The sequence below is a fragment of the Shouchella sp. JSM 1781072 genome, from assembly GCF_041949915.1.
Classification (GTDB): domain Bacteria; phylum Bacillota; class Bacilli; order Bacillales; family Bacillaceae_D; genus Shouchella.
The window spans coordinates 171,793-229,463 of record NZ_JBHFQE010000004.1 but is presented as its reverse complement, the minus strand read 5'-3'; the positions used below and the strand labels follow the sequence as shown (position 1 = coordinate 229,463).

Sequence of the window (57,671 nt, the reverse complement as noted above, 5' to 3'; positions counted from 1 at the left end):
CAACTTTGATTGAGTTTTTTGCATCACCTGATGATTATTACGATCAATGGCCAGTGGGGATGTTTATTCGAATGATGCGAATATGTGCCGTCGTGTTTTCCGTCGTTGCGACGTCCTTTTACATAGCTATTACGACGTTCCACCATGAACTTATCCCGGATGATTTATTAATTACGATGGTTTCATCAAGGATGGAGGTTCCGTATCCACCTATCATTGAAGTGCTTATTTTAGAATTGACTATTGAACTTTTGCGAGAGGCTGGAGCAAGGCTACCAGAAAGAATTGGTCAAACCATTGGGATTGTTGGTGGTATCGTAATCGGGACGGCCGTTGTAGAAGCTTCTTTAGCGAGTAGTGTACTTTTAATTATTGTTGCATTAACAGCGCTTGCTTCATTTACAACGCCAATTTACCAAATGGGGAATGCTGTTCGTATGCTTCGGTTTCCATTTATTTTCTTTGCGCAGCTATATGGATTTATTGGAATTTCGATTTGTTTATTGCTTTGTTTACGTCACTTATTAACGTTGAAATCCTATGGCTATCCTTATTTAGCTCCTATTTATCCGTTACGTGTTGGCGATTTTAAAGATTCTTTCTTTCATATGCCAATGAATTTTCAAGAAAAAAGACCAAGTATTTTGCGTCCAAAAAAACAAGAACGGTTTAAAAGCAAACCGAAAAAGAGAGCCTCTTACGATATTGAAGAGTAAGGGAGATTTCAATCGATGTAGGAGTCCAATATGAAAATGGCTACAAAGCAAGTCTCACCTTTCTTTACGCTGTTCTTAGTAATTGTTATGCAAATAGGGGTTGGGATTTTTACATTTCAGCGAAACTTGGCAGAGATTATTGGGAATGATGGATGGATTGCAATTTTATTGTCTGCTGTAAGTATTATGGTGGTAATCGGCCTCATCTACTATATTTTAGAAGAAGGATGGACCATCGTAGATCTTCATAAAAGAATGTTTGGACGGTTTATTGGACGCCTATTGGATCTTTATTTTATTGGCTATTTTTGTTTATTTGCTTGCACAATTTTAGTGATTTACGTTGATATGGTCATTATCTGGATTTTTCCAGATTTATATCATGGTGTTCTCATCTTTATTGTTATCGTGTTGGCTTTTCTCTTCACACAATCTGGGTTTCGGAGCCTTATGGGGTTGAGCGTCATCACCATTTTTATGACGATCCCATTATTGTTCTTCTCCCATTATCCAAGTGGGTTATTACAAATGAACAATTTATATCCTATATGGAATCATTCGTTTAGTGAGTTAGCTTCTGCAACAAAGCAAATGACGTTTCAATATTTAGGGGTTGAAATTTTACTTGTTGCGTTTCCTTTTTTTAAACATGCAAAAAAATCGCTTCTGTGGTCGCAAATCGGTTTAGGAATTAGTACTTGCATGTATGTGTTTACGTATATTCTTGTGTATTTGGTTTTTACAGAGAATCATTTAATCAATATTATTTGGCCGACTTTATCGGTTTGGAGAATGGAGTATTTAGGCATTTCCATTTGGTTATTAATATTGCTACCCAATATCTGTCTTTATTTATGGGCAGCAAGCTACATAGGGAAGCGGTCCTTTAAATGGAAACAGAAATATTGGCTTGTCGTTCTCATAGTCGTTGTGTATGGTTTGGCGCTCCTGTTAAGACGGTATTATAGCTTAAGTGAAGCACAACAGATCATTAACCGGCTCGGGTTTTATACACTCTATGTGTATATCCCTTTTCTTGCATTGTTAAAATTAATTTTCAAGAAGAAGGTGATGCGAAATGGTAAAAAAGAGCGTGCGTAATCTGAGCGTATTTTCCCTACTTTTTATATCAGCATGCACACCGCAACTACAATTAAATGAAGATATTCAATACTTACAAGCGTTAGCTCATGATTTAAACGATAAAGGGGAAGTGGAGACAACTGGTATAACGACGATCATCATGCCGGCGGATGAACAAGTACCTGAGAGCGAATTAATTACAACATTAAATCCGAACTTAGCGAGTTTGTACGAGGGATTACAAGCAGAGTCGCCCCGACTAATCGATTCCAGTCGAACGAGGCTTCATATTTTTAGCGAAACCTTTGCAAAAGAAGAGGGTCTATTTGATACATTAGACGCTATCCAGAGGAATCCGTCTATTGAACAAAACTTAAAATTATTAATAAGCAGAGGCAGCGCCAGTGATCTATTTGATGCAAAATACCCGTTTCATTCAACCGCACAGCGTCATTTACTGGACTTAATTGAAAAAAATGAAATTGAACAACTTCCTAAATCAAGTATGCATGAGTTTTTATATCGGTATTATGCAACGGGAACGGACGCTTTTATTCCAGTGGTAGATCGAATCGGCGATCATGCGAAAATAACGGGGCTTGCTTTATTTCAAGGGGATAAATATCGGACAGAAATTAATTTAGAACAGAGCAGTTATTTCAGAAAGTTATTTGAAAAAACGACCCATGGAAATGCTTATGTTGCACTAGGTGATGATAAAGGCATTGTTTACCGCTATATTAAGTCCGAACCTTCATGGGATGTCTCGAAAAATCAAGATGGATCGATTGCCATAGATGTTACCCTTAAAATGGAAGGTACATTGAGGCAGAAAAAAGATGTCGCAGTTGGTGAAATAACTACGGGGGATCTTGAACAACGATCGAAGGAGCATTTTGAAGCGGAGTTCACGAAAATGATTTCATTTTTACAGGAGGAAAAGTTAGATCCAATCGGTATCACTGAAATTGTCAGGCACCATGTGCGTGGAATTGATATTGGCAAGTGGAAGGAAGAGCAATATTCAACTACGCCTGTTAACGTTCATGTTCGTTTCCAAGTAAATAATCGAGGCGCGGTAAAATAAGAGCTGAGGATATGTTCTCTGGCTAATGAATCTGGTAAAATAAATAGAATTGTTATGTCTGATTTATAATTATCGGAGGAATGTCGGTGCAACATGTTTACTACGGTTTTACGTTATTTCTTGTTTTTATTGGGCTAGCGTTTGATGCCAATGCCATATTGTGGATAGGTGGGCTATTAACGCTACCGATGCTCATCTATTCGTTTACAAAATCAAACCGCTTGTTTAAAAGCATGGGAATCGCTTTTTTAACGGGTGGTGCAATCTTACTACCGTTTAGCGATATGGCGATACAGGGACTACCACCACTCTTCTCAAACAACTTAACGCTTGTCGTTTTTGTAGCGGTTGTGCCGTTGATGCAGGCGGCGATTGAGACGTTACACTATGATAAACAAGTGCAAACGTGGTTGTTCAAAGGTGCGCATTCAACAGGGAAACTTCAGACAAAATCGCTCGTTACTACGTACGGTTTTGTACCGTTTATGAACCTATCCGTCTTGCCACTTTTACAAAATACGCTCCATCAACATGTAACGAACGTAAACAAGAAAGATCTTAATGCTCTTATAAGCAAAACAACGTTGCGTGGTTATGCGCTTGCGCTTGTTTGGATGCCAATGGAAATTATGGTTGTAACCGCAATCGGCTTAACAGGGCAAAGCTATGTATCACTTGTTCCTTATTTATTGCTTTTATCGATTCTGATGACAGTTATTGAAATCGGAAAAAATCGACTCTGGCATAGTGATTCGCTATCCGTTCACTACGAAGAAACGGCAGGTCGGTCAAAATGGTCTCTTGTTTTAGCTATTATCGTTTTTCTCCTTCTTGTCATTGGTATTGGAGAATGGTTGAATTTATCCTTTATTTTAACCGTTGTGCTATTAATTCCATTGTTTTCTTTTATCTGGACAATCTTTTTTGGAAAAGGAAATGAATTCATAAAAAATGGCCTGTCCTCACTAGATAAACAGCTACGTACAGGTATTCACCCTTTTATTGTCTTGTTTGTTTCATTAGGTTGGTTTACAGGTATTTTGAATCACACAGAGCTATTAAGCTATGTGCAGGAGCCGCTCTTTCAATTAGGTGACCAGCCAGCCATTCTGCTTGCGATTATTCCAATAAGTTTTTATCTGTTAGCGATGGTAGGGATTCATCCCATTGCCACGATGGTACTTGTGCATGAAGTCATTGGTCCGATCTTACTACCGACGATGCCAATCGCATTAACGGTTATGTACATCGTGAGCGCACTCGCAACCTTTACCATTTCGCCATACGGCATTGTGGTGACAATGACAGCTCGTCATACAGAGCAAAATCCTTACCGCATCATGCTAACCAATTTACCTTTCGCGATTCTATTTGCAGCGTTAGCCATAGGTGTATTGTTGCTGATGCAATAATGTTTGTAAGTGGTGAAAATTTGCCACTTACAAGTGTTCAATTACGTGCAAGGAAAGAAGGAATGTCAAATGACGAAAAAAGAGCAAATGATTCAAATGTTAGAAACCTTCGTGATGATAGATAGTGGCTCCTATGATAAATCAGGAGTAGATCGATTAGGTTCCCTTTTAATTGATACCTATCGTTCCATTGGTTATGAAGAAACCGTTTATAAGCAAGATGTCTATGGCGATCATATTTTATTACGTCAAAAAACGAACACGCAAGAGTCTAGCATTCTACTGTTAGCGCATATGGATACCGTTTTTCCTGTTGGCACAGCTATTTCTCGTCCGTTCACGATTGATGGCGATTATGCATATGGACCAGGAGTAGCAGATATGAAAGGAAGTCATGTGACAACGTTTTTTGCGCTAAGAGAACTCTATGAAACGCATCCAGATTTATTGCGGCATATTGACGTGCTGTTAACGAGTGATGAGGAAATTGGCGCAGTCTCGGCTCGTCCTTACATCGAACAACATGCACAAAGAAAAAAAGCGGTCTTAGTCATGGAACCAGCTCGAAAAGACGGTTCGGTCGTAACGTTTCGACGCGGAGGTGGTCGTTACACAATGAAAGTAGAGGGGATAGCCGCTCATTCCGGGAACGATCCAGAAAAAGGAGCAAGTGCTATTGAAGAATTGGCGCATAAAATTATTGCACTTCACCAGTTGTCTGATCAAGAAGCTGGAATACATGTAAATGTGGGCGTAATAAAAGGTGGGACCTCTGTCAATACCGTGGCCGATTATGCAGAAGCAGATATTGATATTCGAATTTCTACGATAGAGCAAGCTAGTGAACTTGAACATGTAATACATGACATTGCTAAACGAAACCATGTGGCACAAACAAAAACAACAGTAGAAGGTGGTAGTACGAGACCACCAATGGTTCGTACAGAAGAAACGATCCAGCTCTATCACCTGGTAAAAGCTTGTGGAGCGCAATTAGGGATTGAAGTAAAAGAGACCGCATCAGGAGGCGGTTCCGATGCTTCCTATACATCCGCATTAGGTGTACCAACCATTGATGGGATGGGTCCAATAGGAGGAGGGTTTCACAGTGTTGAAGAGTTTTTATTCGTTCCTTCTTTAGAAGAACGATCAAACCTTCTTGTTAACGTCATGAAACACCTGCTTACAAGAGACGCGGTGTTTGGATAAGTGGTACAACTCCCGTTTTACATAGTTGATGTGTTTGTAAGATTAATGATTGAAAAGTAGTTGATTGCAAATTTGATTTGCGGTGACGCCTGCGGAAAAAGGGCGAGTTGAGACAGAGCAGATCGAAGGCTGCGCAGGCTCAACCGTTCCTCTGCGGCAAGCTTCCGCCAATGAATATAAAAGCAAAAGGAAGTAAAAAAAGGAGACGGAATGATTAAACAAATTAGTTGTACCCATGATTGGAACCATTCATTGAGCCATTTATTAGTGGACTGTGTGAATGATGGCGCTTCAATAAATTTTTTAGCCCCTTTGACGCTCAAAAAAGCACATGACTATTGGGATTCTGTTGTGCTTTCAGACACACATAGTTGCTTAATCGCGATAGATGAGGGAAAGGCTGTTGGCACGGTTCAGCTACTTTGTAGTGAAAAGGAAAATGGTCGGCATCGTGCAGAAATCGCTAAATTAATGGTTCATTCAAATTTTAGGGGGAAAGGAATTGCTTCACAACTAATGAACCAAGCAGAGCAACTAGCAGTGTCCAAAGGCATTCACCTGCTAACCTTAGATACAGAAAAGGGTTCGTCTGCAAATGCACTGTATCAGCATTTAGGTTACACATTTGCAGGATCGATCCCACATTTTGCTCAATCTGCTTTATCCCATAAAATCAAAGCAACAAATTTCTACTACAAACAAGTTGGCTCTTTATGAACGTCTGGCTAAGCTTGCTATTTATCGGACTGGCAAACGGCATTGTAGCAAATTCAACTCCAGAATTAATGGAAAACCCTTTTTTTTGGATCATTCTCGGTTTAATGATAGCGGGTATTTGTTCTGAACCTTTATGGCCAAAACCGATCTATCTCTACATCATATTAATCTTCATCGTGACGATGTTCATAAATTTCTATCGTGTTGATCATGGTTGGCTGATCATATGGAGCTTTGTTTTCCTATCTTTTTATACACGAATCGATAATAGGAGCTATTCTTTCGCAGTACTAGTTTTCCTTCTTTTCGCTATCGCAGGTACAACCTCGAATGGGGCCAGTATGTCGGTCGCATTATTCATTTCCTCGATTAGTCTTTATTGTGCGTGGTCTGCAAATCAGCAACGACAGCTTACCAATGAGAGTGAAATAAAAAGTGAAACACTGGTCTATGAAAATCGCTTACTTAAAAGACAGTTAATCGAGGAAGAAGACTTGGTGAAGCAAGCAGAGCGTACCCGAATTGCTCGAGATGTTCATGATTCAGTTGGGCATCAGTTAACCGCTCTCGGTATGCAGTTGCAAATGGCTGAACTACATGGTAAGGAAGAAAATCACTATCTTTTAGGTGCTAGACAAACCGCTCGTCAAGCATTAGATGAAATGAGAAATGCTGTTCAGGCACTCGAAAAAGAAGAAGTTCGTGGTGTTGCCATGATTGTACGATTAATTCGAAAGTTAGAGATGGAAAGCCAAGTTCGTGTATCGTTAACAACTGAAAATGGCGCACTTTCCAAGCAATTATCCAATGAGCAAAGTATTGCACTCTACCGTTTTGTGCAAGAAGGGTTAACAAACGCGATGCGGCATGCGTATGCCAAAAAAGTGGACGTGACGCTTTCGGTATATGCAGAAACATCTTATGTTGCAATTGTTAAAAATGAAGCCACACCAACAGCGTTGAAAGAGGGGTTTGGTCTTTCGCAACTTCGGAATCGATTTGAGGCTTTAGAGGGACAATTTTTGGCTCGATTTAAAGAGAAGGATTTTTATATGAAAGGGGTGTTTCCACTTGAGCCAAAAACAAATCCTGATCGTTGAAGATCAACCGATTGTTAGACAGGGGTTAAAAATGATGATTGAATTCGGTGGAGAGTACGACGTGCAGGAAGCAAGTGACGGTCTAGAAGCGGTGAAAATCGCACTTTCACACCACCTGGATTTAATTTTAATGGATGTGCGCATGCCAAATATGGACGGTATCCATGCAGTGAAAGAAATTCGGAGACTAAAGAAACAAGTGAAAATCGTGATGTTGACAACGTTTGCGGATGAAGATTATGCACTTCAATCGTTAAAGCTAGGAGCAAACGGATACATGTTAAAGCATGCCGACCGAGACAGTTTAATGCTTTCAATTAAAAAAGCACTAGATGGCGAGATGATTTTAGATGGACAAGTCGCGTCGAAAATCATTCCTACATTACTTGAACAAAACCAGGTGGTGCAACGGGCAACTCCAGACTTAACAGAGCGAGAAAGAGACATTGTTCGTATGGTTGGAGAGGGATTAAGCAACGCAGAGATTGCAGAGGCACTTTTTTTAACAGTTGGGACAGTGAAAAACTATATTAGCCAGCTGTTTTTAAAACTACATGTTCGCGATCGAACACAGTTAGCGATTTATTCTATTAAAAACCAGATATGACTTAAGTCATAAAAAAACAAGAAATGAGTGACTTAAGTAAATCCTCACAGCCTACTAAGTCCATTACACTATAAACGATACAAATGGAGGTGAGTGGTTTGATTGAAACTGAACAAATAAGTAAATCATTTAAGTCTATACAAGCGGTAAAAGATGTAGGACTTTATCTAAAAAGTGGTGAGTCTGTTGGGCTACTTGGACCGAACGGAGCTGGAAAATCCACGCTCATTGACATGTTATCGAGCTTAAGCAAGCCTACTAAAGGAAGAATCTTTTTTAATGGTAAACCAATTTTTTCACAACTGAAAGCGTTTCGAGAAAAAATCGGTGTGGTTCCCCAAGATCTTGCCTTATATGAAGAATTGACTGCAAAAGAGAACTTACTGTTTTTCGGAAAAGCGTATAAATTAAAGGGGGGTCTCTTGCATGATCGGGTCAGCGAGCTATTAAAAATGGTTGAGTTAGAAGAGCGTAAAAATGATCAAGTAAAGACGTACTCTGGTGGAATGAAGCGTCGATTGAATTTGGCGATTGCGTTAATTCACAAACCAGACTTTTTAATACTAGATGAGCCAACTGTAGGTATTGATCCGCACTCAAGAAGATATTTGCTCGATTTAATTCGAACCTTGCAACGTGAAGAAGGCAAAACCATTTTGTATACAAGTCACTATATGGAAGAAGTGGAATACCTCTGTGATCGCATTTATATTCTGGACCGAGGCTCAATCATCGCTTCAGGGACAAATGAAGAAATTAAACAAATTTTGAACCAAGAATGGACCTATGAGCTTTTGGTAAATGAAAAGGATGAGCAATTAGAAGATGCGCTTCATTCATTGGAAGCAGTGAAATCTGTGAACCAATTGGAGCGAGGCTACCGGGTCGTTTCACAAGAAGAAGGTTTATTCCATTCGCTTTTGCAAGTAACAGAATCGGCAGGGGTTGAAGTTCAAGGGATAAAAGTAGAAGAGCCGACTTTAGAAGATGTGTTTTTACATTTGACTGGTCGTTCTTTGCGCGATTAACGAGGTGATGACATGAGTATCTTGAGAAAAGAATTAAAACAGCTCCTCAATGATAAAGCTGCTTTGTTATCGACACTTTTACTGCCATTCATTTCTACAATGATTTTAGGATTCGCGTTAGCAAATACTTTCGGGTCACAAGCTGAACTAGACAATGTGTCGATCGCAATTGTTGAATCGAGTGGATTAGATGAAGACATTTCCGTGGCACTCGATGAACTTGCAGTGGATGAAGAGCTGTTGCGGCAAACCGCTGTACCGGACTCGCTTTTCGCCAATATAGATGAAGAAATCGGTGTTGACTATTTTTCAGATAGTGAAGAGTTTATCGAGGAAGATTATACAGCGGTGATTGCTATTCCTGCTGCGTATAGGTATAACGTATGGCTTGAGCAATTTGGCATTGAGAGCGAGCGAGAGGCTGAGCCGTTTGATGTTTTGCTGAATTCAGAGCAACCGCGAGAGGCGATCATTGTTGAAACCATGCTAAACAGTTATTTAGAACAAGTTTATGTACACGCAGTTCTTGACGAGGAGGAAGAACGATCTCAGAATTTCGGTGAGGTCGTTGTTCAGGGCGAATCGCCAATCACGTCATTTGAATATTACACGTATGGAATGGGTGTAGTGTATGTATTTTTTACAGCAGGCTTAATGGCGAACTTTGCGTTCTCTGAAAAGAAGAAAAAGGTATATGGTCGATTGCTTTTAGCCAATATTCAGCCAGTAAGTTATTTATTCGCAAAATTTGTAACGTCTTTTTTCATTGTCCTTTTACAATTAATGGTGTTATTTGCTCTATCCATGCTTATTTTTCAACTTACGGTTAGTCAGTGGGGAAGTTTTTTAGCGGTCATTGTTGTTTTGTGTTTATCTGTTGCGAGTGTGGCTTCACTTCTGGTCGCCGTTACATTTAGAGCGAATTCTGAAAAGGCAGCAAACGTATTTATGCTTTTGATCGTTTCGGTTCTCGCTTTTTTAGGTGGAAGTTTCTTTCCAACGTCGGATTTATCACCAGTACTTGCTGAGATTGGTCGTTTTACACCTAATGGTCATGCTTTACAAGCCCTTATTCAATCTGGTCAAGGTGCGACAATAGGCGATGTAACAGGATCCCTTTTCTATTTATCAGGTTTTGCCGTCATGTTATTTGTGATTGCTTGGATCGTGTTTCCTAGTAAAGGAGGCACAGTAAAATGAACGCTATTTTTTATCAATATTGGAAAGAAATTATTCGCGCACCGTTGACCCTCTTATTAATGATAGGCATGACGGTCTTATTCTCGGTTATTATGAGTAGTTCAAGCTCCTCGCAACTGGACGTTAGCGTTTACTCTACTGAACTATCTAACGAACAGATAAACGAAAAAGTAACAGAACTTCATGACGAGCATCCGCGTTTTTCGTTTGAAGTTTTAGACAAAACAGAGGCCGAGCGACGTTTAACAGCCCAACAAGAAGAAGCGATTGTTCAATTAGAGACTGATACGTATACAATTCATGCTGCGTATGAAGAAGCGCCAATCGTTTATATGATTGAGCCTGCTATTCGCTCTCACTATATGATGGCTCAAGTAGAGGAAAGAGGAGATCGTGCAACGGTCAATCAAGAGTTATTTGCATTTGAATCATCTGTAATGGAAGAGGAGCAGGGGGTGGATTATAATCTACACAGCTTATTTGGATTTACACTATTCTTTTCCTTTTTTACAATGGGCTTTACGATTTTAACCATCATTGAATTAAAAGAAAATGGGGTATGGAATCGACTTCTGTTAACGCCTACGTCAAAAACCCAATTGTATGTTAGTAATTTGCTCGTGGCATTTGTCCTTTCCTTTACCCAAATTGCCATTGTGCTTTCGATCTTTGCGCTCTTCTTTGACGTTGACTTCTATGGTGGTTTCTGGAATTTGTTTCTTGTCATTGTGCCCTATTTATTTGCGACCATGGCGTTTGGCATTTTTATGAGTGGTATCGTTACGTCATCTCAACAGTTATCTGCTGTTATTCCCCTCTTTGCCACAAGTTTTGCCATGCTTGGAGGAACATTCTGGCCATTAGACGTTGTAGAATCAGATATTATGCTCGCACTGTCGTATATGAGTCCATTACGTTACGGTCTTGAAATGATGGCAGGCGCTACTTATGGAGGATGGAATCTTGCTGACTTCTTCCTACCAAGCGCAATATTAATCTTTATGGGTTTGGCATTTACGGGGATTGGGATTCGCTTAATGGAAAGAAAGGCGATTTAAAGAAAAAACCTTCTTCCAACGTTTCTTTTCTCAAGTGATACGTTGGAGGAGGCTCAAATTAAAGATTCTCTTTACGATATACGACATAATGTTGTCCCCAGAGTTTTTCTAAGGAAGAAAGTGAGACAAGTTTCCAAGGGTGAAATAAAGTTTGCCCATTTTTATTAAAAAAGAGTTGATGGCTCACACAATAAGAAGCGTGAATAATAGCCCCCTCCTCATTGTTCCAAATGAGCACATCAGTTGGCTTTATTTCATTATGAAGGTGCTGTTTATAATGATTTATCGCTAAAGCAGTTTGAAATGGCTCTTCGTGGAGCCATTCATTTTTATGCCACTCTATAGCTGTAATGGCATAAAGCGTCGCAGAAAGACAGTTCGGACCACTTGTAGCAGGAAAATGATTGACGGTTTTTTCAATGTGGCGCGGTAAATAAGTGGAGGAAGGCTCTGTTATCCAAGTATCCCAGTCTTGTGCATATTGACGTAAGATGCTCTTTCTTTGATCAAGTGGAAGGGTATACCACATTCTCGATTGGACGGCGACTTTAGATCCGCTTAGATAAGAAGTTTCAACTCTTTGTTCTGGAAAGTAATGAGCAGGTATAATTAGCCCACGATTATAACAGATCTGCAGTTTTATTATCCATTTCCGCTTTATTTCACACATCTGTTCAAGCCAATTTGGTTCAGCAATAATAACGGTGTCGACTTCATTCGACAGCTGCCATGTTTCTAATGCACTAGTGAGACCTATTTGTGTATAGCTTGGATGGCTAAAAAAGCTTTTTCGATCCATTACAATTGTCTTAGTTAAATGGGAAGAAACGCGGGAAAGATTGTCTTTTTTTAGAAAAAAATATTCTCTATGCGGAACGTAAGTACGTGTCCAATGAGCCAAAATGGACGGACAAGGTTCAATCTTCACTCCTGTATACCTCCTCATCATCATGCACACAAAGCGAGGCGAAGACACGGATAGTTTGTATGCTCATGTATTCGCCTCACGTGTGTGACGATTATTTTTTTGGTAGCGTTTTAAAAATTTCCCCTGACTCTAATAAGGCGACAAATTCATCGAGCCAATCATAATAGCCGTTTGCATGATTCAGTTTTTTTAGATCAACCTTAATGGTATCCGACAAATGTGGCGCGTTTTCCTGCATCGCAAGCAACTCTTCCTTCATTTCATCACTTGCTTTACGGTTACGATCAATCGCTGTGCGCCACTGCTTTGTGAATATCGCAATGAAAGAACTATACCAGTCATCTTCGGAACTATAAAGATCCTTTCTTACCCCTTTTTGCCATACTTTTCGTGCCATATGAGCTTCTGTTAACTGACGAATGCTCGTACTCATACTTGTTTTACTCATTCCTAACTGTTCACTCATCTGATCAAGTGTTAAGGGTTGTTCTTCGAATAATAGGGCACCATAAAGACGTCCAGTTGACTCATTCATTCCGTATAAATGAAGATTAGTGGATAATTCATGTATAAATTTCTCCCGAATTTTCTGGAGTTGTTTCGTATCAGAAGATGACTCATAATTTGTTGTCTCCATAATATTCCTCCACATTCTTGATAAATAAAGTGTAACAAAATCCCAAAAAAGTGAACACTAAGAGAAACAGGAGCAATCATTAGCATTAGGGAGTATTTTTGAGGAAAGACATCGTTAAGTTTGTTTAATAAAAACTGTACAAACAATATAAACGGATAGAATGATTTATTCCGTTTGATTGATTTTTCATTTATACGGTATAGTTACATAGTCACAAAGACGCAGGAATTGTATAAAGAGGTGGAAAACTTGTCGAAAATTAAGGTTGAAGGCTTAACTAAAGTGTTTGGCAAAAAACCTAAACGAGCCTTAGATATGTTGAAAGAGGGTAAGAAAAAACCCGAGATCTTAGAAAAAACGGGATTAACGGTTGGTGTTGATCGCGCAAGTTTTGAAGTTCAAGATGGCGAAATCTTTGTAATAATGGGACTATCTGGTAGTGGGAAATCCACACTTGTCCGCTTACTAAACCGTTTAATTAATCCTACTGTAGGTAGCGTATTGGTTGATGGCAAAGACTTAGCGAAGATGGATCAAAAAGATTTACGAGAAGTACGTCGTAAAAAAATGAGTATGGTGTTTCAGAAATTTGGTTTGTTCCCAAACCGTACAATTATGAGCAACGTCGAATATGGACTTGAAATTCAAGGGATTCCACGCGAAAAAAGAAGAGAAACAGCTCAGACTTCATTAGAACTTGTTGGTTTAAAGGGTTATGAATCAAGTTACCCTGATCAACTATCAGGTGGTATGCAGCAGCGGGTTGGACTAGCACGAGCGCTTGCCAATGATCCAGATATTCTATTAATGGATGAGGCGTTCTCGGCACTTGATCCACTTATTCGTAAAGATATGCAAGATGAGTTGCTTGATTTACAAGAGAAAATGAATCGTACGATTATTTTTATTACGCATGATTTGGATGAGGCGCTGAGAATAGGTGATCGAATAATGATCATGAAAGACGGTTCGGTTGTTCAGATTGGAACACCAGAAGAAATTCTGACGCAGCCTGAAAATGAGTATGTAGAACGATTCGTAGAAGATGTTGACCGTTCAAAAGTCTTTACAGCAGAAAATGTTATGATCCGCCCGGAAACGGTTAATTTTGAAAAAGACGGTCCTCGTGTTGCATTACAACGTATGAAAGATGCTGGAATCTCAAGTATTTATGTCACGAAACGAAACCGTGAACTTGTAGGGATTATTCACGCTACAGATGTTTCAGAGCTTATTAGGCAAAATATAAACAGTGTAGAATCCATCATTATTGAAGATGTACCTAGTGTAGAAAAGAATACACCTTTAAATGAGTTAATGGATCGATTAGCCGTTAGTTCAGTACCGCTAGTCGTAAAAGAGGAGAATCGATTACAAGGCATTATTGTTCGTAGCGCAGTCTTAGGTGCGTTATCAGGAAGTGAGGTTGATTTTAATGGATTTTCTACCCCGTCTGGAAGTAGGTGAATGGGTCGAAACCGCAGCAGATTGGCTGAAGGAGAACGTTGAGTGGTTCTTCGACGCAATTGTATTTTTAATTGCTCTCTTAATAGATGGCATTTATTGGGTCATTTCCCTGCCGCCAAGCTGGCTGTTTATTATTCTAGTAGCAGTAGGAACGTACATGTTAAACCGCGGAAAATGGGGTTTAGTTGCTTTTGTTACGATTGGTTTAGTTTTTATAGATAGTTTGAATTTTTGGAACGGTATGCTTGATACATTATCAATCGTTCTTGCAGCAGGAATTATTTCTGTTATTTTCGGTGTGCCACTTGGCATCTGGATGGCAAAAAAAGATGGCGTCGAGGCGTTCTTCAAGCCTGTTCTTGACTTTATGCAGACGATGCCTGCATTCGTTTACTTAATCCCAGCTGTTACATTTTTTGGTGTTGGGATGGTTCCAGGTGTGGTTGCATCTGTTATCTTTGCGATGCCACCAACGGTTCGTATGACAAATCTCGGCATTCGACAAGTATCAACAGAACTGATTGAAGCGTCAGAAGCATTCGGTTCTACTAGTTCGCAAAAATTATTTAAAGTACAGTTACCTTTAGCAAAAGGAACGATGATGGCTGGTATTAACCAGACGGTTATGCTTGCCCTATCAATGGTCGTTATTGCTGCAATGATCGGTGCATCCGGAATTGGCCGTGATGTGTATCGAGCAGTTGGACAAAATGATATTGGAGCAGGTTTTGAATCTGGTATAGCAATCGTTATACTCGCCATTATTTTAGACCGTTTAACACAAAGTTTTAATAAAAAACAAGAAGCTTAATCTTAGGAACTAGGGGGTCATTCCCCCTTTAAATAAACAAAGAAAACATCTTATAGGAGGTCAATTACGTATGAATTGGAAACAAATTGGTACAACGTCAGGTTTAGCCCTTGTGGTAACACTAGCGGCATGTGGAAATGGTGATGACAGTGGAGAGAACACTGGATCTGTAGAAGATGAAGCAGATATGTTGTCTCAAGAAGACATTGCAGAAAATTTAACTGCTATTACAGGGATTGAACCTGGTGCAGGCGTTATGACAACAACAGAAACAGCAATCGAGGAATACAATCTTGACTTAGATTTAGATGTATCTAGTAGTGCAGTCATGACACAGCAACTTGCCGAACATATAAATAACCACGAGCCGGTGGTTGTAACCGGCTGGTCACCACACTGGAAATTTGAAGCATTTGATTTGAAATATCTTGACGATCCGCAAAATGTTTACGGTGATGGTGAGAATATTCACACAATAGCTCGTGATGGTTTAATGGATGATATGCCTGAAGCGTATCAAATCCTTGATAATTTTTTCTGGACAACAGAAGACATGGAAGCTGTTATGTTAGAGATTGAAGAAGGTTCTACTCCAGAAGAAGCAGCGCGTAACTGGGTTGATGAAAATCAAGATACAGTTGATGAATGGACTGCTGGTGTAGACACTGTTGATGGAGACGAAATTATCCTATCTCTAGTGAATTGGGACACTGAAATTGCGTCAACGAACGTTATTGGTGCAGTTTTAGAAGATATGGGTTACAATCCTGAATTGATGGATATGGAAGCACCATACATGTGGCAATCTCTTGCCGATGGTTCTTCTGATGCGAGTGTAGCAGCTTGGTTACCATTAACACATGGTCATTTCCTAGAGGATTATGAAAGTGACCTTGATGATCTTGGACCAAATCTTGAAGGTGCAGTGATTGGTTTAGTTGTGCCTGAATATATGGATATTGATTCAATTGATCAATTACCAACAGCAGAATAAGCGTAAAAAGTGGTTGAAGGCAAGTATGCCTTCAACCACTTTTTTTGTCGAAAACTTTCTCTGTTATAATATATAACAGTTGTTGTTAAAGGTTATCTGTTATAGTACAATTGAATGAACGATTGAAAGAAAGGTGTTGAAAGGATGGCTTATAAACAGATTGGAAACCTTCAAATTGCAACTACACTCCATCAATTTATTGAACAAGAGGTACTAAAAGGGATTGATGTGAAATCGGATTTATTTTGGAACGGATTTGAGCAAATCATTCATGATCTAGCCCCCATTAATCAACAGTTACTGAAGGAGCGAGAATGGTTTCAAGAGCAGATCAATCAGTGGCATCAAACTCATTCATTTCAAAATGACGATTATTATCAATTTTTAACAGAAATCGGTTATTTGCAGCCGGAGCCAGAGCCTTTTACGATTACCACGAGTGGGATTGATGACGAAATTGCTACACAGGCGGGCCCGCAGTTAGTTGTTCCAATCAACAATAGCAGATTCGCCATAAACGCAGCTAATGCGAGGTGGGGAAGCTTATATGATGCACTTTATGGAAGCGATGTCATTAAGGTCGAAGCAACGAAGGTAGAGGGGTATGATGAAGGTAGAGGAAATGAAGTCATTCGGTACGCCAAACAATTTTTAGATGAAACGGTCCCGTTAGAAAAGGATTCTCACCAGAACGTGGTTGAGTATAAAGTTGTTCAGGAGAACCTCATTGCTACACTAGAGGATGGGACTGAAACTGGTTTAGCAAATGAAAAAGCCTTTATTGGTTTCCAAGGAGATGAACGAGCATTATCAGCCGTCTTGTTTGAGCATCACCATATGCGAATCGTCTTGCAAATTGACCGTTCGCATGCAATAGGAGGGACTGATCGTGCTGGTATTAGCGACATTATACTCGAGTCAGCTTTAACAACCATTATGGACTGCGAAGACTCAGTTACAGCAGTTGATGCAGAAGATAAAGTAGACGTCTATCGGAACTGGTTTCATTTAATGACAGGGAAAAGTAGTGCTTCATTTATGAAAAATGGTCAGAAGACGCAGCGCTCCTTAAATGAAGATGATTATTACCGTTCCCCAACAGGGGCTCCACTACTTGTGAAAGGTCGCTCGTTAATGTTAATTCGAAATGTTGGCCATCTAATGAAAACAGACGCTATTAAAGATGCATCCGGTCGTTCTATACCAGAAGGAATAATGGATGGCGTTATTACAACGCTTATTGCGATGCATGATTTAGCAGGGCATTCATCCGTCCAAAATTCATCAAAGCAATCCATATATATCGTAAAACCAAAAATGCACGGTGCGAAAGAAGTTGCTTTTGCCCATACATTGTTTAACAAAATTGAAGATTTACTCGGGTTAGAACGTTACACAATAAAAATCGGTGTGATGGATGAAGAACGTCGAACCTCGTTAAATTTATCAGCTTGTATTTATGAAGTGAAAGAGCGCATCTTTTTTATTAATACAGGTTTCTTAGACCGAACAGGAGATGAAATCCACACGTCAATGGAAGCAGGTCCTGTTGTTCGAAAGCATGAAATGAAAGAAACGAAGTGGATTCAGTCTTACGAAAAAGCAAATGTTCAAACTGGCTTAAATGCGCAATTTCAAGGAAAAGCACAAATTGGCAAAGGCATGTGGGCGATGCCTGATGAAATGGCTGCATTAGTCAAAGAAAAAGGAAGCCAGCTCAAGGCAGGGGCTTCCACGGCCTGGGTTCCATCACCAACAGCAGCGACACTTCATGCGTTGCACTATCATAAAATCAATGTGATTGATACGCAAACACAGTTAAGGGTCAGTAAAGTTGATTATCGGAAAGATTTATTAGAGGTCCCCCTTGCTAGTCGTTCATATGAGCAGGAAGAAATTGAAGAGGAGCTTGATAATAATATTCAAAGTATCTTAGGATACGTGGTTAGATGGATTGATCAAGGAATTGGTTGTTCAAAAGTCCCAGATATTCATCACATGGCGCTAATGGAAGATCGAGCAACACTTCGAATTTCAAGTCAATTATTAGCAAATTGGCTGTATCATGGCGTTTGTACAAAGGAACAACTCGAACAATCATTTAAAAAAATGGCTCGTGTCGTGGATAAACAAAATGAGCACGATTCTCTCTATCAATCGTTAGTAAGTGAAGAATCGATTGCATTTCAAGCAGCAAAAGAGCTCATTTATTCAGGAAAAACTCAGCCATCTGGCTACACAGAACCAATTTTGCATAAACGCCGACAAGAAGCAAAACATATGATGTTAAAAGCGTAAGAGGGAAGAGGGCGATAGCAAGAACATCGTCCTCTTTTTTTCGCAGCAAAAACCTCTAGGTTCAAAAGTACCCTAGAGGTTTGCGAGAAATCTATTCTTCTGTTTTGCTTAAGCAGTAGTCGCATTGAGTAAAGCTTGGTTCTTTCATTGAGATCTTCTTTCCGCAATCTGTACAAACCGTTGTTGTCTCCTGCACGTTGACCACTCCTTTCCTGATTAGTCCAAATTTCAGTGATTTATGAGAATTGTTCAGTTTCAGTAGAGCCACTCATTGCTCTAGTAGAAGAGGTCCCTCCGGAAATAACAGATACTACTTCATCAAAATAACCTGTGCCGACTTCGCGCTGATGTCTTGTTGCAGTATAGCCTTTTTGTTCATTTGAAAATTCTTGTTGCTGAAGTTCCGAGTAAGCACCCATTCCTCGAGTTGAGTAACCGTTTGCAAGTTCAAACATGCTGTTATTTAAAGCATGGAAGCCAGCTAGCGTGACAAACTGGAATTTATAGCCCATTTCTCCCAGACGTTCTTGGAATGTTTCAATTTCATCGTCCGATAATTTTGCTTTCCAGTTAAATGAAGGAGAGCAGTTATAAGCAAGTAGTTTTCCAGGAAACTTCTCATGAATGGCATCAGCAAACGCTTGTGCCTCTTCTAAATTAGGCTCGGATGTTTCACACCAAATTAAATCGGCATAAGGGGCATAAGCCAGCCCTCGAGCAATGGCTTGATCTAAGCCAGCATTTGTACGGAAAAACCCTTCTTCTGTCCGATTATGACTAGCGATAAAGTGGTGATCATATGGATCAATGTCGCTTGTAAGCAAGTCAGCAGCATTCGCATCTGTCCGAGCGATGATAAGTGTTGGAACACCTAGAACATCAGCGGCTAGTCGAGCGGCAATCAAGTTCTGTACAGCAGTACGTGTAGGGATAAGCACCTTTCCACCTAAATGGCCACATTTCTTTTCAGATGCAAGTTGATCTTCAAAGTGAACACCAGCAGCCCCAGCTTCAATCATTGATTTCGTTAGTTCGTATACATTTAAGCGTCCACCAAAACCGGCTTCTCCATCTGCGACAATCGGGGCAAACCAATGTGTAGATGAATCTCCTTCGACAAATTCAATTTGATCGGCGCGTTGCAAAGCTTGATTAATATTTTTTACAATTTTAGGAACACTATTAGCAGGATATAAGCTTTGATCCGGATACATTTGCCCTGATAAATTGGCGTCTGCAGCAACTTGCCAGCCGCTAAGATAGATGGCTTTTAAACCCGCTTTTACTTGTTGAACTGCTTGGTTCCCCGTTAGTGCTCCAAGGGCGCGAACAAATGGATCAGTATGGATAAGGTCCCATAAGCGTTCAGCTCCTTTTTCTGCAAACGTATACTGGATTGGCATTGATCCTCTTAAACTGATCACATCTTCTGCAGAATAACCTCGAGTCACGCCTTCCCACCTTGTTTCTGTTTCCCATTGTTGTTGTAATTGCTCGGCTGCTTTTGCACGATTCATTTTCATCTCTCCTCTAACTGTTATATAACAATTTAATTATTTAATAACTATACTATTACAGAGGGTGAGAGAACGTCAATGCTTTTTTTGAAAAAATCTTACAATTATTTTCGACAAATATGATTTTGTGTAGAAAGACGGTATAACTAACCGTTTATATGTAGAAAATAATGGAGGAGACTGTAGGAAAAGTAGAGGGAAGATTTTATGTTTATTTTTATTGTGTTGTTTTTAATCATTCCAACGATTTTGTTGTTATTAGCAAGACAATCCTTTTTCATTGAAAAAATCTTTTCGCTTGTTGCCGTTATAAGCGTATTTACATTCGGATCAATAACTATGTCAGCTGTATATCAAATTTTAGATAACCAAACCGTGTTTATGACTTCGATCCATGCCGTGTTCCTTGAACCATTTTTTTTAGTATCAGGTGGCTATTTACTATTTTTTTTGGCGTATCGATTGTTGGATGATTTATTGCGATGGTAGTAACGTGTTTGAGGCATATGTTTATGGGCGTTCCGTAGGTTCAAATATGTATAAACAATAACTCTTTTTATCAAAAAAACCGCTCCATAGTTAAATAACCATGGTGTGAGCGGAATAGGATAGAGTCCATGAAGAATGGAGAGATACAAAGCTTAATTGACACATCTGTCTTACTCATTAACGCCGATGGAGACTCCGATAGGATAAGAAACAGTCTGAAAATCCAAGAGTGATCTTATCGAAGGAGTTAAGGCGCTGCCCGCGGCAAAGAAGACACAGTGAGTGCAAGTGATAACGTAGCGCAAACGGATGTCGCGTTTGTGCCTGTGGTGGAAGCGTCCATCCGCGCGATAAGTGATGACGATCATTTGAATTGAACGTTCACATTTTTGGATAAAGGACGACAGTCTTTAAACAGACTTAATCAAACTATAAAAGAAGTGTATCGTGATTTTACATAAAGACGTGGACATGACTCGGAATAGCTTATGTTGTATGACGACCGAAATAGATACGAGAAGAGATTTTTCCGAGTATTTTCATTTGTATTATTACTTTTTCTTTGGTACAGTAAAGTCATGATGGATTGATGACATCTGGCTGTTGATGTGCTTGCTTTTGTTTTTTCTCTAAGCATAATTCTAACCATTTAATCGTGCCGAAAAAAACAAGGATATATTGAATAATCGTTAATTGTTTGATTGGTTTTGCCGATAATAAATAAAAGATAACCGTTAAAACAAATGACAGGATGACAAAAGGGTTATCTAAGCGTTTGATCATGGTGATCCCTCCAAAAAAAGTTGTGATGAAATGTCACAATTCAACATCATTCTCACCCTGATCTATGGTAAGATGGGTGAAAGATTGAACAGATGAAATGAGTGATAAAATGACGACTGAGCGAATACAGCGATGGACCAAGACGAGACTAAGGGAACATTTAAGTGTTATTCGAGGAGAACGCCCGCCTACCTTAGTTCTCAGACATGCCACTTACTTGAATTTTGCAAGAAGAAAATGGGTTGAAGCCAATATATGGATAGCAGATGATCAAATCGTCTACGTTGGTCAAGATCTCCCTGAAATGTTAGGAGATGCTGAAGTGGTTGACTGTACCGGACAATTTATTGTTCCAGGTTACATTGAACATCACGCCCATCCATTTCAATTATATAATCCCCATAGCTTGGCTCAATATGCATCTGAACGCGGGACAACAACGTTGATTAATGACAATCTAGTATATTTTTTAAACTTAGAAAAAAAGAAAGCGCTTTCTTTAATAGAAAAGCTTGAAGAACTGCCGACAACAATGTATTGGTGGACGAGATATGATTCCCAATCAGAATTATTAAAGGATGAGATGTTTTCTAATTCCAAAATTAAATCTTGGCTTGAGCATCATCTTGTCGTTCAAGGTGGAGAATTAACATCGTGGCCAGCAGTGTTACAAGGTGATGATACGATCTTGCACTGGATGCAAGAAACGACACGACTCCGAAAGCCAATTGAGGGTCATATGCCAGGTGCATCGGAGAAGACGTTATCTCAGATGGCATTGTTAGGAGTGACTTGCGACCATGAAGCGATAACAGGTGAAGAAGTCATCCGTAGGTTGGATGTAGGGTATACGGCTTCTTTACGTCATTCTTCCATTCGACCAGATTTACCGCGTTTATTTGAAGAGTTAAAAGAACTAGGTGTAGACTATTTCGGGCGTTGCTTAATGACAACGGACGGATCGCCACCATCTTTTTATGAAGAAGGGATTATGAATACGTGTATTCAAATTGCCATTGATGCAGGGATTAACCCAATTGATGCTTATGGAATGGCAACGTACTATGTTGCTCGTTATTACAATGTTGATCATAAGCTAGGTATGATTGGACCTGGTCGAATTGCTCATTTGAATTTCTTATCAGCGAAAGATGCACCTACGCCAGTAAGTGTTCTTGCTAAAGGACAGTGGGTTCGTCGCGATGGAAAAGATATTAGACAGGAACAAACGTTTAATTGGTCTGATTATGGAATAAATCCGATTGAATTTAATTGGGAACTGTCTGAAGATGAGCTTCATTTTTCAATGCCAATGGGTATTGAAATGACGAATGCGGTTATTTTAAAACCTTATCAAACCATGCTTGAAACGTCAGCTACCGCGCTATCAACAGATCATGACGAATCGTTTTTTGCAATGATTGATAAAAAAGGAAAATGGCTCGTTACCACAACGCTCAGAGGATTTGCAACGTCTGTGATGGGTTTAGCTAGTTCCTATTCATACACTGGGGACGTTATTTTGATCGGAAAGTCATTAAAAGCGATGGTGCAAGCATTTAATGAGTTAAAGAAACAAGGTGGCGGATTAATTCTCATTGAAGATGGAGAAGTGATTGATCGCATCAAGCTACCGTTACTCGGAATGATGTCTGATGAACCGATGGAAGTCATTATGGAGCAGGAACGCAGCTTTACGAAAAAGTTAAGAGATCGAGGTTATACGCACGAGGATCCAATGTATAGTTTGCAATTCTTTTCGTCTACTCACCTTCCTTATATTCGTGTTACACAAAAAGGGATCTATGATGTTCGCAAGAAAAGAATTTTATTTCCAGCAATAATGAGGTAAAATAAAATTACTTTGGTGCTTTACCACTTTAAAAAATAAGCGCATCATAAGAGAAGCACTTAACTCGAAAGGTGTGACATGTGTTGCAAATAAATAAATTAAGAGGAAAAGAATTGGATCAGTTGTTTCAAGCCATCCTTTCTTTAAAAGATGTGGAAGAAGCGTATGAATTCTTTGATGACCTATGCACAATTAACGAAATCCAGTCTCTTGCTCAGCGCCTTGAAGTTGCGCGAATGTTACGTGATGGCTACACGTATCATAAGATTGAAACAGAGACAGGAGCAAGTACAGCGACGATTTCACGCGTGAAGCGCTGTTTAAACTATGGCAATGATGGGTATCGACTTACGCTAGATCGGATTGATGCGCAAGAGCTCGAAAAAACACAAGATGCATAAGGTAAGAGGAGTAGCTCGCAGAATGTTTTCTGCGAGCTTTTTTAACGTTCAACATGAAACTGAGGAGAGAGTGAGGTAAACTAGACGTGAATATTCTTGCTAGTAAGATTTTCGAAAAACAATGGTACTAGCGGGCAAGATTCGCTACAATAAACGTTAAAAACAAAAGGAGCCCGTTTATGACCGATCGAACGTCAATAAAGAAACAGCTGCGAGCAGCTAGCGGTGAAGAATCATGCGACCTTTTACTAACGAACGCAACGATTGTAGATGTGTATACATGCTCCACGTACAAAAGTACGATTGCGATAACAGATGGAATGATTGTGGGGATTGGTGACTACAAAAAGGGAGATCAAACGATTGACTTAGAAGGGAAATGGATTTGCCCTGGCTTGATCGATGGGCACGTACATATTGAATCTGCGATGGTTCGTCCAGAGGATTTAGCACGAGTTCTCCTTCCTAGAGGGGTAACGACAATTGTTGCAGATCCACATGAGATTGCAAACGTTGGTGGCGCTGATGCGGTTCGGTATATGATCGAAGCTGCGAAAGACATCCCAATGGATATTAAAATGATGGCTCCTTCAAGTGTTCCAGCGGCGTCGTTTGAAGAAAACGGTGCTTCTCTTACGAGCAAGGACATAGAAGCTCTTTTTCTCGAAGGAGAGATGCATGGTTTAGGTGAAGTGATGGATTTTCCAGCGGTAGTCACTGGTGATGATGAGATGCTTGAGAAGATTGAGCTAGCGAAAAAGTACGGACAAACCATTGACGGTCACGGTTCGGGTCTAGATGAAAAAGCACTTAATGCCTATAGAGTGGTAGGGATTGAGAATGACCATGAAGCTATTAAAGAGGAAGAAGCATTAGAAAGAATAAGAAAAGGTTTTTACGTTTTAATGCGAGAAGGCACGGCAACAAGAGATCTAGAAGCCATTCTTCCAGTTGTAACGGCTCACAACAGCAGAAGATTTGCCTTTGCGACAGATGATAAGCATTTAGATGACTTAGTAGAAGAGGGAAGCATTGATTTTCATATTCGCAAAGCCATTCGGCTTGGTATGGACCCTTTACAAGCGATTCAAATGGGAAGCTTAAATGCTGCGGAATGTTTTCAGCTTCATACTAAAGGAGCCATTGCGCCTGGAAAAGAAGCGACCTTTTTAATTTTGAGTGATTTGGACGCATTTGAAGTTGAGGATGTATTTGTAAAAGGGAAAAAAGTAGCAGAACAAGGAAGGGTGCTTTCATCATTTCGTGATTATGTGGATGTGCCGTCTCAACTTCTAGACAGTGTCCACATAAAACCTTTTACAAAAAAGGACTTGAAGCTACCGTTAAAGAACAGCGGAAGTGCGACAATCATTGAAGCTTCATTAACGTCAATCGTAACGAGGAAAGTAACAGAAGCGGTTGAGACAGAAGATGGGTGTTTTAAACCAAGCAGCAACCATTTAAAACTTGTTGTGATGGAGCGTCATCATAGAAAAGGTCATATTGGTGTCGGGATATGTAAAGGAATCCCAATTAAACGAGGTGCGATTGTGTCAACGGTGGCACACGATTCGCACAATATTATCGCATGTGGTACAGATGATGAAAGCATTGAGCATGCGATTAAGCATATTGCTGAGTGTGGTGGTGGAATGGCCGTTGTCAATGGCCCTAACGTATTGGCGACGCTACCTTTAACGATTGGTGGCTTAATGTCCGTACACTCGGTTGATCAAGTAAAACGTCAATTAAATCAGTTACAAAAAGCGCTCCAAGAACTTGGTTATGACGAACATGTAGATCCGTTTTTAACCCTCGCTTTTCTAGCGCTGCCAGTCATTCCTTCTATTAAATTAACGTCAAAAGGATTATTTGATGTTGAAGCATTTTCATTTATCGAGCAGTAAAAAAGAGAGCTGTGGCAAAATCTATTAAAGGATTTTACCACAGCTTTTTGTTTTACGGGTTCCTGTAAGTAGCACGACATTCGCAAGTCGCTCTGACTTTGCAGGTGGCATACTCTTTGTGCCTCGCTTCACGAGTCTAACTCTTAAAAATAATTAGTACAGGTGCTCGAACGTGTATCCCACTTTTGTAGCTTTTACTTCGGTATTAGCTGAAGATGGTCGCTTAATGGTTGATACTGTTCTGATTGAAGGGAGGTAATGTGATAGTCACCATTGACCCAAGCCTCTCGCTGGCTATGGTAAGTGTCGCTAAAAACATGACCGGATTGTCCAGGTCCCACAAGGTGATGCGTATTTTCAAGGTCGGCTAAATCCATCACACCACGCCAACCAGCGCCATTTGTGACGATTCCCGTTTCTGTTTGATAACTGGCGGCTTTTACAGTAATACGACTTCCGTCGGCAGGCAATGGAGAGCCATTAAACAAATAGTTCAACGGTGTAATCGCTGCAAGAGGATGATTGAAAACAACTTGGTGAAACTCTCCCCATTTCCAATCGTTGGGAATTTCTCCTTGTAACTCGGTTGCCCGAGCAACCGCTTGTTGGAAACTAGTAGAAACGAGTGTTTCAAAGCCACCTGCTTTTTCAATCCAAGGTCCGGTTTGCCCTTCATCTGCATCCCGCAGCATTTCATCAACAATATTGGCTCTTCCTTCAAACAAGTCATAAATTTCTTTAGGGAGCGCTTCTTTAAACAATTGTGATGAGATTTCATCCATCCATAAATGAAACAATAATGGGCCAGCTTCATCCCGTAAGTCCTCGTACTGCCAATCTTGTAGCATCGCTAGTGCTTGTTCTTCAATATCAGATTGTTCACGATCACCTAGTGCACGTGTAAGAATCGGCACAAACTCTTCTGCCTGTAAATTAACCACGTCCATTTGCAAGTCCATCATGTCTTCGGCAGTGTGGTCGGATGCTGCATAGAGAACATCAATAATACGCTGATGACGATAAGGTTGTGCCCAAGTGTGTGTAAGGTGATAAGGGTAGTCATCATCAACGATTTGATTATTGGCAGTTGAAATGATGCCTGAATCTGGATTTATAATTGTAGGCAGCTCATCCCAAGGAATGTAGCCTTCCCATTGATAGGCGGGATCCCAGCCAGGTACAGGAAGCAGAGCGTCATCCTCTTCTGGGCGAATGGGGATCAATCCATTGGCACGATACGCAATCGTGCCATTTTGGCTTGCAAACACAAAATTTTGCGCTGGTGCTTGAAAAGACGTTAACGCTTCAGAAAAGGAATCCCAGTCATCTGCGCGGTTAAAGTCGAGCACGGCTTGAAGCTCTGTTGTCGCTTCATGAGCTGTCCAGCGCATAGAAAGGGCATATTCAGCTTGTTCATCAAAGGACGCATATTCTGATAAAAGAGGACCGTTTCTCGTTAGCGTAATCTCATGTTCATAAGGCTCTTGGTCTGCAACAAGAATTTCTTCTGTAATCACTTCAGCTTCATACCACTCGTCATCGTATAAAAAGGTTGATGGTTCTTCAGGATGTCGTTGCTCAAAATAAAGCTGTTGGACATCAGGCCCTACGTTTGTTACGCCCCAAGCAATTTCTTCATTTGATCCTAAAATGATCCCGGGAACCCCTGCAAAAATGACCCCTGTTACGTTGACAGTAGGGGAAGTTAAATGGGTTTCATACCATATACTTGGTGTAGCTAGCCCGAGATGAGGATCATCAGCAAGCAATGGTTCACCTGATGCTGTCCGCTCTCCTGAAAGAACCCAGTTATTGCTACCAGCGAAAGGATGTGGCAAATAGTCACCAGTCTTTGAGAAAGCGCTTTTAATATCGACTGGAATGTTTTGCGCTAATTCTAAAATAACGGGACCATCTTCTGGATAAACAGGCATTAAATCAAGAGCTTCTTCTTCTGTAACGTGTTGAGCAAGCCAGTGACGAAACGCTTGCCCTTGCCAGTTTCCATTTAAATCATAGGCCATATACTTTCCAATCGTCAATGAATCTAAAGGCTCCCACGGTGTTGGTTCATAACCGGCAAGTCGAAATTCAATCGGCAGCTCTCCATTTTCAATGGCTTGTGTCATAAAGGCATTGACACCTTCCGCATACGCCTCTAAGTATCCGTACGTTTCTTCGTCATAAGCTGCTTCTGATGCTTCGGCGGCACGACGTAATCCAAATGTTCGAAAAAACCGATCTTGGTCCAGCATGCCTTCACCGATTACTTCAGCTAGCTGACCTGAAGCTTGTCGCCGACTTAAATCCATTTGAAATAAGCGATCTTGGGCTGTCACGAACCCTTGCGCAAAATAAAGATCGACATCATTTTCCGCTTCAATATGAGGAACACCTTGCTCATCTCGGTAAACTGACACTTCATCAGCTAACCCTGCAACCTCTAGCTCCCCGCGCACTTGTGGCATTGGCTTTTGGAGCTGTAGATATGCCCAAATGCCAATACTTATTAATAAAAGGAAGAAGACGCCGATTGAAATAATAAAAATTTTTTTCCACGGAACACGTTTTTTCTGTTTTAATTTAGCTGTTTCCATATAATCCTCCCCTTCAAAAAAGAAAACGCTTTCGAATCTAGTATTCGAAAAGGATAAACAAACTCCTGCAAATCAATTGCGTTTTTTAACCACTCATGCATTCTAAAGATACGATATGCTTGAAAAGAGAGGGATACGCATGATTATTATTGAAAATGACGATCTTCAAGTAGAACTAATGAATAGTGGTGCAGAGGTTCAAAAAGTGATTGATAAACATACAGGGAAAAATAAAATGTGGAGTGGGGACCCAGAATACTGGGGAAGGGTTTCACCAATTTTATTTCCAATTGTTGGCGCTTTAAAAGGAGGAACGTATCGGTATGAAAACCAGATGTATACACTTCCTCGACATGGCTTTCTTAGAGATCAAATGTTTGTGACCAATCATCTAGAACGATCAAAGGTTCGCTTTCATTTTGAATCTTCTGGTCAGTTTACAGATGTGTATCCGTTTGAATTTACGATTCATGTAAACTACGAATTAGTTGAGCGATCGCTAAAAGTAACGTGGGAAGTAAAAAATGATACAGACGGACCCATGTATTTCTCCATCGGCGGACATCCTGGCTTCGCTTTACCTATGAGAGAAGGAAGAAAAACGGCTGATCATGTCATCGAGTTACAATCGAGCCAGCAGTTAAAGCAGTACCAGTTAGTGGACAATCTGTTGGAAGAAGTGAAGGATCAAGCTATTTCCTCATCTTTTTCTCTTTCGCCTGAGCGGTTTAAGCGTGACGCGCTTGTATATGAAGGTGTTGATAAAGTCTCAGTCACTATCGATCAGTCGATTATGCTTGAACTAGATGTGCAAGATGCACCATATGTTGGCGTTTGGTCTCCATATAGAGAAGGTGAGGACGAGCTAGCTTTTATTTGCATTGAACCTTGGTACGGCTTAGCGGATACAACCGAGACGAGCGGTTCATTAGAAGAGAAAAAAGGAATTCAAAAACTTGCTGTAGGTGAACAGTTTACAGGCGGTTACACAATTAAGTTCTGAAAATTGTAACACATGGTGCGAAGGTTCAAGCTTGCTCTTGTTGAATAGATATAGAGACGAGAGGAGCTGATTAGATGATTTACTACGAAATTGAGTGCATCACGTGTAAACAGCTATACAAAGCGATAGAAGGAACAGCTTTATACAGATGGTATAAGGAACATCCGAATGAGAGAACGATGTGTCCCGATTGTTCCCGAAAAATCGAAAAAGAAGCGCAGAAACAGTTTCTTGGGTGAAGAGATTTTGTAGCGGATTAGGTCAAGGTGCAACAGTGTCAACTTTGACCTAATCCATTTTTTATTCGCTTTGTTTAGTCAGTTCACTTGCTTTTCCTGCTTTCATAACCATTCCTGCTAACGGTTTAGGGAACCATTCTTGAATGGTTTGGGCTAATCCAATTAATGAATCAAGGTTAACGCCAGTATCAACACCCATTTCTTCAAACATATGCACCATATCTTCCGTACAGACATTCCCGACAGCAAGTGGTGCGTAAGGACATCCACCTAAGCCAGCGATAGAAGCATCAAAATGCCGTACGCCGGATTCATAACCTGCCAACGTATTGGCTAATGCTAACCCTCTTGTATTATGAAAATGAAGACCAAGTTCCAAATCTTTGCCAAACTCAGTAAATAATGCAGAGACTCGTTCTTTTACTTGAGATGGGTGAGCCATTCCTGTTGTGTCTCCTAAAACAATTTTTGATGCGCCAGCTTGTAAAAAAGCATCAACCATTCTCATGACTTCTAATTCTGAAACAGATCCACTAAATGGACAACCAAACGAGGTTGATAAGATAGCTGTAACAGGTTTAATCGAATGTGCTTCGCGTACACTAGGAAGTAAATCAGCTAATCCATCTTGAACAGAGCGTTTCGAATTTTTCAAGTTGAAAGCGTCGCTAACCGCCATTGATAGGTGTAAATGCGTAATCGATGTTTGCATGGCGCGGTCAACGCCACGACTATTAAGAGCGAGTCCGGCTACCTCAATCGCAGCTGGTCGTTTCCAGTGGATTAAAATTTCTTCAGCGTCAGCCATTGCGGGAACGAACTTAGGATGCACAAATGAAACCGCTTCCAATTTTGTTAATCCAGCTTGAACAAAACCTTCTAACATCTGAATCTTTTGCTCGGTTGAAATAACTGTTTTTTCGTTTTGTAATCCGTCGCGTGCACCAACTTCGACAATATGTATCAACTTAATCAGCTCCTTATGCATTTTTAAAAGATGCTACAGGCGGAAAACACCCGCCTGCAGCGAAACTTTGTGTGAATACTTACGCTTGTAAAGATAAGTAGCGAAAAAAAGTAACAGCGGCAATGAGCGCCACACCTATTAAATAAATAATCGCTAAACGACGTTCTCGTGCATCGGTTGTTTTTAACGTGTGCAGGATGAGTAAAGCTGCGAGCACCATATTTAAGACGGACACGATAAAGAAAGGAAAGATGCTTTGGTACAAATTCTGAGAAGCGATCCCTACAAGATTAACGAGAGCGACAACGATAAATAACCACATGTAAATCATAATAATTAAAGAAGGTCTTTCTTTTTTTTGTTTCTTTGCCATGGAAATTCTCCTTTGTATCAGTTGTTTCAAATAATTGTTTTGAACCCCATATTCAAAATTGGTCATGCCATTAAAACGTGCACCTCTTTCAAAAGTGATCCAGCTTTTACCAAACCCTATTGAATTGAAAATGGTTAAAGGATAACGCAAGACCTGGAGCGAAAGTATTAGTGAAACGAGCGCTTGATAATGGGTTCTTGCTTATAATCCAAGTGTAGCATATGCTGCCCTTTTAATGCCCATTTTTAATATAGAAATAAATGAAGGATGAGGAAGATGTTTAGTCATATTCTAACTGAGTGTTGACTTGTTTTTCATTTAGTTTTCTTTCAATGCTTACACTTGAATGAATTTTATAATAAGTCGCAGTAGTCATTTTAACGAATGATAACAGTGATATTATTTGTAACATCTTTCTTATTAAATGGCGACGACTCCTGCGGGAACAGCACGTGTCCGAAGACAATGGAGCGTTTTTTTGCGGAAATGGCTGAGGCCGTGCCCGGGGAAAGCGGTCGCCATTTTAAATAGATTTTACGTCATTTTCGCATCTAATTCGAATGATGAAATTGATTCACTTGAATCCATTATAGAAAACCTTACATAATCTTAATCTTTTTTTTAAATGAACAAAACGTTTGCCTCATATACTAAAAGTAGAAAAAGTAAGGGAGGGTTAAACAATGGAAGAAAAAATGCAAAATGAAACAGGCGAAAACTTAGTCGTTGGGGCATTATGGGCTTTGCTCATTAGTTTGCCAATATGGATGGGGGTTGCTTACTTCAGTTATAAGCTTTTTCTTTCGTTTGGATAATGGACGACTTTGCTACTTGGGAAAAATCTAACTTTATCATACCGTAAAGGGTAAACAAAAACGAGATTCCTTGTTTTTTGTTTACCCTTTTCTCATAATGTTGTATGATAATGATTATCAATAGTATTATGTAAGTGGAAAAGGAAAATGACTTTATGGGGAGACAATCAGCGGCATCAACTTTAGAGAAAGCAAAAGTACGATCAAAGCCAGTTTACGCTTTTTTAGTGCTAGGTATTGGTCTTGTTGTTCTAACTGCTGCACTGATTCTATCCGTTTCTTTTGGGGCTGCTCAAATCGAGATTGGGACAATTTGGTCAGCGATTACGGAGTTTGATCCAACGATTACAGAACACCAGATTATTCATGATATTCGAATCCCAAGAGCGTTAGGCGCTGCAATTGTTGGCAGTTTTTTAGCTGTTGCTGGTGCAATTATGCAAGGTATGACGCGTAACCCGTTAGGTGAACCGTCGATAATGGGGGTCATGGATGGTGCTGCCCTCGCTATTGCGATTACATTTGCTTTTAGCGCGAGTGTGTCAGGAACTGGATTAATGACGGCGGCCTTTATAGGAGCTGGTGTAGGAGCTTCCTTTGTTTTTTTAATTGGCTCCTTTGCGAGAGGCGGGCTAACGCCTGCAAAACTTGCTTTAGCAGGCGTTACGGTTGGTGCGTTTTTAAGTGCGATCTCTTCAGGAATTGCGATCCATTTTAATGTGGCGCAAGATATTAGCTTTTGGTTCGCAGGCGGATTAGCTGGTATGTCATGGACGAACATTCGAATGATTCTCCCTGTGGCAGTAGGTGGCTTGTTATTAGCTTTCGTTCTTTCAAGATCTGTGACCGTTTTAAGTCTAGGTGAAGACGTTGCCAAAGGATTAGGACAGCGTATACTTTTAATAAAAATTTTAGGCATTATCGTTGTGCTTTTGTTAACAGGGGCAGGTGTAGCTGTCGCAGGTGCGATTGGTTTTATCGGCTTAGTGATTCCACACATAACAAGAGGGCTTGTCGGAGTCGACTATCGATATATAATCCCTTGTTCAGCAGTACTCGGCGCATTACTTTTAGTTTTAGCAGATTTAGCTGCTAGACTCGTAAATGCACCATTTGAAACGCCTGTAGGAGCAATGACAGCATTAATTGGGGTACCATTCTTCCTTTATCTCGCTCGACGTGATGGGAGGAAGCTATAATGAAAGCGATTATGAAAAAACCTTCATCGATTATGATTCTTTTATTAATCATTATTGGCTTTACGTTTCTAGTAAGTTTACAAACGGGGACGATTCAAATTCAACCTTTAGATGTGCTGCGAACGTTATTTGGGGCAGGGTCGGAGCGAGATGCGTTAGTATTATTTGAATTTCGTTTGCCGCGAATGGTTATCGCTCTGCTTGTAGGAGCAGCGCTAGCTGTGTCAGGAGCGATTTTACAGAGTATCTCTCAAAACGAGCTAGCGGATCCTGGAATTTTAGGTATTAATACAGGGGCTGGGTTAGCAGTCGTCGTGTTTATTTATTTTTTCCAAGGTTCTTTAACTGGCGTTAGTCAATTGTCGATTTTTATCATGCCTGTTTTTGCCTTTATCGGCGCGGCATTTGCAGCGTTTTTAATTTATTTATTTGCTTGGAAAAAAGGCGTTACACCTGTTCGACTCATTTTAGTTGGGATTGCAATAAATGCTGCGTTTAGTGCATTGTTAATCGTGGTTCAGCTTCGGATGGAGCCGAATGATTTTATGCAGGCGACGATTTGGTTAACAGGAAACATATGGGGAACAACGTGGGCCTATGTATTAACAATTCTACCTTGGGTGCTTATTCTTGTTCCGCTCGCCTTGTATAAGGCACGAACACTAAATGTTATGCAGATTGGCACGGAGTCTTCAATCTCTTTAGGCGTAGCAATGGAAAAAGAAAGACGCGTTCTTCTCGTTCTTGCTGTAGCACTAGCTGCTATTTCGGTGGCTGTGGCTGGCGGTATTGCCTTTTTAGGGTTAGTTGCTCCGCATATTGCGCGAAGACTAGTTGGACCGAAACATCAAGTGATGATTCCAACAGCAACGCTCGTCGGTGCATGTATTATGTTGGCAGCAGATATGGTTGGGCGAAATATACTCGCACCATCAGAAATTCCGGTTGGAATTGTCATTGCCATTTTAGGTGCACCTTATTTCTTGTACTTATTAATGAGAACACCGTAGGAGGGAAAAGCTCTTGTCACGTTTATCAACAAAGCAGCTATCCATTGGTTACGAAAAAAGAGAGATTGTTCATGATTTACATCTTCATATACCAGATGGTCAAATCACAACCATTATTGGACCGAATGGATGCGGGAAGTCTACGATTTTAAAAACGATTGCTCGGATTTTACAAGCTTCAAAAGGTGCCGTGTATTTAGACGGAAAATCGATTCATAAACAATCGACTAAAGAAATTGCGAAAAAGATGGCTGTTTTGCCACAGTCACCTGAAGCGCCAAGCGGGTTAACTGTCGAAGAATTGGTTGCCTATGGTCGATATCCACATCAAAAGGGATTTGGTCAGTTAACCGGTTATGATCGGGAAATCATCGAGTGGGCATTAGAACAAACGAATATGGCTGAATTTGCTGACCGATCCATCGATGCTCTCTCAGGTGGTCAACGCCAACGAGTTTGGATTGCGATGGCACTAGCACAAGAAACGGATATTTTACTGTTAGATGAACCGACGACTTATTTGGATCTTGCTCACCAGCTAGAAGTGTTGCAAGTGCTCGAGCGCTTGAACCAAGAACAGAAACGTACCATCGTGATGGTCATTCATGATTTGAACCATGCTGCGCGTTTTGCTGATTATATGGTGAGTATTCGAGCAGGCAAAATTGTAAAAGAAGGTGCTCCTGAAGATGTGATGAATGCAGAAGTGTTACGTGATGTCTTTCAAATTGATGCGAGTATCGTAACAGATCCACGAACAGGAAAGCCGGTTTGCTTAACATACGATTTACTTCGACAGGAAGAGAGCGAACGAATTCCTGCATATGCATAAACACGTAAAGGCTCGTCGACCTGATAGACGAGCTTTTTTTTATTAAAAAACATAGGATTGTGAGAATGTTGTTGACATTGAGAATGATATTCGTTATCATTTAGAAAGAACGTGACACATACACGTCTAGTTATTAGACCCCTTTTGGACCCCTACACTGCCTATGTAGGGGTTTTTTGTTTCTGTACATGGACATTGGAAAAGTTGGAAATCCTAAAGATAGGTAAACAAAAAGGAGCCGCTTGTCTATGATTACAGAAGATGAACGATACATATTTGAACGGGAACTTGAGCAATTAGAAAGAGAAAAACAAAGTGCGCAATTAAATGAAAAATATAAAACATTTATTAATGAACAAATTGAACTTTTGCAAAGCGTGATCTATGGTGAACAAACGGACTAATTGTGGATGATAACGGGATAAAGATATGAAGGGCTCTATTTATGCAGATGAAAAAAGGTAGTGCTTTTTTTGTGAGGATTTCCGTTAATTTCACGCAAAGGATACACGACATGTGTGGCGAACTTTGTTATAATAACTTGCAGAACGAACGTGCGTATTCGTGCTCGTTAAAGGGAGGCACACGTAAGTAACGATGATGAAAAATATAAATGAATGGTCGCATGTATTTAAGATTGATCCAAATAAAGAATTAACCGCTGAGGAACTGGAACGTTTATGTGAATCGGGGACTGATGCGGTTATTATTGGTGGAACAGATGGTGTGACGTTAGATAATACATTAGCGCTCTTAGTACAAATTAGACGCTTTCCCATTACAGTGGCTCTTGAAGTGTCAAACCTTGAATCAATTACACCAGGCTTTGATTATTACCTCATTCCAACGGTGTTAAATAGTCAACAAACAGAATGGGTGATCGGGCAGCATCACCAAGCGATGAAAGAATACGGAGAACTTATAGATTGGGACACCTTTATCCCTGAAGGGTATTGCGTGTTAAATGCGGAAGCAAAAGTGGCCGAGCTTACAAACGCAAAAACATCGCTGTCGATAGATGATATAAGTGCCTATGCAAGACTGGCTGAAAAGATGTTACACTTACCTTTCTTTTATTTAGAGTACAGCGGGACAAAAGGTTCACTTGATGTGGTAAAAGAAGTGAGCAGAGTCTTATCTTCCACGAAACTTATTTATGGTGGTGGCATTCAAACGGCGGAAGAGGCAAAAGAATACGCTGCATATTCAGATGTGGTAGTCGTTGGGAATGCTATATACACACATTTTAAAGAAGCGTTAAAAACAGTAGAAGCAGTAAAAGGTGGTGCGTCATAGATGCAAGACACGATTATTGAACGAATGTTAGAAGGATTGAATCCGGAACAGCGAAAAGCGGTTGTTCATACAGATGGTCCAGTCTTACTCATGGCAGGAGCTGGTAGTGGAAAAACCCGAGTGTTGACCCACCGCATTAGTTATTTATTACGACACAACCAAACGCCTCCTTGGGCAGTCCTAGCACTTACATTTACAAATAAAGCTGCTCGAGAAATGAAAGACCGAGTTGCTCAATTAGTAGGGCCAATCGCTGAAGATATTTGGATCTCAACGTTTCACTCTATGTGTGTACGTATCTTACGTCGAGATATTGACCGCATAGGATACAGTCGTAATTTTTCGATTCTCGATTCAGGCGATCAGTTATCCGTTATTAAACAAATCTTGAAAGCACAAAACATCGATTCAAAAAAGTTTGATCCGAAAGCCATTCTTGGTATCATTTCAAGCGCAAAAAACGAATTAAAGTCGGCAAAAGCATTTGCGAAGACGGCTGAAGGAATGTTTGATCAAGTCGCAGCCGACGTATACATGGAATTTGAAAAACGGTTAAAAGTAAACAATGCGTTAGACTTTGATGATTTAATTATGAAGACAATTGAATTATTTAATGATGTGCCGGAAGTCCTCGAATTTTACCAACGTAAATTCCAATATATTCATGTTGATGAGTATCAAGATACGAACAAAGCACAGTATAAATTGATTAAGTTGATGGGCGATCGTCTGCAAAACATTTGTGTAGTTGGGGATTCAGATCAATCTATTTACAAATGGCGTGGCGCAGATATCCAAAATATCCTCTCGTTTGAAAAAGATTACCCGGATGCAACCGTTATTATGCTTGAGCAGAACTACCGCTCAACAAAGACGATCTTACAAGCCGCAAACCAAGTCATTGGCAATAACGGCAACCGTAAACCTAAAAATTTATGGACGGAAAACGATCAAGGCGAAAAAATTGCTGTATACGAAGCGGCATCCGAACATGCAGAAGCTCAGTTTGTTGTTGAAAAAATTAAAGAGACAGCAGTGAAGGACTCAAGTTTTTCCTATTCGGATGTGGCAGTTTTGTATCGAACAAACGCGCAGTCTCGTATTATTGAGGAATTTTTCATAAAGTCTAATCTGGAATACAACATCGTCGGCGGAACAAAGTTCTATGATCGAAAAGAAATTAAAGATGTTCTTGCTTATTTGCGACTCGTGTCTAACCCTGAAGACGACATTAGTTTGGCTCGAATCGTCAATGTGCCAAAACGTGGAATAGGGGCAACGACAGTCGACAAAATTGCTGCATATGCGACGCAAAATGGCCTCTCGATGTATCGGGCATTGTCTGAGATTGACCATATTGGGGTAACGGCAAGAGCGAAAACAAAGCTTGTTGAATTCCGTGATCAAGTGAGTAACTGGGTCCAACAACAAGATTATTTATCCGTGACAGAATTAGTTGAGGAACTTTTAGAAAAAGTTGGCTATCGTGAAATGTTAAAAGCGGAGCAATCGATCGAGGCCCAGTCTCGACTAGAGAATATCGATGAATTTATATCGGTTACGCAAGAATTTGAAAAAAGAAGTGAAGAAAAAGATTTAGTGTCATTTCTCACCGATCTCGCTCTTGTTGCTGACATTGATCAACTGGATGATGATCAAGCAGAAGCGCCTAAAGAAGCGATTACGCTAATGACTCTTCATTCTGCAAAAGGATTAGAATTTCCTTACGTCTTCTTAATCGGAATGGAAGAAGGGATCTTTCCACATAATCGCTCATTATTTGATGACGATGAAATGGAAGAAGAACGTCGGTTAGCATATGTAGGCATTACTAGAGCTGAAAAAGAGTTGTATTTAACAAGTGCAAAGATGCGAACCTTATATGGAAGAACGAATACAAATGCTCCATCGCGATTTATTGCAGAAATTCCAGATGATTGTACGATTGAACACGGCGTACCTGCTTGGGGGTCACAAAGAGCGTCGGTGGGTAGCGCGGCTTCCTTAGCTGCAAAACGAACGAGTACTAGCCCAATGTCATCAAGAATGACAAACACAGGTGGAGAAGGATTTGAATGGGCTGTAGGCGACAAAGCCTCGCACAAAAAATGGGGCGTTGGGACAGTCGTTAGTATAAAAGGGGATGGCGATTCAGTAGAATTGGATATTGCATTTACGCCACCAACAGGAATTAAACGACTGTTTGCGAAATTTGCTCCTATTTCTAAAGTCTAAGATAAGGTAAAGGAGATACATGAATGGACAAGCAACAAGCTGAGGGCAAGATCAATGAATTGAAACAGCAGTTAGAGGATTATGGGTATCATTATTACGTCCTTGATCAACCGAAAGTACCGGACGCAGAGTACGATCGATTGCTTCAGGATCTTGTTCAACTCGAAGAACAATTTCCTGAACTCGCATCAGAAGATTCTCCAACCATGCGTATTGGTGGAGCTCCTGCTTCGGCATTTAAAAAAGTTGCCCATCGTGTTCCGATGATGAGCTTGTCTAATGCCTTTTCAGCTGACGATTTAAGAAGTTTTGATCGCCGTGTACGTCAAGCAGTCGGTGATGATGTCTCGTATGTGTGCGAGTTAAAGTTTGACGGACTAGCTGTCTCCTTAACATATGAAAATGGGCTGTTAGTCCGTGGTGCAACGAGAGGGGACGGAACAACCGGTGAAGAGATTACAGGTAACCTCCGCACCGTTCCGTCGATTCCGCTCCGACTAAAAAAGCCAGTTTCGATTGAAGTTCGTGGAGAGGCGTATATGCCGAAACAATCATTTGAAAAGCTTAATGAAGTGCGAGAAGAAGCGGGGGAAGAAAAGTTTGCCAACCCGCGAAATGCCGCTGCTGGCTCGTTAAGACAGCTTGATCCGAAAATCGCTGCGAAACGAAACCTGGCAATGTTCGCTTATTCAATTGGGGAATTAAGTGGGAAAACTTTAACAACCCATTATCAAGGCCTATCTTTTTTAGATGAGCTTGGTTTTAAAGTAAGTAAGGAAGCGACAACATGTCAAACGATCGACGAAGTCATTTCATTTACCGAAAAATGGGTTGAAAACCGACATGAGCTCCCATATGAAATTGACGGGATTGTCATTAAAGTAAACAGCTTAGAACAGCACGAAGCATTAGGATTTACAGCTAAGAGCCCACGCTGGGCAACAGCATTTAAATTTCCGGCTGAAGAAGTGGTGACAACTTTGCACGACATAGAACTAAATGTTGGTCGTACGGGTGTGGTCACACCAACCGCAATTCTTGAGCCTGTAGTAGTGGCAGGAACAACGGTGAAACGCGCATCTTTACACAATGAAGACTTAATACGTGAAAAAGATGTGAAGTTAGGGGATACCGTCATTGTGAAAAAAGCGGGCGATATTATTCCTGAAATTGTTGGTGTTCTGACTGAAAAACGAACAGGTGACGAAATTGATTTTCACATGCCAACTGAGTGCCCGGAGTGTTCCAGTCAGCTGGATCGAATTGAGGGAGAGGTGGCGCTTCGCTGTTTGAATCCAAAATGTCCAGCGCAGATTCGTGAAGGCTTAATTCATTTTGTCTCGCGTAACGCCATGAATATTGATGGATTAGGCGAAAAAGTAATTAGTCAGCTATTTAGCCATGAATTAATTGCCGATGTTGCTGATTTATATACATTGAATCGGGATGAACTACTCCAGTTAGAGCGTATGGGTGAAAAGTCCGTCGACAATTTGCTTGATGCGCTTCAAACATCAAAGGAAAACTCTCTTGAGCGCTTGTTATTCGGTTTAGGCATTCGTTTTGTTGGGGCAAAAGCCGCAAAGACATTGGCGATCGAATTTGATACAATGGACAAGCTGCGTCAAGCGTCAGCTAATGAATTAATAAATGTGAATGAAATTGGCGAAAAAATGGCTGATTCCATCGCATCCTATTTTGAAAAGCCTGAAGTTGATGAGCTTTTAGGGAAGCTGAAAAAAGCGAACGTAAACATGCATTATACAGGTGTAAAGCCTACTGAAAATGATGTAAAAGTGAATTCGCCATTTTCCGGAAAGACGATCGTATTAACAGGAAAACTCCATCATTGGAATCGTAAAGAAGCACAAGAGAAAATTGAAGCACTAGGTGGAACGGTTACAGGAAGTGTTAGTAAAAAAACAGACTTAGTGATTGCAGGTGAAGATGCTGGCTCCAAGCAAAAAAAGGCGGAGAGTCTTGGCATTGATATTTGGACAGAAGAGCAGTTTGTTCAGACGATGGAAGATTTAGATTGAGAGAGGGGTACGTTCAATGAAACGTTGGGGGATCATTGGGCTAAGCACCATGTTGTTAGCAGGGTGTAATGTATTTGGAGGGAATGACGATTCAGAAGAAGAACCAGAAGTGGAGATAACGGATGAGTCTCTTAGTGTAATACCTTCTGTTCCTTCTGAAGAAAATCATTATTCAAGTGTGTTGAAAGATGGAACTTATCTTCATGGAGAGACAAGAGGGTATGGTGTCGACACCGGCATGAATCGAAGCAATTTAGATTGGTTTGAATTAGGGCTAGAAGAAGTAGCAAAAGATACATTTGATCCTGGGTCCTACTATTTTCAAGAAGGGCAACATTTAACAAGAGAAACGGTAGGGAGCTGGATTAATCGTTATGATGAAGAACAGAATCCAGATGGCTTTAATCCAGCTTTGGGAATCGATGACGACGATGCAGATTTACAAGAGTCCATTGATGCAAGAAAAGACAATCCGATTGTCCTGCGTAATATTCTAGAGCATAACTACATGCAGGCGAGTGATAATGGCACGTATGAGACAGAGGGAATTGTTATTGGATTAGCGTTAAACAGCGTTTATTCCTTTACGTATGAAGGTAATCCAGCTTCACAAGAGGTATCTGCCAATCAACAAGAGTCGGTCGGTGTAGATGCTGCTGAACAAATTGTGGAACGAATTCGTAATGGCGCAAGCGCGCTTGATGAAGATTTAAGCGATGTACCGATTATTGTAGCCTTATTCAGCGATAAACCGAGCAATGAATTAAATGCGGGTCATTTCTTTATGAAAGGTGTATTTGAACCTGGACAAGGTGGAGACTGGTCAAACATCAATCAAAAACATATTCATTTTCCGTCTTCTGAAGCAAATAACGAACATCAATACGATGCAGATCGGTTTTCGCAATTTCAATCAGACATTCAAGATTTTTTTGAAAATCATGTCGGGGTTGTTGGACGAGCTCGCTATGAAGAAAATCAGTTAGCAAAAGTTGTGGTCGATATTAACATTCAATATAAAGGGCAAGCTGAGGTCGTTGCATTAACCCAGTACGCTGCTTCAAAAGCAGAAGAATATTTTGACGATGTGCCTGTGGATATAGAAATTGCTTCGATGTCAGGCGTGATTGAAGGAATTGTCTCCCATCACCCAAACGCAGATCCGTTTATTTATATAACCGATTAGACAAAAGCCAGTTTCGTCTGGCTTTTGTCTAACGGTCTATAATCAGAATATTTCTATTAACTGAATGAAGTTCATAATAAAGTCAATATTTAATTTCCATAACTTGGAGGAGTGCAAATGAATCCGATATTGATCGATTTACCGGAACAATTTGAAACTGCACGACTGCAAATACGCGTTCCAAAGCCTGGCGACGGCGAATTCGTACATCAAGCAATTGAAGCATCAAGACACGAGTTAAAAGCGTGGCTTCCGTTTGCTCGCAAAGAACGAACGGTAGAAGAGGTTGAGCAAGATTTACGAGAGTCCTACGCAAAATTTTTATTACGAGAAGATATCCGGATGCTTCTTTTTGAGAAAAGAAGTAGCGAATTTGTTGGTACTTCGGGCTTACATCAATTAGATTGGACCGTTCCTAAATGCGAAGTCGGTTATTGGATTGATTCACGAAAAAGTGGACAAGGGTATATAACAGAAGCAGTGAATGGGCTTGCAGGCTATGCATTTGAACATATAAAAGCAAAAAGAGTGTATATTCGCTGTGACCCAATGAATCTGAAAAGTAGTTTAGTTGCTGAGCGAGCAGGATTTCAACTTGAAGGAATTTTGAAACATGACGAGTGGTCTGTGGATGGGACAACATTAACGGATACAGCAATTTATGCCAAAACAAAAAAATAGGGGGAGTTCGATGCAAATATTTTTTCGTTATAACTGGCAGGTGCGTCAGCAGTGGTTTGACTGGTGTGAGCAATTAAGTCAAAAAGCGCTATTTGAGGAACGAGTAGGAGGGGTGGGAAGTATCGCTAAAACACTCCATCACATTATTGACGTAGAATGGAGTTGGATTAGAAGGTTACAAGGGAAAAGTGATCAAGAAGTCCCTTTTTCATCGATTCAATCACTAGCAGATTTAAGAAAGTTAAATTGCTCCTACCACAAAGAAGTAGAGTATTTTGTTGATAGATGGCAGCCATCTTTTAAAAATGACGTGTACAAAGAGGGCCAACCTCCTTTTGATACGTGGGGCATTGTGATGAGGCATATCGTAGCGCATGAAATTCATCACATTGGACAACTTTCTGTGTGGGCTCGTGACCTTCAACTAGAGCCAATTTCTGCAAATGTCATTGGAAGAGGGCTTGAGGTTTGAAACGCATTCATATTATCGGTCCAGTAGGGTGTGGGAAAACAACGTTAGCACGTCAATTAGGAAGTATGTATAAACTGCCACACTATGAAATTGACAATATTGTCTGGGAACGAAATGAATTAGGGGATCGCAGACGAACGGTAGAAGCTAGAGATCAACTGCTTCAACAAGTGGTGCAGCAAGATGAATGGGTTTTGGAAGGAGTGCATCGCTTTGTTGAAGCTAGTCTTCATAAAGCAGATACAATTATATGGTTAGATTTATCCTATCATGCGCGGGTTAAGGCGATTTCAATTCGCTATATAAAGCAAGTTTTACATATTGAAAAATCAAACTATAAGCCGAATCTAGCACTATTAAGAAACATGTACCGCTGGAATCGCCAGTATGAACAGACAGACCGAGAAAAAATCATCGACTTACTTATGCCTTTTGAAAAGAAGGTCATTCAAGTGAAGACGCGGGTTAAGCTTGAAGATTGGGGAAAATGTGTTAACCAAGATGACTAATGATACGGGATGACTTCCCAGCGTGATGAATGTTTAAGTAGGTGTGAATTCATTTTTGAGGCAAATGCTTTGGCTGTTTCATAGGAATCAAAGATAAGCGGTTGTTGGCTGCTTGATTTTAGGAGAATCGTGACGACACCGTTTGATGTTCGCTCTAATCGATACATGGTTTTGTCCCCTTTAAGGTTTTATAGAAAAAGTATCTCAAATATTCAAACAAAAAGATATCTTTTTTTCACCCATTTCGATCTGTACTCGATGCGAGAAAAAGGTGGTTTGTTGCTTGCAAGGAGTGAATTTGGTATCATTAATAATATTGTCAAACGTACTGGAGGTGCAACAATGTCAAGAATTTCACAGGATCAAGTAAAGCACGTCGCTCATCTCGCTCGTCTTTCTATTACGGATGAAGAAGCGGAGCGTTTTCGCGGACAATTGGAAGAAATTATTACGTCTGCAGAACAATTAAATGAAGTAAATACGGAAGGGATCATTCCAACGACCCACGTATTGACGATGCAAAATGTAATGCGCGAAGATAAACCTGTTGAAGGGTTAAAAGTAGAAAAAGTATTAAAAAATGCACCCGATCACGAAGGCGGACAAATTCGTGTTCCATCTGTATTTTAATGGTTGTTTACGAGGAGGACAAGCATGTCATTATTTGACCATTCAATAAAAGAGCTGCACGAAAAGCTCGCAGCAAAAGAAATTAATGTTAGCGATCTTGTTGATACGTCATACAAGCGTATTAATGAAGTTGACAGTAAAGTAAAGGCGTTTTTAACGCTCGATGAAGAACGAGCACGTACTTTAGCGAAGCAATTAGATGAAGTAGATGCTTCTGCGAAAGATGTTTTATTCGGGATGCCAATAGGGATTAAAGATAATATTGTGACGAAAGATCTTCGCACAACATGCTCAAGTAAAATGTTAGAGAACTTTATACCGATTTATGACGCTACGGTAATGAACAAATTAAGAGCGGCAGAAACCATTACAATCGGAAAAATTAATATGGATGAATTTGCTATGGGTTCATCGAATGAGAACTCTGCATTTCAAACAACGACGAATCCGTGGAATACAGATTATGTACCTGGAGGGTCTAGTGGTGGTTCAGCTGCTGCTGTTGCTGCTGGAGAAGTACCATTCTCTCTTGGTTCGGATACAGGTGGTTCCATTCGTCAACCAGCTGCTTATTGTGGCGTTGTTGGCTTAAAACCTACATATGGGCGAGTTTCCCGTTTCGGACTCGTAGCATTTGCTTCGTCTCTTGATCAAATTGGACCAATAACCCGTTCTGTTGAAGACAATGCCTATCTTTTTGAAGCGATTGCTGGCCACTGCCCTTCCGATTCAACATCTGCACAATTACCAGTTCCTCCATTTAGCGAATCATTGACTGGAGAAATTAAAGGTCTACGTATTGCTGTCCCTTCAGAATATTTAGGTGAAGGTGTCGACCCAGAAGTTCGCCAATCGGTGCTCGATGCCCTTGCTGTATTAGAAAAACAGGGTGCGGTATGGGAAGAAGTGTCGCTTCCACATTCGAAGTATGCGCTTGCCGCTTATTATGTCATTGCGTCATCAGAGGCATCGGCTAACCTTGCACGTTTTGACGGTGTTCGCTATGGTTACCGCGCGGAAGGAGCAAAGGATTTACTCGAGCTTTATATGAAAACACGCTCTGAAGGCTTTGGGGATGAAGTGAAACGTCGTATTATGCTAGGAACTTTTGCCCTTAGCTCTGGTTACTATGATGCGTATTACAAAAAAGCACAGCAAGTTCGAACACTGATTAAAAAAGATTTCGATGATGTATTTGCTGCGTACGATGTTGTAATTGGGCCGACAACCCCAACACCTGCATTTAAAATTGGCGACCAACTGGATGATCCGATGACGATGTATGCCAATGATATTTTAACAATTCCTGTTAACTTATCCGGTGTACCAGCTCTATCGGTTCCTTGTGGTTTTAAAGATGGATTGCCACTTGGGCTACAGATCATCGGGAAACATTTTGATGAAGCAACCATTTATCGAGTTGCAGATGCTTATGAAAAAGCAACAACATTTTCTAAAGAAAGACCAGCATTGTAAGGGAGGGAAATCGTGATGAATTTTGAAACAATCATTGGATTAGAAGTGCACGTTGAATTGAAGACAGACTCTAAAATTTTCTCTCCGAGCCCTAACCACTTCGGTGCTGATCCAAATGCAAATACAAGTGTTATTGATTTAGGTTATCCAGGCGTTTTACCAGTCTTAAACGAGCGTGCCGTTGATTTCGCTATGAAAGCTGCGCTGGCGCTAAATTGTGATATCGCTACGAACACGAAGTTTGATCGAAAAAACTATTTTTACCCAGATAATCCAAAAGCGTATCAGATCTCTCAGTTCGATAAGCCGATTGGTGAAAACGGTTGGATTGAAATCGAAGTAGATGGCAAAAAGAAAAAAATTGGCATCACTCGTCTTCATATGGAAGAGGATGCAGGAAAGCTTACCCACGGAGAAGATGGTTATTCTCTTGTAGACTTTAATCGTCAAGGCACTCCGCTCGTGGAGATCGTGTCTGAGCCTGATATTCGCACGCCTGAAGAAGCATATGCTTATTTGGAAAAATTAAAAGCGATTATTCAATATACAGGCGTATCCGATTGTAAAATGGAAGAGGGTTCTTTACGATGTGACGCGAACATCTCTCTTCGTCCGATTGGCCAAGAAGAATTCGGAACGAAAGCAGAATTGAAAAACTTAAACTCGTTTAACTTTGTTCGCAAAGGTTTAGAGTACGAAGAAAAACGTCAAGAACAAGTGTTATTATCTGGTGGCGTAATTGAACAAGAGACACGTCGCTTTGACGAAGCCGGAAATAAGACGATTCTTATGCGTGTAAAGGAAGGCTCAGACGACTACCGTTACTTCCCTGAACCGGATTTACTTAACTTGTACATTGATGAAACGTGGAAAGAACGTGTGCGTGCGGAAATTCCCGAGCTACCAGATGCTCGAAAAGAGCGTTATGTAAGAGATCTTGGTTTACCAGCTTATGACGCTCATGTTTTAACACTTACAAAAGAAATGTCCGACTTCTTTGAAGAGACATTAAAACAAGGTGCAGATGCGAAGCCGACTTCAAACTATTTAATGGGAGATGTCTTGGCTTATCTCAATTCAGAACAAAAAGAGCTGAATGATGTTGCATTAACACCAGCAGGTCTTGCCGGGATGATTAAATTAATTTCTGAAGGCACGATTTCTTCTAAAATTGCCAAGAAAGTTTTTAAAGAGCTAATTGAAAACGGTGGTGACGCAGAACAAATTGTAAAAGATAAAGGGCTTGTGCAAATTTCTGATGAAGGCGAACTTCGAAAAATGGTGACCGACGTCCTTGATGCAAATGAACAATCCATTATTGATTACAAAAATGGAAAAGACCGTGCACTTGGTTTCCTTGTCGGCCAAATTATGAAGGCGTCAAAAGGAAAAGCAAATCCACCAATGGTAAATAAATTATTGATCGAAGAAATGGATAAGCGATAAAAATCCGCTTTGAAAACAAGAGAGCGCACGCGTTCTCTTGTTTTTTATGACTTATGCGTTTATTCTATGAACCATTAGGGGAAAATAAGGAAGATGTTTACTTGTTTTTACAACTTATCAGTCATTCTTGCATACGAACCGTACAAAAAATAAGGTACAATGAGAATGAGATAAAGTGAAATGGAAAAGTAGGGATTGCAATGAAACGAGCACGATTAATTTATAATCCGAGCTCTGGCAGAGAGCAATTGAAAAAGAATTTGGCATACATACTAAATCGACTTGAGCACGCCGGTTATGAGGCATCGACTCACGCTACTACACCTGAAGAAGGTTGTGCGACACGCGCAGCAAAACAAGCAGGTGAGCGTGGGTTTGATTTAGTGATTGCTGCTGGTGGCGATGGAACAATCTTTGAAGTAGTAAATGGTCTTGCTGATTTACAAAAACGACCGATGCTCGGCATCATTCCAGCTGGTACAACAAATGATTTTGCCCGGGCGCTCGAGATTTCTCGGGATATTGAACAAGCTATGGACGTCATTTGTAGCGGTCATCATGAGCCGATTGATATTGGCCGGATGAATAATAAGTACTTTACAAATATTGCAGCAGCGGGAACACTAACAGAATTAACGTATGAAGTGCCGGCAAAATTAAAAACGATGGTCGGACAAATGGCTTACTACATAAAAGGCATTGAAAAACTCCCGCAAGTAAAGCCAACAGCTGTGCGTATTGAATACGACGGCAAACTTTTTGAAGGCGAAATTATGATGTTTTTGGTGGCGAACACGAATTCCGTTGGTGGATTTGAAAAATTGGCTCCGAGCGCATCATTACAGGATGGCATGTTTGATTTTCTCGTCGTGAAAAAAACATCGTTTCCAGAGTTTGTTCATTTAGCTTCCCTCGCGTTAAGAGGTGAACACATTAATCATTCAAAGCTTTTATATGTAAAAGCCAATCGAATTAAGGTTGAATTACTTGAGGATCATGAAATGCAGCTAAATCTTGATGGTGAACGCGGCGGCGTGCTCCCTGCAGAGTTTGTGAATATGTATCATCATTTTAACTTGCTGATGCCAAAGAACCGCAAACGTCGATAAGGAAAAACAAAATAAATAATGAGAGGTTGAGTCAAATGCGAGTGCATGTCTCATCTCTCTTTTTTTTTTTTGCTTTTTATTGATTTTCATCTTTTTTACATAGTTTAATTCCATAAAAGCAAAAATAAAATAATATATAAGTTTGCTTTTTTTGTCTTTATAAATTATAGTAAAGATGAGGGAGGGATTGGATGCTTGCTGAGGAACGACAAAAACGGATTATGCAAGAATTATATGAGCATCAATCTGTAAAAATTGCTGACCTTATTGAACGTTTACAAGTGACAAGAGAAACCATTCGTAAAGATTTATACGACCTTGAAAAAAAGAATGTCATCCGAAAAGTTCACGGTGGCGCTGTGTTAAATAAAGCAAATTTTGAAACCAAATACGTTAGTCGAAAAGCGGTAAATGAACCAGAAAAACGAGCCATTGCCAGAAAAGCCGCTACGTTTGTTGAAGAAAATGACATCGTTTATATTGACTATGGGACGACAGCTCTTTATCTTACCCAAGAACTCATTCTTCTCCACAAAAAACTGACGATCGTAACAAATTCTTTAGCCATTGCCAATGAAGTGGTCGATGGATCTGAATTTGAATTAATTATGATCGGAGGCCATGTTAGAAGGAACGAACGCTCAACATTTGGTCCGATTGCAACACGAACAATGAACGAGCTTTTTGTCGATATTGGCTTTTTCAGTGCTGGTGCCGTACATCCTGATCACGGTTATACGAGTATTCATTTAGGGGAAGCCGAGGTTTCGCGATTAATGCTAAGTCATTCACAAAAGCAAATTATGATGATTGATTACTCGAAATACGGAACGGTGCACATGAATCGTATTAGTAAGACCGAAGAGATTGAATGGTTAGTGACAGATGAGAAAGCAGACCCAGCGATGCTTGAGACGATTAAGACAAAAACCAAAAACGTGTTAGTCGCAACAAGTGAAGTGTAACAAGTGATGACAAGCTCTTTATTTGACGAACGATTTGTCTTTTTAAATCAAACTTATAAAAATAAAGACGAGATCATCAGGAGGCTCGGCTCCTCTATGGAGACGTTCCAATGTGCGAAGGCAGGTTACACAGACGAATTACTAAAGAGAGAAAAAATAGCTCCAACAGCGTTATCGTTTCATTCACGTGGTGTAGCTCTTCCACACATCCATGATGCGTACGTTACGACAAGTAAAATTGGGGTACTAACTTTAACGAATCCAGTCCCTTTTAAACAAATGGGCGCGCCAAATAAAGGTATACCCGTATCAATTGTCTGTTTGCTTGGAATAAAAAATGAACAATTAGCAAAAGAAGCTGTTTATCAGTTACTAACGAAACTACAGGATCATGCCTTTTTACTAACACTTTGTTCGCTTTCGTCATCAAAAGAAGCGGTTCAATTGTTAAACAAATGGTTACTCGAACAGGAGGAGGAGTTAAAGTGAAAACTGTTATTGTTGCTTGTTCCGGAGCCTTAGCTACTTCGATGGTTGTAGCGCGAAAAGTGGATACCCTTTTAAAAGAACATAAGATTAGCGCCGTCATTTCACAATGTCGTCTTAGTGAAGTTAATGAAAAACAACACCAAGCAGACTTGATTATAACTACAACACATCCATATCGTGTATACAGTGTACCTACTCTTCATGGATTGTCATTTTTATCAGGCGTTGGCGTAAACAAGACTTGTGACGAGATTCTCTCTCTCTTAGCTAAATAAAACGGATGAAGAGCTTTTCTAATAGAATGGCTCTTTTTTGTAAGCGGCAGCGTATATATAGGGAAGATATGATGAACTCTTTCAATGAAAGGAAGAAGATTAGTTTAATCCATTGGCTTTTGATGAATGGAAGTATTTATTTGGTGTATGTTCTCGCTGTTCTAAGCTTGGGACCTGTAGACGGCTCTTATTTTATTATTATGTATTGTATAGGAAGTTTGGTGCTGCTCAGTGCAGGTTTGTTGACGCTTGTAAAGCGAACGCATGTGCTCCACTTATTTCCCTTTCTGCAGAAGCTTCATGAATTTAATGTACAAGTGCTTGGCAAGAGATGGATGCAGTGGCTTATGGTTCAAGGATTATTGATGGCGATCATTGGTATAAGCGCTTTATTGTACTATAGTTTTCCTCTATTTGTTGATTCACCTCGTTTAAGTATAATCTATGTGTTTTCATTTCCTATTTTTACAATGTTTTGGGCTGTTCTTATTAATGTCGTTATGTTTCTAGAATTCCAATCAATCATCCGTCAGCTAGGGAGAGAAAGTACTAAAATCCCGCTTTTATTTGTGATAATCATGCCGATGTTTATCGGTTTCATCTATTTAGGAAGCTACAGCGGTCTTTTAACCATAGTAGATTGGTTTATTTGAGTCAATTTCAAAATGATCCGTGGTCGCCATTTTAAACAATTATATGTCTTTACGGATGAGTTTTAAGTTATGACATTCATTCATCGAACATTCAAGAGCTGAAGAGGCTCTTTTTTTATTGACAAATTAAAATGAAACCGATAACATAGTTAACAGTTAATTGTTAACATTTCAGAAAATTAAAGAGGTAAATCATGAGATACGAAAAACAAACAATAAGTGAACAAATTGTCGCTTCTTTAAGAAAAGCAATTGTCTTGCAAGAATACCAAGAGGGTGATCCATTAGTAGAAAGCGAGTTATCAAAAGCGTTAGGTGTTAGTAGAGGTCCGATTCGAGAGGCGTTTCATCAGCTAGAGTCTGAAAATCTTGTCACCAAACGCACGAACGGAAGAACGATTGTAAATCGCTTTACTGAAGTCGATATAGCAAATTTATACGATAGCCGAATACTGATAGAAAAACATGCAATCGCCACTTCATCGGCGGAACATATACAAGAAGCGGTGCAGAAATTAACAGCGTGCATTCATGATATGGAGCAGTCGTTTGAACTTAATCAACGCAATGTCTCTGCAGATTTAAGGTTTCATCAACTAATTGTTAGCACTGCGAATAATAAGACGTTGCTTCAATTATGGAAGTCTTTAAAAGCGATGTTTACAACGTTGATCGATATTACGAGTGAAGTGTCGTTTAGTGACCAACGAGAGGTCATTGAATTACATAAAGAAATGGTAGAGGCGATGGCTAATCAAGATCTTCATTTTGCACAACAATTGTTGGAGAAACATTTAATTGAAGCGCGAAATTACTGCATTATTGGTGTGAATCAAGTGAAGGAGATGAAAAAATGACAAAAACAACATGTGCCATTATTGGTTCAGGGAATATTGGAACGGACTTAATGTATAAATTATTGAGAAGCGAAACGCTACAGCCTACCGCAATGATAGGAGTCGACCGTCACTCAAAAGGTTTGGCTCTAGCGAAGGAGTATGGGTTAAAACCTATCTATACAAGTATTGAAGGGTTACAAGCTGAGCCAGACCTTGCTGAAATAGTGTTTGAGGCTACATCTGCTAAAGCACACTTACATCATGCACCGCTTTTAAAGGAAATGGGTAAGAAAGTGATTGATTTAACCCCCGCTGCTGTTGGACCATTCTTTGTTCCTGCTGTCCAAGATAAAGAAAGCGACATTACTCATTATGATAACGTAAATATGGTGACATGTGGGGGACAAGCAACAATTCCAATGATTAAAGCTGTATCTGACGTCGTTCCTATTGAGTATGGGGAAATTGTCGCGTCCATTTCAAGTAAAAGTGCAGGTATTGGAACCCGACAAAACATTGATGAATTTACAGTTACGACGGCTCGAGCAATTGAACAAGTTGGGAAGGCGAAACAAGGAAAAGCAATTATTATCTTAAACCCAGCTGATCCACCTGTACTAATGAGAAACACGATTCATATCCAACTTTCAGAGGATTCATCTGTACATCGCCAGAACATACTTCAATCGTTACAAACGACTCTTGAAAACGTTCAGGCATATGTACCAGGTTATCGCTATAAAGCAGATCCTGTGATAAAAGACAAAATTGTAACCGTTTCAATTGAAGTTGAAGGGAATGGAGATTTCTTACCGACGTATGCGGGAAATCTTGATATCATCACATCTGCAGCAGTGAAAACAGGTGAACTAATGGCTGAACAAATGACAGTGAAAGGGTGAGGAGAAATGAATCGTATTACAATTAATGATGTGACGTTACGTGATGGAATGCATGCACTATCACACCAATATTCAAAAGAGCAAATTGCACAATTAACGCAGCTTCTCGATCAAACAGGTGTAGACATTATTGAAGCAACTCACGGAGATGGTCTTGGTGGGAGCTCGATCCAATATGGTTTCGCCAAAGAAACCGAAGAGACGATTATTCGCACTGCTGTTGCGAATGCGAAACAAGCAAAAATTGCTGTCCTACTCTTACCAGGAGTAGGCACAATTGATCATTTAAAGCGTGCGCATGATTATGGTGCTAGCGTTGTTCGGGTTGCTACGCACTGTACGGAAGCAGATGTGTCTGAACAACATATCCGAGCAGCAAAAGAGCTTGGTATGGATACGGTTGGTTTTTTGATGATGGCTCATCGTACCTCACCTGAGCATTTGCTAGAAGAAGCAAAAAAAATGGAGGCTTACGGCGCTGACACGATTTACGTGACTGATTCAGCAGGTGCTTTAACAATGAACGAAGTCAAAGAACGTATTTCATTGTTTAACGAACATCTTTCTGTTGAGATTGGTTTCCATGGTCATAATAATTTATCGTTAGGTGTGGCAAACTCAATTGTCGCCATTGAAGCAGGTGCAAAAAGAATTGATACAAGTTTAGCCGGTATGGGAGCAGGCGCTGGTAATACGGCAACAGAGCAACTTGTCGCTGTTATGAACAAAATGGGAATTTCCCACAATGTTGATTTATATCAAACGATGGATGCAGCTGAAAATATAATGAAACCGATGATGAAGCGACCTGTACAAATTGATAATTTGAGCTTAACGCTTGGTTATACAGGCGTGTACTCTAGCTTTTTACTATTTGCTGAACGAGCAGGTAAAGAATACGGGGTCGATCCTAGAGATATTTTAACTCGAGTGAGTGAAATGGGTGCAGTCGGTGGACAAGAAGACTGGATTATTGGCGTGGCACAAGAACTCGCAAAAGAAAAAGTGAGCTAAATAAGTAGGAGACATTGTTAAATCATGCAATGTCTCTTTTTAATTGTAAATGGATGCGCTTTCAATTACAGTTAAGGAAGCCAATTGTTTAGTAGGGGGACGTTAGATGAGCTTTATGATCAAAGAAAAGAGTCATCGAGAAGAGCCGCACATTATTAATGAAGAGCGAAAACTTGCATCATCCACTTCCGCACTAGGTATTTTAAGAGAAAAACTCGTTGAAAATTTGGGCATTCAACGAATTGATAGCTTTTTATTTCATTATGGCTACGAAATGGGCGTTCACGATGCAAAAGAAGCAAAGAAAACCGACAAAACCATTGAAGAATTAATTATAGAAGGACCAAAACTTCACATGAAAAGTGGGCATATTCAAGGTTTTGAACATAAATGTCAGGTTGAATACGATGGGGACCAATTAAAATCGGTAACGGGAAAAGGAACATGGATTGGCTCTTATGAAGCATATGAGCACAAAAAGCGATTAGGTATAGCGGATACCCCAGTTTGTTACACGTTGCTTGGCTATTCAAGTGGTTTTATGTCAACCATTTTTGAACGGGAACTCATTGCGCGTGAACTAACATGTACAGGGGCAGGACATGCGGAATGTCGTTGGGTGATTCGTTTAAAAGAAGAGTGGGAGCAAGATGCCCATGAAGATATTTATAATCAACATTCATCGCCTATCGTGCAGGAGCTAGAATACACATACGACCAATTATTCGATCAAACGAATTTAGTTACAAAATTATCTACTTTCCAAAACTTATTAACAAAAGAAATTGTAGATGGAAGCGACTTACAAACTTTAACAAATCGGGCCTATGAAATTATTAAACGCCCGCTCATTATTGACGATTTAAAGTTAGATCCCCTCTCGTTTGCGGGCATTTCCGAAGAAAGAATTAAAGTCATTGATGCAGAAAGTAAACAAAAGTTACCTGGGCATGTAGTGAAAAATCGGAAACGCTATGCTGTACCATTTCGAAAAAAAATAATGGAGCTAGACGGCTACTTACGGTGCATCGTCCCAGTTATGGTTGAAAACGAAATCTATGGCTATTGCTCTCTATTAATAAAAGAACAAAAGGAACAACAAACGAAGGAAGAATTTCTCTTTCTTGAGCATTTTGCCAATGCAGTAGCTTTAATTTTGCTAAATGAAAAAACGAGGTTTGATTCCTATGAGCGAATGAAAGGCAATTTTTTTGAACAGGTGCTTGAAAACAAGAGTTCTACATCGGAACTGTTAAATAAAGCAAAATATATCGGTTTTAATTTAAACAAACCTTTTTATATTGCTGTTGTGGAATATGTAAATGATGTTGACTCAATAGAAGAAGAGTTTGCATTTAACGAACATATAATGGAAGCTACTTTTCAATTTTTTAATAAAGAACGGTTAGCGGTGTTGTCTACGTTGCGAGAAACGAATGTCATTCTTTATTTGCCTGATCTAACTGAAAGACAAATTGAAAACGTGTTAAATAAGTATTTACAGCATCTTTCAGAAGAATTTCCACAAACCTATGTGAAGATAGGTCTTAGCCAAAACGGTGAAGGGATTGTGGAGATCAAGGATCGTTATCATGAAGCGACGATTGCGCTAAGACTTGCAATAAAAAAAGCAATCGTTTCTTATGAAACCCTTGGGATTGTCGGTCTTTTACTAAATACGCGCCATCTAGATGAATTCCACGTTATGGCAAAAAAAGAGCTGAAAGAGATCTACCAACTAAAAGAAGAAAAACGTGCCGAACTTTTAAAGACTCTTTATTATTTTCTTGAGAACGGCGGGAATTTAGAGAGAACGAAGGATGACTTAGCGTTATCAATGAGCGGATTACGTCATCGAATTCAACGGTTAGAAGAATTACTTGATCGTGATTTACGTAAGCCTAGTGAAGCTCATTCACTGTTTTTATTATTAAAAGCACTTGTGGTTTTAGAAGAATTGGCATTAACGTAAAGACAGCGACAGAGCGCCCGTTATCGTGGCGCTTTTTTAGCGTGACTGTTTTCTTTTAAGGAATGTTGCTGTAAAACCAACAAAAACAGCCAGAGAAAAAGAAAAACTTAGACAGTTAGTGTTCTATGAGAAAACGCTTACTTGCGATAAATTAAGAATTAAGAAAAATGAAAGCGTAAACAAATTATTGAAATAGAGAGGGTGCGAAAGATGAGTAATCTTGCTGTAGAACCAAAAACAACTTCAGAAAAAGAAATGTTGGACTTAGCACATCGAGTTGGGAAATTAGCAGAAGAAGAGGCACAATATGCTGAAAAAGAAGCAAATGTTTCTGCAAAAGTCATTGATCTCATGAAAGAAACAGGATTGACGAGAATGATGCTTCCTCAAGAGTACGAAGGTCCAAAAGTTAGCATACGTACATTTGGTAAAGTGGTACGAACGATTGCAACGTATAACATCTCAGCAGCATGGCTTGCTTACTTATATCCACTTCATAATATGCTACCAGCTTACTTACCAAAAGAAGGACAGGAAGAAATCATTAACCAAGGCGGGTTGATTAGCGACATCTTTGCCGCTGTCGGTACAGCAAAAAAAGATGGCGATGGCTACCGAGTAAGTGGTACGTGGAATTTTGTAAGTGGCGTTAATCATAGTGACTGGGTTGGGATCGGTGTGAAAATTCAAATGCCAGACGGTGATCGACCAGAGATGTGTTTGCCTCTTGTACGAACATCTGAAGTGAAAATTGTTGAAAACTGGGACACGTTTGGATTAAGAGGAAGCGGAAGCAACCAAATTGTTCTCGAAGATGTGTATGTCCCGATGGAACGCATTTTCCGTGTAGAACAGTCACAAAAAACAAGACGACCGGTTGAGTCGAATTATGATGCGAGTTATCCCCTTTATCATGTCCCAATGTTCCCTGCATTTTACTTTGGGTTTCCAGAGATTGCGCTTGGTGGAACAGAGCGCATCATCTCAGAATTTAAAAGAATGACAGAAAAGCGTGTACGTTTAATGGATGGTGTTACAGAAAGTGAGTCTCCACGAAGCCAACGTGTGCTAGCAGAAATCACAACTGAATTTAAAGCAGCTGAAGCATTAATGGATAAATATATTGATTTACTCGAGAATTACGAGAGTGATGGCGAACAAACAACAGCAGCTGAATTTTTTGCTATTCGTACAAAGATCATTAAAACATGTAGTGAAATTGCGTTACGCGTTTTGCTTACATTAGGGGGCGGCGCGCTTTATAAAGGCGGACTAATCGAATTATTTTTTAGAGATATTCTTGCCGTCGCTACACATAAAACATCACTTTATGAAGATTCAGTGGCAGCATATGGACAAGAGTTATTTGGCTTTGAAAGTGGCGTTAGAGGTTAATTGAAAGGGGAGGAAAGAATGATGGATAGTCAAAAATTTCGCCAAGCAATGGGGAAATTTACAACAGGCGTAACGGTTATTGCAACGGAAACAGAAAAAAACGTATACGGCATGACAGCCAACGCGTTTATGTCGCTATCACTGGATCCACAAATGATCGTCATTTCTGTAGGTGAGAAGGCGAAGCTAAAAGGAAGAATTCAAGAGAGTGGTAAATTTTCCGTTAACATTCTAGCAGATAACCAACAAGAACTTTCTATGTTGTTTGCAGGACAAATCAAAGAAAAAAAAGAAATCGATTTTGCTTACCTTGAAGGAACCCCGATTATTCCAAAAGCCGTTGCTTCGATTGCGTGTGAAGTATCTTCAGAGTATCTCGAGGGCGATCATACATTATTTGTCGGCAAAGTCCTCGACATTCAACTTGAAGATGAGGAACCACTAGTATTTTATAGTGGGAAATACCGCGCACTACAAGGAGAAGAGGCCGTACTACTAAAGTAAAGGAGTGGTTGTAAGGTGAAGACCATCTATTTAGACAAAGACACGATTCAAGAACACCATTCAACAGAACAAAGCGTGCTGGCTCTAGGGAATTTTGATGGGCTTCATCTCGGGCACTCGGCTGTGATCGATAAGGCTAAACAAATAGCCGATCGAAAAAAGCTCTCGTTAGCGGTCATGAGTTTTTCTCCTCATCCTAAAACCGTTTTAGGAAAAGATATACAGGCGTTCAATCATTTAATGCCGATCAAAGAAAAAGAGCGACGGCTTGCGATGATGGGGGTAGACCTCTTTTATATCGTCGAATTTAATCGAGCGTTTGCTCGCTTATCACCGGAGAGTTTTGAAACAAACTATTTGCTCCACTTAGGTGCGAAAGCAGTGGTTGCAGGATTTGACTATGCGTATGGCTATAAAGGAGAAGGAAATTTAGCGTCTTTAAAACAAAGACAATCGGATCTTGAAGTGATTGAAGTAGACAAAGTCGAGTGGGATGGAGAGAAAATCAGTTCAACATTAATCCGACAATGCCTGCATCAAGGCAACGTAGCCAAAATGAAAACCTTGCTAGGTGAATCTTATCAAACGGAGTGTGAGCGAGTGAATGGTTCGGTAGTCGTGAAGCCTTATTATACGGTGCCAACACCTGGACGCTATCATATTCGTATGATTCAAGGTGAAAAAAGCTATATCGATGTTGCCACGGTTTGCAGAGAAGGACGCGTCACGTTGGAGTCAGGAAAGCCCAACTTTGAACCGAACCAAGAACCACTTTTCATTGAATGGAACGAGCAAGTTGAACTTATAAGAAACTAAAAAAGGGATGAAAAATATGATTTTACGTTTAGGTCAAATTGAATTGTTTGTAACAAATCTCGATGCCTCAAAACATTTTTATGTAGATGTACTCGGCTTTACTGAAGTTGAACGTACTGCACAAAGTTTATATTTAAAAGCTGTTGATGAATTCGATCGTTACACGCTCGTGTTAACAGAGAAAAAAGAAGCAGCACTAGGAAGCTTTGGCTTACGTGTATCCAGCCCCGAGCATCTGGAATTCTTAGAGAAAAAGCATCAAGAAATGGGCATCGAGACAGAGTGGGTACACGACAGCCCTCATCCGGGAAGAGGATCGATTTTACGTGTAGCAGAGCCGGACGGACACCCGGTTGAGTTTTATCATGATATGGAACAAATCAAGGTAGGGCAAGGTGTTCTTGGCGTCGATGCGTTACCTATGCGACATAC

The 57,671-nt window shown here is 40.2% G+C and carries 57 protein-coding genes (2 of these 57 only partly in view); 49 read left to right on the top strand and 8 right to left on the bottom strand.

The window, feature by feature from the left end; genetic code table 11:
- The 11 genes from ACE1TH_RS19230 to ACE1TH_RS19180 form a co-directional block, all read left to right on the top strand.
- Window positions 1-716 carry the final stretch of a spore germination protein gene (locus tag ACE1TH_RS19230; RefSeq protein WP_375079773.1) on the top strand. The gene continues 742 nt to the left of window position 1, outside the view, so only the last 716 of its 1,458 coding nucleotides appear in the window; its start codon lies off the left edge, out of view; it ends in the stop codon at window positions 714-716.
- Between the two features lie 36 nt (window positions 717-752).
- On the top strand, window positions 753-1,817 hold the full coding sequence (locus ACE1TH_RS19225; protein ID WP_375079772.1) for a GerAB/ArcD/ProY family transporter: 1,065 nt from the start codon (window positions 753-755) through the stop codon (window positions 1,815-1,817).
- Complete coding sequence (locus tag ACE1TH_RS19220) at window positions 1,795-2,886, top strand: Ger(x)C family spore germination protein (protein ID WP_099305320.1); 1,092 nt, start codon at window positions 1,795-1,797, stop codon at window positions 2,884-2,886. The genes ACE1TH_RS19225 and ACE1TH_RS19220 overlap by 23 nt, the downstream gene beginning before the upstream one ends.
- 86 nt (window positions 2,887-2,972) lie before the next feature.
- A complete protein-coding gene (locus tag ACE1TH_RS19215) occupies window positions 2,973-4,298 on the top strand; it encodes a hypothetical protein (protein ID WP_375079771.1) in 1,326 nt (441 codons plus the stop codon).
- Window positions 4,299-4,367: 69 nt separating this feature from the next.
- Window positions 4,368-5,507 carry a M20 family metallopeptidase gene (locus ACE1TH_RS19210; protein ID WP_375079770.1) on the top strand — a complete coding sequence of 380 codons (1,140 nt, stop codon included), beginning with the start codon at window positions 4,368-4,370 and terminating at the stop codon, window positions 5,505-5,507.
- A gap of 210 nt (window positions 5,508-5,717) precedes the next feature.
- Window positions 5,718-6,224 (top strand): GNAT family N-acetyltransferase, encoded by a 507-nt coding sequence (locus tag ACE1TH_RS19205; protein WP_375079769.1) that lies wholly within the window; start codon window positions 5,718-5,720, stop codon window positions 6,222-6,224.
- Window positions 6,221-7,324: a sensor histidine kinase gene (locus tag ACE1TH_RS19200; RefSeq protein WP_375079768.1), complete on the top strand. Its 1,104-nt coding sequence runs from the start codon at window positions 6,221-6,223 to the stop codon at window positions 7,322-7,324. The genes ACE1TH_RS19205 and ACE1TH_RS19200 overlap by 4 nt, the downstream gene beginning before the upstream one ends.
- The gene (locus ACE1TH_RS19195; protein WP_375079767.1) at window positions 7,296-7,931 is read left to right on the top strand and encodes a response regulator; all 636 of its coding nucleotides are present in this window, start codon (window positions 7,296-7,298) and stop codon (window positions 7,929-7,931) included. The genes ACE1TH_RS19200 and ACE1TH_RS19195 overlap by 29 nt, the downstream gene beginning before the upstream one ends.
- Before the next feature lie 98 nt (window positions 7,932-8,029).
- A complete protein-coding gene (locus ACE1TH_RS19190; protein WP_375079766.1) occupies window positions 8,030-8,959 on the top strand; it encodes an ABC transporter ATP-binding protein in 930 nt (309 codons plus the stop codon).
- A gap of 12 nt (window positions 8,960-8,971) precedes the next feature.
- A complete protein-coding gene (locus tag ACE1TH_RS19185) occupies window positions 8,972-10,159 on the top strand; it encodes an ABC transporter permease (RefSeq protein WP_375079765.1) in 1,188 nt (395 codons plus the stop codon).
- A complete protein-coding gene (locus ACE1TH_RS19180; RefSeq protein WP_375079764.1) occupies window positions 10,156-11,217 on the top strand; it encodes an ABC transporter permease in 1,062 nt (353 codons plus the stop codon). The genes ACE1TH_RS19185 and ACE1TH_RS19180 overlap by 4 nt, the downstream gene beginning before the upstream one ends.
- A gap of 58 nt (window positions 11,218-11,275) precedes the next feature.
- Here the strand turns inward: ACE1TH_RS19180 and ACE1TH_RS19175 are convergent, their stop codons facing one another.
- Window positions 11,276-12,145 carry a hypothetical protein gene (locus ACE1TH_RS19175; RefSeq protein WP_375079763.1) on the bottom strand — a complete coding sequence of 290 codons (870 nt, stop codon included), beginning with the start codon at window positions 12,143-12,145 and terminating at the stop codon, window positions 11,276-11,278.
- A 91-nt stretch (window positions 12,146-12,236) separates the two neighbouring features.
- Window positions 12,237-12,782, bottom strand: a complete 546-nt coding sequence (locus ACE1TH_RS19170) for a GbsR/MarR family transcriptional regulator (RefSeq protein WP_099305304.1) — start codon at window positions 12,780-12,782, stop codon at window positions 12,237-12,239.
- A gap of 249 nt (window positions 12,783-13,031) precedes the next feature.
- Here ACE1TH_RS19170 and ACE1TH_RS19165 point away from each other — a divergent pair, with 249 nt between their 5' ends.
- The 4 genes from ACE1TH_RS19165 to ACE1TH_RS19150 all read left to right on the top strand — a co-directional run bounded on the left by ACE1TH_RS19165 (window position 13,032) and on the right by ACE1TH_RS19150 (window position 18,352).
- A complete protein-coding gene (locus ACE1TH_RS19165; RefSeq protein WP_099305303.1) occupies window positions 13,032-14,249 on the top strand; it encodes a quaternary amine ABC transporter ATP-binding protein in 1,218 nt (405 codons plus the stop codon).
- On the top strand, window positions 14,218-15,060 hold the full coding sequence (locus ACE1TH_RS19160; RefSeq protein WP_099305385.1) for an ABC transporter permease: 843 nt from the start codon (window positions 14,218-14,220) through the stop codon (window positions 15,058-15,060). Before ACE1TH_RS19165 ends, ACE1TH_RS19160 begins: the two co-directional genes overlap by 32 nt.
- 70 nt (window positions 15,061-15,130) lie before the next feature.
- Window positions 15,131-16,054 carry a glycine betaine ABC transporter substrate-binding protein gene (locus tag ACE1TH_RS19155; RefSeq protein ID WP_099305301.1) on the top strand — a complete coding sequence of 308 codons (924 nt, stop codon included), beginning with the start codon at window positions 15,131-15,133 and terminating at the stop codon, window positions 16,052-16,054.
- A gap of 144 nt (window positions 16,055-16,198) precedes the next feature.
- The gene (locus ACE1TH_RS19150; RefSeq protein ID WP_375079762.1) at window positions 16,199-18,352 is read left to right on the top strand and encodes a malate synthase G; all 2,154 of its coding nucleotides are present in this window, start codon (window positions 16,199-16,201) and stop codon (window positions 18,350-18,352) included.
- Between the two features lie 236 nt (window positions 18,353-18,588).
- Here ACE1TH_RS19150 and aceA read toward each other — a convergent pair whose 3' ends face one another.
- Window positions 18,589-19,875, bottom strand: a complete 1,287-nt coding sequence (gene aceA / locus ACE1TH_RS19145; RefSeq protein WP_373454117.1) for an isocitrate lyase — start codon at window positions 19,873-19,875, stop codon at window positions 18,589-18,591.
- Between the two features lie 201 nt (window positions 19,876-20,076).
- On the opposite strand from aceA, the gene ACE1TH_RS19140 reads away from it, so the two are divergent.
- Window positions 20,077-20,358 carry a transposase gene (locus ACE1TH_RS19140; protein ID WP_375079761.1) on the top strand — a complete coding sequence of 94 codons (282 nt, stop codon included), beginning with the start codon at window positions 20,077-20,079 and terminating at the stop codon, window positions 20,356-20,358.
- Window positions 20,359-20,934: 576 nt separating this feature from the next.
- On the opposite strand, the gene ACE1TH_RS19135 is transcribed toward ACE1TH_RS19140, so the two are convergent.
- Window positions 20,935-21,141: a hypothetical protein gene (locus ACE1TH_RS19135; RefSeq protein WP_099305293.1), complete on the bottom strand. Its 207-nt coding sequence runs from the start codon at window positions 21,139-21,141 to the stop codon at window positions 20,935-20,937.
- Window positions 21,142-21,238: 97 nt separating this feature from the next.
- Between ACE1TH_RS19135 and ACE1TH_RS19130 the strand changes: the two genes are divergently transcribed.
- The 3 genes from ACE1TH_RS19130 to ade all read left to right on the top strand — a co-directional run bounded on the left by ACE1TH_RS19130 (window position 21,239) and on the right by ade (window position 25,301).
- On the top strand, window positions 21,239-22,993 hold the full coding sequence (locus tag ACE1TH_RS19130; RefSeq protein WP_375079760.1) for an adenine deaminase C-terminal domain-containing protein: 1,755 nt from the start codon (window positions 21,239-21,241) through the stop codon (window positions 22,991-22,993).
- Window positions 22,994-23,076: 83 nt separating this feature from the next.
- A complete protein-coding gene (locus ACE1TH_RS19125; RefSeq protein ID WP_099305289.1) occupies window positions 23,077-23,394 on the top strand; it encodes a YerC/YecD family TrpR-related protein in 318 nt (105 codons plus the stop codon).
- A 179-nt stretch (window positions 23,395-23,573) separates the two neighbouring features.
- Window positions 23,574-25,301: an adenine deaminase gene (ade, locus tag ACE1TH_RS19120; RefSeq protein WP_375079759.1), complete on the top strand. Its 1,728-nt coding sequence runs from the start codon at window positions 23,574-23,576 to the stop codon at window positions 25,299-25,301.
- 194 nt (window positions 25,302-25,495) lie between these two features.
- On the opposite strand, the gene ACE1TH_RS19115 is transcribed toward ade, so the two are convergent.
- Window positions 25,496-27,898, bottom strand: coding sequence for a penicillin acylase family protein (locus tag ACE1TH_RS19115; protein WP_375079758.1), 2,403 nt, complete (start codon window positions 27,896-27,898; stop codon window positions 25,496-25,498).
- A 139-nt stretch (window positions 27,899-28,037) separates the two neighbouring features.
- Here ACE1TH_RS19115 and ACE1TH_RS19110 point away from each other — a divergent pair, with 139 nt between their 5' ends.
- Window positions 28,038-28,901 carry an aldose 1-epimerase family protein gene (locus ACE1TH_RS19110; protein ID WP_176554489.1) on the top strand — a complete coding sequence of 288 codons (864 nt, stop codon included), beginning with the start codon at window positions 28,038-28,040 and terminating at the stop codon, window positions 28,899-28,901.
- Between the two features lie 300 nt (window positions 28,902-29,201).
- Here the strand turns inward: ACE1TH_RS19110 and ACE1TH_RS19105 are convergent, their stop codons facing one another.
- Both ACE1TH_RS19105 and ACE1TH_RS19100 read right to left on the bottom strand, forming a co-directional pair.
- Window positions 29,202-30,107 (bottom strand): hydroxymethylglutaryl-CoA lyase, encoded by a 906-nt coding sequence (locus ACE1TH_RS19105; protein ID WP_099305279.1) that lies wholly within the window; start codon window positions 30,105-30,107, stop codon window positions 29,202-29,204.
- A gap of 79 nt (window positions 30,108-30,186) precedes the next feature.
- Complete coding sequence (locus ACE1TH_RS19100) at window positions 30,187-30,480, bottom strand: hypothetical protein (RefSeq protein ID WP_099305277.1); 294 nt, start codon at window positions 30,478-30,480, stop codon at window positions 30,187-30,189.
- A gap of 384 nt (window positions 30,481-30,864) precedes the next feature.
- Here ACE1TH_RS19100 and ACE1TH_RS19095 point away from each other — a divergent pair, with 384 nt between their 5' ends.
- The 13 genes from ACE1TH_RS19095 to ACE1TH_RS19035 all read left to right on the top strand — a co-directional run bounded on the left by ACE1TH_RS19095 (window position 30,865) and on the right by ACE1TH_RS19035 (window position 42,754).
- Complete coding sequence (locus ACE1TH_RS19095) at window positions 30,865-31,011, top strand: hypothetical protein (RefSeq protein ID WP_375079757.1); 147 nt, start codon at window positions 30,865-30,867, stop codon at window positions 31,009-31,011.
- A 152-nt stretch (window positions 31,012-31,163) separates the two neighbouring features.
- Window positions 31,164-31,295, top strand: coding sequence for a hypothetical protein (locus ACE1TH_RS19090; protein WP_255224879.1), 132 nt, complete (start codon window positions 31,164-31,166; stop codon window positions 31,293-31,295).
- Between the two features lie 155 nt (window positions 31,296-31,450).
- Window positions 31,451-32,494, top strand: coding sequence for a FecCD family ABC transporter permease (locus tag ACE1TH_RS19085; protein WP_099305275.1), 1,044 nt, complete (start codon window positions 31,451-31,453; stop codon window positions 32,492-32,494).
- On the top strand, window positions 32,494-33,504 hold the full coding sequence (locus ACE1TH_RS19080) for a FecCD family ABC transporter permease (RefSeq protein ID WP_255224880.1): 1,011 nt from the start codon (window positions 32,494-32,496) through the stop codon (window positions 33,502-33,504). The genes ACE1TH_RS19085 and ACE1TH_RS19080 overlap by 1 nt, the downstream gene beginning before the upstream one ends.
- A 13-nt stretch (window positions 33,505-33,517) precedes the next feature.
- Window positions 33,518-34,336: an ABC transporter ATP-binding protein gene (locus ACE1TH_RS19075; protein ID WP_099305271.1), complete on the top strand. Its 819-nt coding sequence runs from the start codon at window positions 33,518-33,520 to the stop codon at window positions 34,334-34,336.
- 248 nt (window positions 34,337-34,584) lie between these two features.
- Window positions 34,585-34,740, top strand: a complete 156-nt coding sequence (locus tag ACE1TH_RS19070) for a hypothetical protein (protein ID WP_176554487.1) — start codon at window positions 34,585-34,587, stop codon at window positions 34,738-34,740.
- A gap of 196 nt (window positions 34,741-34,936) precedes the next feature.
- Window positions 34,937-35,632, top strand: coding sequence for a heptaprenylglyceryl phosphate synthase (gene pcrB / locus ACE1TH_RS19065; RefSeq protein ID WP_099305383.1), 696 nt, complete (start codon window positions 34,937-34,939; stop codon window positions 35,630-35,632).
- A complete protein-coding gene (gene pcrA / locus ACE1TH_RS19060; RefSeq protein ID WP_099305269.1) occupies window positions 35,633-37,867 on the top strand; it encodes a DNA helicase PcrA in 2,235 nt (744 codons plus the stop codon). It begins immediately after the preceding gene.
- A gap of 23 nt (window positions 37,868-37,890) precedes the next feature.
- Window positions 37,891-39,906, top strand: coding sequence for an NAD-dependent DNA ligase LigA (gene ligA, locus ACE1TH_RS19055; RefSeq protein ID WP_375079756.1), 2,016 nt, complete (start codon window positions 37,891-37,893; stop codon window positions 39,904-39,906).
- Between the two features lie 16 nt (window positions 39,907-39,922).
- Complete coding sequence (locus tag ACE1TH_RS19050; protein WP_099305265.1) at window positions 39,923-41,092, top strand: CamS family sex pheromone protein; 1,170 nt, start codon at window positions 39,923-39,925, stop codon at window positions 41,090-41,092.
- Between the two features lie 117 nt (window positions 41,093-41,209).
- Complete coding sequence (locus tag ACE1TH_RS19045; protein ID WP_099305263.1) at window positions 41,210-41,773, top strand: GNAT family N-acetyltransferase; 564 nt, start codon at window positions 41,210-41,212, stop codon at window positions 41,771-41,773.
- A gap of 10 nt (window positions 41,774-41,783) precedes the next feature.
- Entirely contained in the window at window positions 41,784-42,245 is a 462-nt protein-coding gene (locus ACE1TH_RS19040) for a DinB family protein (protein WP_375079755.1), read from the top strand.
- Window positions 42,242-42,754, top strand: a complete 513-nt coding sequence (locus ACE1TH_RS19035) for a P-loop NTPase family protein (protein WP_176554486.1) — start codon at window positions 42,242-42,244, stop codon at window positions 42,752-42,754. The genes ACE1TH_RS19040 and ACE1TH_RS19035 overlap by 4 nt, the downstream gene beginning before the upstream one ends.
- Here ACE1TH_RS19035 and ACE1TH_RS19030 read toward each other — a convergent pair.
- A complete protein-coding gene (locus ACE1TH_RS19030; RefSeq protein ID WP_176554485.1) occupies window positions 42,751-42,921 on the bottom strand; it encodes a hypothetical protein in 171 nt (56 codons plus the stop codon). The genes ACE1TH_RS19035 and ACE1TH_RS19030 overlap by 4 nt on opposite strands.
- Before the next feature lie 175 nt (window positions 42,922-43,096).
- Between ACE1TH_RS19030 and gatC the strand changes: the two genes are divergently transcribed.
- The 16 genes from gatC to hpaD form a co-directional block, all read left to right on the top strand.
- A complete protein-coding gene (gatC, locus tag ACE1TH_RS19025; protein WP_099305381.1) occupies window positions 43,097-43,384 on the top strand; it encodes an Asp-tRNA(Asn)/Glu-tRNA(Gln) amidotransferase subunit GatC in 288 nt (95 codons plus the stop codon).
- 24 nt (window positions 43,385-43,408) lie between these two features.
- On the top strand, window positions 43,409-44,860 hold the full coding sequence (gatA, locus tag ACE1TH_RS19020) for an Asp-tRNA(Asn)/Glu-tRNA(Gln) amidotransferase subunit GatA (RefSeq protein ID WP_099305259.1): 1,452 nt from the start codon (window positions 43,409-43,411) through the stop codon (window positions 44,858-44,860).
- A 15-nt stretch (window positions 44,861-44,875) separates the two neighbouring features.
- Complete coding sequence (gene gatB / locus ACE1TH_RS19015) at window positions 44,876-46,306, top strand: Asp-tRNA(Asn)/Glu-tRNA(Gln) amidotransferase subunit GatB (protein WP_375079798.1); 1,431 nt, start codon at window positions 44,876-44,878, stop codon at window positions 46,304-46,306.
- Window positions 46,307-46,506: 200 nt separating this feature from the next.
- On the top strand, window positions 46,507-47,415 hold the full coding sequence (locus tag ACE1TH_RS19010) for a diacylglycerol kinase (protein ID WP_255224881.1): 909 nt from the start codon (window positions 46,507-46,509) through the stop codon (window positions 47,413-47,415).
- A 191-nt stretch (window positions 47,416-47,606) separates the two neighbouring features.
- Window positions 47,607-48,380 carry a DeoR/GlpR family DNA-binding transcription regulator gene (locus tag ACE1TH_RS19005; RefSeq protein ID WP_255224882.1) on the top strand — a complete coding sequence of 258 codons (774 nt, stop codon included), beginning with the start codon at window positions 47,607-47,609 and terminating at the stop codon, window positions 48,378-48,380.
- A gap of 6 nt (window positions 48,381-48,386) precedes the next feature.
- Window positions 48,387-48,869: a PTS sugar transporter subunit IIA gene (locus ACE1TH_RS19000; RefSeq protein ID WP_099305251.1), complete on the top strand. Its 483-nt coding sequence runs from the start codon at window positions 48,387-48,389 to the stop codon at window positions 48,867-48,869.
- Window positions 48,866-49,144, top strand: coding sequence for a PTS sugar transporter subunit IIB (locus ACE1TH_RS18995; RefSeq protein WP_099305249.1), 279 nt, complete (start codon window positions 48,866-48,868; stop codon window positions 49,142-49,144). The genes ACE1TH_RS19000 and ACE1TH_RS18995 overlap by 4 nt, the downstream gene beginning before the upstream one ends.
- A 122-nt stretch (window positions 49,145-49,266) precedes the next feature.
- Entirely contained in the window at window positions 49,267-49,797 is a 531-nt protein-coding gene (locus tag ACE1TH_RS18990; RefSeq protein WP_375079754.1) for a hypothetical protein, read from the top strand.
- Between the two features lie 194 nt (window positions 49,798-49,991).
- The gene (locus tag ACE1TH_RS18985; RefSeq protein ID WP_255224884.1) at window positions 49,992-50,654 is read left to right on the top strand and encodes a GntR family transcriptional regulator; all 663 of its coding nucleotides are present in this window, start codon (window positions 49,992-49,994) and stop codon (window positions 50,652-50,654) included.
- Complete coding sequence (locus ACE1TH_RS18980; RefSeq protein WP_255224885.1) at window positions 50,651-51,538, top strand: acetaldehyde dehydrogenase (acetylating); 888 nt, start codon at window positions 50,651-50,653, stop codon at window positions 51,536-51,538. Before ACE1TH_RS18985 ends, ACE1TH_RS18980 begins: the two co-directional genes overlap by 4 nt.
- A gap of 6 nt (window positions 51,539-51,544) precedes the next feature.
- Window positions 51,545-52,552: a 4-hydroxy-2-oxovalerate aldolase gene (gene dmpG, locus ACE1TH_RS18975; RefSeq protein WP_176554483.1), complete on the top strand. Its 1,008-nt coding sequence runs from the start codon at window positions 51,545-51,547 to the stop codon at window positions 52,550-52,552.
- Window positions 52,553-52,658: 106 nt separating this feature from the next.
- On the top strand, window positions 52,659-54,524 hold the full coding sequence (locus ACE1TH_RS18970; protein ID WP_375079753.1) for a XylR N-terminal domain-containing protein: 1,866 nt from the start codon (window positions 52,659-52,661) through the stop codon (window positions 54,522-54,524).
- A gap of 210 nt (window positions 54,525-54,734) precedes the next feature.
- The gene (locus ACE1TH_RS18965; protein WP_375079752.1) at window positions 54,735-55,919 is read left to right on the top strand and encodes an acyl-CoA dehydrogenase family protein; all 1,185 of its coding nucleotides are present in this window, start codon (window positions 54,735-54,737) and stop codon (window positions 55,917-55,919) included.
- Window positions 55,920-55,940: 21 nt separating this feature from the next.
- Window positions 55,941-56,423 carry a flavin reductase family protein gene (locus tag ACE1TH_RS18960; RefSeq protein ID WP_176554482.1) on the top strand — a complete coding sequence of 161 codons (483 nt, stop codon included), beginning with the start codon at window positions 55,941-55,943 and terminating at the stop codon, window positions 56,421-56,423.
- A 15-nt stretch (window positions 56,424-56,438) separates the two neighbouring features.
- Window positions 56,439-57,239, top strand: a complete 801-nt coding sequence (locus tag ACE1TH_RS18955; protein WP_099305237.1) for an FAD synthetase family protein — start codon at window positions 56,439-56,441, stop codon at window positions 57,237-57,239.
- A 16-nt stretch (window positions 57,240-57,255) separates the two neighbouring features.
- Window positions 57,256-57,671, top strand: partial view of a 3,4-dihydroxyphenylacetate 2,3-dioxygenase gene (gene hpaD / locus ACE1TH_RS18950; protein WP_375079751.1) — the 5' end (the start) only. 541 nt of this gene lie beyond the right edge of the window; only the first 416 of its 957 coding nucleotides appear in the window; it begins with the start codon at window positions 57,256-57,258; its stop codon lies beyond the right edge, outside the window.

Bases quoted from the DNA above. Each gene is read 5' to 3' on its own strand.
- ACE1TH_RS19220 (WP_099305320.1), top strand. From the start codon at position 1,795: ATGGTAAAAAAGAGCGTGCGTAATCTGAGCGTATTTTCCCTACTTTTT.
- ACE1TH_RS18965 (WP_375079752.1), top strand. From the start codon at position 54,735: ATGAGTAATCTTGCTGTAGAACCAAAAACAACTTCAGAAAAAGAAATG.
- ACE1TH_RS19200 (WP_375079768.1), top strand. From the start codon at position 6,221: ATGAACGTCTGGCTAAGCTTGCTATTTATCGGACTGGCAAACGGCATT.
- ACE1TH_RS19090 (WP_255224879.1), top strand. From the start codon at position 31,164: ATGGAAGAAAAAATGCAAAATGAAACAGGCGAAAACTTAGTCGTTGGG.
- ACE1TH_RS18970 (WP_375079753.1), top strand. From the start codon at position 52,659: ATGAGCTTTATGATCAAAGAAAAGAGTCATCGAGAAGAGCCGCACATT.
- ACE1TH_RS19135 (WP_099305293.1), bottom strand. From the start codon at position 21,141: ATGATCAAACGCTTAGATAACCCTTTTGTCATCCTGTCATTTGTTTTA.
- ACE1TH_RS19080 (WP_255224880.1), top strand. From the start codon at position 32,494: ATGAAAGCGATTATGAAAAAACCTTCATCGATTATGATTCTTTTATTA.
- gatB (WP_375079798.1), top strand. From the start codon at position 44,876: ATGAATTTTGAAACAATCATTGGATTAGAAGTGCACGTTGAATTGAAG.
- ACE1TH_RS19010 (WP_255224881.1), top strand. From the start codon at position 46,507: ATGAAACGAGCACGATTAATTTATAATCCGAGCTCTGGCAGAGAGCAA.
- ACE1TH_RS18960 (WP_176554482.1), top strand. From the start codon at position 55,941: ATGGATAGTCAAAAATTTCGCCAAGCAATGGGGAAATTTACAACAGGC.
- ACE1TH_RS19205 (WP_375079769.1), top strand. From the start codon at position 5,718: ATGATTAAACAAATTAGTTGTACCCATGATTGGAACCATTCATTGAGC.
- ACE1TH_RS19150 (WP_375079762.1), top strand. From the start codon at position 16,199: ATGGCTTATAAACAGATTGGAAACCTTCAAATTGCAACTACACTCCAT.
- ACE1TH_RS19050 (WP_099305265.1), top strand. From the start codon at position 39,923: ATGAAACGTTGGGGGATCATTGGGCTAAGCACCATGTTGTTAGCAGGG.
- ACE1TH_RS19000 (WP_099305251.1), top strand. From the start codon at position 48,387: ATGACAAGCTCTTTATTTGACGAACGATTTGTCTTTTTAAATCAAACT.
- ACE1TH_RS19095 (WP_375079757.1), top strand. From the start codon at position 30,865: ATGATAACAGTGATATTATTTGTAACATCTTTCTTATTAAATGGCGAC.
- ACE1TH_RS19160 (WP_099305385.1), top strand. From the start codon at position 14,218: ATGGATTTTCTACCCCGTCTGGAAGTAGGTGAATGGGTCGAAACCGCA.
- gatA (WP_099305259.1), top strand. From the start codon at position 43,409: ATGTCATTATTTGACCATTCAATAAAAGAGCTGCACGAAAAGCTCGCA.
- ACE1TH_RS19005 (WP_255224882.1), top strand. From the start codon at position 47,607: ATGCTTGCTGAGGAACGACAAAAACGGATTATGCAAGAATTATATGAG.
- ACE1TH_RS19180 (WP_375079764.1), top strand. From the start codon at position 10,156: ATGAACGCTATTTTTTATCAATATTGGAAAGAAATTATTCGCGCACCG.
- ACE1TH_RS19030 (WP_176554485.1), bottom strand. From the start codon at position 42,921: ATGTATCGATTAGAGCGAACATCAAACGGTGTCGTCACGATTCTCCTA.
- ACE1TH_RS19155 (WP_099305301.1), top strand. From the start codon at position 15,131: ATGAATTGGAAACAAATTGGTACAACGTCAGGTTTAGCCCTTGTGGTA.
- ACE1TH_RS19115 (WP_375079758.1), bottom strand. From the start codon at position 27,898: ATGGAAACAGCTAAATTAAAACAGAAAAAACGTGTTCCGTGGAAAAAA.
- ACE1TH_RS19210 (WP_375079770.1), top strand. From the start codon at position 4,368: ATGACGAAAAAAGAGCAAATGATTCAAATGTTAGAAACCTTCGTGATG.
- ACE1TH_RS19040 (WP_375079755.1), top strand. From the start codon at position 41,784: ATGCAAATATTTTTTCGTTATAACTGGCAGGTGCGTCAGCAGTGGTTT.
- ACE1TH_RS19140 (WP_375079761.1), top strand. From the start codon at position 20,077: ATGTTTATTTTTATTGTGTTGTTTTTAATCATTCCAACGATTTTGTTG.
- ACE1TH_RS19100 (WP_099305277.1), bottom strand. From the start codon at position 30,480: ATGGCAAAGAAACAAAAAAAAGAAAGACCTTCTTTAATTATTATGATT.
- aceA (WP_373454117.1), bottom strand. From the start codon at position 19,875: ATGAAAATGAATCGTGCAAAAGCAGCCGAGCAATTACAACAACAATGG.
- ade (WP_375079759.1), top strand. From the start codon at position 23,574: ATGACCGATCGAACGTCAATAAAGAAACAGCTGCGAGCAGCTAGCGGT.
- ACE1TH_RS19085 (WP_099305275.1), top strand. From the start codon at position 31,451: ATGGGGAGACAATCAGCGGCATCAACTTTAGAGAAAGCAAAAGTACGA.
- ACE1TH_RS18980 (WP_255224885.1), top strand. From the start codon at position 50,651: ATGACAAAAACAACATGTGCCATTATTGGTTCAGGGAATATTGGAACG.
- ACE1TH_RS19045 (WP_099305263.1), top strand. From the start codon at position 41,210: ATGAATCCGATATTGATCGATTTACCGGAACAATTTGAAACTGCACGA.
- ACE1TH_RS19110 (WP_176554489.1), top strand. From the start codon at position 28,038: ATGATTATTATTGAAAATGACGATCTTCAAGTAGAACTAATGAATAGT.
- ACE1TH_RS18985 (WP_255224884.1), top strand. From the start codon at position 49,992: ATGAGATACGAAAAACAAACAATAAGTGAACAAATTGTCGCTTCTTTA.
- gatC (WP_099305381.1), top strand. From the start codon at position 43,097: ATGTCAAGAATTTCACAGGATCAAGTAAAGCACGTCGCTCATCTCGCT.
- ACE1TH_RS19170 (WP_099305304.1), bottom strand. From the start codon at position 12,782: ATGGAGACAACAAATTATGAGTCATCTTCTGATACGAAACAACTCCAG.
- ACE1TH_RS19070 (WP_176554487.1), top strand. From the start codon at position 34,585: ATGATTACAGAAGATGAACGATACATATTTGAACGGGAACTTGAGCAA.
- ligA (WP_375079756.1), top strand. From the start codon at position 37,891: ATGGACAAGCAACAAGCTGAGGGCAAGATCAATGAATTGAAACAGCAG.
- ACE1TH_RS19130 (WP_375079760.1), top strand. From the start codon at position 21,239: ATGAGTGATAAAATGACGACTGAGCGAATACAGCGATGGACCAAGACG.
- dmpG (WP_176554483.1), top strand. From the start codon at position 51,545: ATGAATCGTATTACAATTAATGATGTGACGTTACGTGATGGAATGCAT.
- ACE1TH_RS19225 (WP_375079772.1), top strand. From the start codon at position 753: ATGGCTACAAAGCAAGTCTCACCTTTCTTTACGCTGTTCTTAGTAATT.
- pcrA (WP_099305269.1), top strand. From the start codon at position 35,633: ATGCAAGACACGATTATTGAACGAATGTTAGAAGGATTGAATCCGGAA.
- ACE1TH_RS19185 (WP_375079765.1), top strand. From the start codon at position 8,972: ATGAGTATCTTGAGAAAAGAATTAAAACAGCTCCTCAATGATAAAGCT.
- ACE1TH_RS18990 (WP_375079754.1), top strand. From the start codon at position 49,267: ATGAATGGAAGTATTTATTTGGTGTATGTTCTCGCTGTTCTAAGCTTG.
- pcrB (WP_099305383.1), top strand. From the start codon at position 34,937: ATGAAAAATATAAATGAATGGTCGCATGTATTTAAGATTGATCCAAAT.